Source organism: Streptomyces sp. NPDC090108 (assembly GCF_044747185.1).
Lineage (GTDB): Bacteria > Actinomycetota > Actinomycetes > Streptomycetales > Streptomycetaceae > Streptomyces.
The window spans coordinates 57,672-114,297 of the sequence record NZ_JBIVDQ010000006.1 but is presented as its reverse complement, the minus strand read 5'-3'; the positions used below and the strand labels follow the sequence as shown (position 1 = coordinate 114,297).

Sequence of the window (56,626 nt, the reverse complement as noted above, 5' to 3'; positions counted from 1 at the left end):
CGCCGAAGCGATCCCGGACCGTCGTCCTGTTCCTGCTGCGCGTGGTGTTCGTGGCGGTGCCGATCGTCAGCATCGGCTTCCTGGCGTGGGTCGCGACGCTCCGGGCGGCGATCGTGACCCGCAAGCGGCGCGAATGGGTCGTCTTCGTGGGCTCGCTGGCGGTCATGGGGGTCAGCTTCAGCCTCCTCAGCACCGACCACACCGACGACTTCAGCTCGCCGAAAGGCAGCGCGGGCATGGTCATCCTGCTGCTGAACGCCGTGGCCTGCGTCGCCTACTTCCTGTGGGCGGACATACGCCACCACCACCGCGCTCATCTGGCTTCCTACGCGGTGTTCCCCGGTTCCGGCGTGAACTACGCTCCTCCGCAACCCTTTTCGCCGTACGCGACCACGCATCCCCAGGCCCCGGTGGTCTCCCCCATGCCCGCCCCCGCTCCGCCCGCGCCCCGCACCCCGCCCCCGGTGCCGTCCGCGCTCCCGCCGCAGCGGCCCGCACCCGCGCGGATCGACCAGGTGCGTGCCGAACTGGACGAGCTGAGCGACTACCTGCGCAAGCACGACGGCCATGAGGGCGGACGGTGACCGTGACGCAAGGGCGTGTCGTCGCCGGCCGGTACGAGCTGTCCACCCTCATCGGACAGGGCGGCATGGGCCAGGTGTGGACCGCGTACGACCAGCGGCTCGACCGGCGGGTGGCGGTGAAGCTGCTGCGCCCCGACAAGGTGGCCGGGCAGGAGGCGGACGAACTGCGCCGCCGCTTCGTGCGCGAGTGCCGGGTGACCGCCCAGGTCGACCACCCCGGACTGGTCACCGTGCACGACGCCGGCGACGAGGGCGAGGAGCTCTTCCTCGTCATGCAGTACGTCGACGGCGCCGACCTCTCCGACCACCTCGCCGAACACGACCCCTACCCGTGGCAGTGGGCGGTCGCGGTGGCCGCGCAGCTGTGCGCCGTGCTGAGCGCGGTGCACGCGGTGCCGATCGTGCACCGCGACCTCAAGCCGCGCAACGTGATGGTGAAGCAGGACGGCACCGTCACCGTCCTCGACCTGGGCGTGGCCTCGGTCATGGACACCGACACCACCCGCCTCACCCACACCGGCTCCCCCATAGGCTCGCCCGCCTACATGGCACCCGAGCAGGCGATGGGCGGCGCCGTCGGCCCGTACACCGACCTCTACGCGCTCGGCGTGCTGCTGCACGAACTGCTCAGCGGCGAGGTGCCGTTCGCCGGTTCCACCGCCCTCGGCGTACTGCACCGGCACCTGTACGAGCCCCCGCTGCCCGTGCGCCGGACCCGCCCCGAGGTGCCCGAGGCGCTGGAGGCGCTCGTCCTGCGCCTGCTCGCCAAGGACCCGCAGGCCCGCCCCGCCTCCGCGCAGGAGGTGTACGAGCATCTGGCGCTGCTCCTGCCCGCGCGCGGCACCCCGACCGGGGCACCCCTCGACCCCACCCGGCCGTTCCTGCGCCCGCACGCCCCCTGGCCCGACCGCGCGCGCACGCCCGCGCCGCAGCCGGCCCCGGCCGTCCCCGAGCCCCCGGCGGCCGGGAAGCCGGACGTCGCCGCGGCCGTCGACGAGGTCAAACGGCTGCTCGGCGAGGGCCGCATCACCCAGGCCGTGGACATCCTCGGCGCGATCCTGCCCGCCGCCGCCGAACAGCACGGCGAGCACTCCCCGGTCGTCCGCACCCTGCGCAAGCAGTACGCGGCCACCCTCATGGACGACGGCCAGTACCGGCGCGCCCTGCCCGAACTGCGCCGCCTCGCCGACGAACGCGGCTCCGAGGCCGGGCAGGCCGATCCGCAGTCCCTGCGCTTCCGTTACGAGGCGGCCCAGTGCCTGGAGCAGCTCGGCGAACCGGCCGCCGCGCTCGCCGAGTACCGCGCGCTGCTGCCGTACTACGAGAACCAGTACGTCTCCGGCGACCCGCAGCTCGCCCACGAACTGCGCCGCCGCATCGGCCACCTGCTGCTCGCCCTCGGCGACCGCCCGGCGGCCCACGACACCCTCGCCCGGCTGCTGATGGACGTGGAACGCCTGCACGGCCCCGGGCACCCGCTGGCCGTGGAGATCCGCCGGACCCTGCAGTGGCTGGGGCAGGTACGGGGCTGACCCGCCACCGGGCACCGGGCCCGTAGGGGCCGGACCCACGGGTGACGGCTGCAAGACCCGTGGAGCGCGGGGAAGGTTGCACAGGAACGGTATGGAAGATCCCATGAGGCGCGCTGTCACAGGCCTCGCCTAGTATCCGCCGCATGTCGTTCGCTCCCGGTACCGCTCTGCCGCCACCCGACTTCGAGGTCGCCTCCGCCTTCCCCGAGGCCGCCTGGCTCCGGCAGGTCTCCGCCGCACGTGACTGGGCGTCGGTCCGCCGGTACGTGGACGGGCTGCCGCAGGAGGTCAGCCGCAGCTTCCTCGTCTCGGTCCTGGACGAGGTGCCCGGCATCGAGGGATGGATGCGCGAGATCCTCGCCGCCGACCCCGACGACGTCCTCGCGCTCACCGTCCTCGGCGCCCGCGAGGTGGCCATCGGCTGGGAGATACGCACCGCGGCGTCCGCGAAGCAGGTCAGCCGCGCGCAGTTCACCGCGCTCCACGCGCACCTGCGCCGGGCCGAGCAGGCCCTCATCCGGGCCACGGCGCTCGACCCGGCGTCCGACGCGGCCTGGGCGGAGCGGCTCACCACGGCGATGGGACTGGAACTCGGGCAGAACGAGGCGCGGCGCCGCTACGACCGGCTGACCGCGCACCACCCGCATCACTTCAACGGCCAGGGACGGCTGTTGCAGCAGCTGTGCCCCAAGTGGGGCGGGAGCTGGGAGGCGGTCCACGGATTCGCCCGGGAGTGCCTGCTGAACGCCCCCGAGGGTGCGCTGAGCGGCGCGATGGTGGCCGAGGTCCACCTGGAGCACCGGCTCGCCCTGCGCGGCCAGGAGCGCGAGGCCTACCTGCGCCAGCCGCACGTGCACGCCGAACTCGCCGAGGCCGCCGACAGGTCCGTGTTCCACCCGCAGTTCCGGCGCGACTACGGCTGGGTCACCGCGCAGAGCGTCTTCGCGGCCATGTTCTCCCTCGTGGGCGACCTGCCCCGGGCCGCCGCCTGTTTCCGCGCCCTCGGCCCCCTCGCCTCCAAGTACCCGTGGAGCTACCTGGGCGACCCCGCCGAGGCGCTCGTCAAGCACCGCGACGCGGCCCTCGCCAAGGCCTGAGCGCCGCCGCGGCCGCCCGGGCCCGTCCCGGACCCGCCCCCCGCACCCGCACCACGACGAACCCGCCGAACAGAGGCCGGAGATGAACCCCCAGGCTGCCATCCACTCGACCCAGGTCGACGGCATACCCACCCTCTTCGCGTACGCCCCCGGACCGATGCGCGCCGGACTCGTCTTCCGCGTCGGCGTCGCCGACGAGACGCTGGCCCGGGCCGGTGTCACCCACCTCGTCGAGCATCTCGCCCTGCACCGCCAGGGCCTGGCCGACTACCACTTCAACGGCGAGACCAAGGCGGCGTTCACCCACTTCTACATGGAGGGCGTGGAGCACGAGGTCGTCGCCTACCTCCAGGGCGTCTGCGCCTCCCTGTGCGACCTGCCGATGGAGCGCCTGGAGACCGAGAAGGAGATCCTGCGCACCGAGGAGGCCCGGCGCGGCTCGGCCCAGCTCCCGCTGTGGCGCTACGGCGCACAGGGGTACGGCCTGGTCAGCTACCCGGAGTGGGGCGTGCGGGGCCTGCGCCCCGAGGACGTGACGCACTGGGCGCAGACCTGGTTCACCCAGGGCAACGCGGTGCTGTGGATCGCGGGCGAGCGGATGCCGGCCGGGCTGACGCTGAAGCTGCCCGCCGGCGGGCGCCGGCCCATGCCGGCCGTCACCTCCGCGCTCCCCGAGGCCCCGGCCTACTTCTCCGAAGGCAAGGGCGGTGTCCTGCTCGACGCCGTCGTCGCCGACACCGCCGCCGCCCGGCTGTACGCGGGGCTGCTGGAGCGCGAGCTGTCCCGGTCCCTGCGCCAGGAGGGCGGCTACTCCTACACCGCTGCCGCCGACTTCACCTCCCGCCGCGACGGCATGGCCCTCGTGACGGCCTTCGCCGACGCCCTCCCCGACAAGCAGGACGCGGTCCTGGGCGGCTTCGTCGACGTCCTCGCCGGGCTCCAGGCCGGCCGGATCGGGCAGGCGGACCTGGACGCGGTGCGCGGCCGTCTCGACTCCGCCCTGGCCGCGCCCGACGCGGCCGCGAAGCGGCTGCCCGGCAGCGCCGAGGACCTCCTCGCCGGGCGCCCGGTCCGCAGCCCGGACGACGTCAGGGCCGAACTGCGGGCGGTGACCGCGGACCAGGTGCACGCGGTGGCGCGGGAGGCCGCCACGACGGCCCTGATGCAGGTGCCCGCCGGGCACAGCGCCGACTGGGCCGGCTACACGGAGGCCCCCACGGAGTCGGTGTACACGGTGACCGGGCGCAGGTTCCGGCAGGACGGCGGGCAGGGCAGGTCACTGGTCGTCGGCGCCGACGGCGTCAGCACGACGGCACAGGAGCCGGACGGCACCGAGCACGCGGCGACCGTCCCCTACCGGTCCTGCGCCGTCATGCTGTGCTGGCCCGACGGCGGACGGCGGCTCATCGGCACCGACGGCCTCATCGTCGAGGTGGAGCCCGGCCTGTACGACATCGACGCGCACACCCTGGCCACCATCGACGCCGCCGTGCCCTCGCAGGCCCTGGTGTGGCTGCCGCCCCGGCAGCAGCCGCCGAGGAAGCCGGCCCCCTCGGCCGCCCCGGCCGCCGGCCGCCCCGCCCTCAAGCGGCGCACCGTCCTCCAGACCATCGGGATGCTCCTGCTGGGCATCCTGGCCGTGGTCTTCGGCCTCCCGGCCCTCGCCGTCACGGTGTTCGAGTCCGGCGACAAGGATCTCGGCACCGGCGGATGGCTCGTCCTGTCCGGCTTCCTGTGGGGCATCACCGGGCTGCTGGCGTGGCCCGCGATAAGGATCGCGCGGACCACACGGCGCGGCTGACGGTCCGCTCGCGGCCCGGCCGGGCCGCTTTCCGGCCGGCGACGGCGGCGCGGCGGTGCCTGAAGTCGTGGTGAATCGTTGGTCGAATGGGTTGGCCTGAGCTGGGCCGCTGCCTACCATCGATCACCGCAAGACTCGGTGCGCCCGCCCGTCGCCCGACCAGCACCCCTGGCGGAGGCGCTGGCGCGCCGCACCCGTCGTTGCAATCTCCTCAGGAGGTTTCCTTGCACCGCCGCCGTCGCACCGCGCTCCTCCTCACCGCCGCGATCGCCGCGGCCCCCCTCCTCACCGCGTGCGGAGGCCAGCCGCACCCGGGCGCGGCGGCCGTCGTCGGAGGGCAGCGCATCACCGTCTCCCAGCTGGAGAACCGCGTCAACGAGGTGCGCGCGGCCCAGCGGGCCGCGGTCCCGGACGACACCCAGTACCAGCAGGTCATCGCCGCGACCGGCAGCCTGACCCGGGACACCCTGCACAACATGGTCCTGGACCGGGTGCTGCACCGCGCCGCCCAGGACGCGGGCGTCACGGTCACCCGCAAGGAGGTCCAGCAGATGCGCGCCGGCCTGGAACAGCAGGCGGGCGGCTCCCAGGGGCTCCAGACGGCCTGGCTCCAGAAGTACGGCATCGCGCCCGAACGCCTGGACGACAACCTGCGCCTCCAGATCGAGGCGCAGAAGCTCGCCGCCAAGCTCGGCACCGAGACCTCCCAGCCCGCCTTCTGGAAGGCGCTGTCCAAGGCGTCCCAGGAGCTCCACATCGACCTCAACCCCCGCTACGGCGCCTGGGACGTCCAGAAGAGCAGCCGGGTGGACGCCGCCACGCCGTGGGTGCGCGAGGTGACGGGCGCGGCGGCACAGCAGCCGGCCTGATCGTCCGCGCCATGCGGTGACCAGGCGCTTTCCGGAGACGGAACGGTACGGCGGCGAGCGGCGGCGGGATCCCGGTCCTACGATCACAGGACTCCTCCGGGCCTGTGGACAACGGATCCCGTCCGTCCGCGCCGTGGGTTACGTTCGGATCGTGAACGCAACCACCGCCGAGACCGACCCCGGCCGCATCGTCCTGCTGACCACGAGCCACCGGGTCGCTCCCGGCCTGCTGTCCTGGCCCGCCTGGCAGGCCCTGCGCACCGCCGACAGCGTGCTGTGCGCGGACGGCGCCCATCCGCAGTTGCCCTATCTGCGGGAGGCCGGCATAGCGGTGGCGCAGGAGGCGCCCACCGCGCAGGACCTGGTGGATGTCTGCGCCGGCGGGCGGACGGTGGTGGTCGTGGCCACGGGTGAGGGCGAGCCGGCCCTCACCGACGGACTCGCCCGGCTGGCCGGTTCCGGCCGGGTGCGGATGCCGGACCTGGAGCTGCTCCCCGCCTCCTACGACCTGCCCGGCGCCCGCCTCCTCGACCTCGTGCAGGTGATGGACCGCATCCGCGAGGAGTGCCCCTGGTCCTCCCGGCAGACCCACCGGGGTCTGGCCAAGTACGGCATCGAGGAGGCGTACGAGCTCGTCGAGGCCATCGAGGCGGGCGACCGCGAGGAACTGCGCGAGGAACTGGGCGACGTCCTGCTCCAGGTCGTCTTCCACTCCCGGATCGCCGAGGAGGATCCGGACGCGCCGTTCTCCGTCGACGACGTGGCCGGCGGCATCGTCGCCAAGCTCATCCACCGCCACCCGCACGTCTTCGGCGAGGAGAAGGCCGAGACGCCGGAGGACGTCAAGGCGCACTGGCTGCGCACCAAGGCCGAGGAGAAGCGGCGCGCCTCGGTGACCGACGGCGTCCCCCTCGGCCAGCCCGGTCTCGCCCTCGCCGCCAAGCTCGCCTCGCGCACCCGGACGGGCGGCCTGGACGTACCCGTGCCCCAGGGCGAGGGCGTCGGCTACGAACTGCTGGCGCTGGCCGTCCGCGCCGAGGCCGACGGGATCGATCCCGAGGCGGCCCTGCGCGCGGCGGCCCGGGCGTACCGGGACGCGATACGGGCGAGCGAGGGAGTGGAACCGAAGGGGGAACCGGGCACCGACGCCGAGTCGCACGCCGACGTGGACGCCGACGCGGACATCGACCAGGACGCCGGCCCGGACGCCGGTCAGGAGTAGCCGCGGGAGCGGAGCCGGTCCGGCGGGGCAGGGGGTGCGCGGGTCCGGATACGGTCGAGGGGTGACCGACCAGCTCAACCCCGACACCCCCGACGGCCCCGACGCCCCTGCCGGAACCGGTGCTCCCGCCGGAACCGGCAGCCCCGCCGGGACCGGCGCCTCCGCAGAGGCCGGCGCCCCCGCTCCCGAGCTCTTCACCTGGGAGTTCGCCGCCGATCCCTACCCCGCCTACGCCTGGCTGCGCGAGCACGCCCCCGTGCACCGGACCAAGCTGCCCAGCGGGGTGGACGCCTGGCTGGTCACCCGGTACGCCGACGCCAAGCAGGCCCTGGCCGACCAGCGGCTGAGCAAGAACCCGGCGCATCACGACGAGCCCGCGCACGCCAAGGGCAAGACCGGCATCCCGGGCGAGCGCAAGGCCGAACTGATGACGCATCTGCTGAACATCGACCCGCCGGACCACACCCGGCTGCGCCGTCTGGTCAGCAAAGCGTTCACCCCCCGCCGCGTCGCCGAGTTCACCTCCCGGGTGCAGGAACTGACCGACCAGCTCATCGACGGGTTCGCCGAGCGCGGGTCCGCCGACCTCATCCACGAGTTCGCCTTCCCGCTCCCCATCTACGCCATCTGCGACATGCTCGGCGTCCCGCGCGAGGACCAGGACGACTTCCGGGACTGGGCCGGCATGATGATCCGGCACGGCGGAGGACCCCGGGGCGGAGTCGCCCGGTCCGTCAAGAAGATGCGCGGCTACCTGGCCGAACTCATCCACCGCAAGCGGCAGGCGCTGCCCGCCGAGCCGGCCCCGGGCGAGGACCTCATCTCCGCCCTCATCCGGGCCTCCGACCACGGCGAGCACCTCACCGAGAACGAGGCCGCAGCCATGGCCTTCATCCTCCTGTTCGCCGGGTTCGAGACGACCGTCAACCTCATCGGCAACGGCACCTACGCCCTGCTCACCCACCCCGGGCAGCGCGAACGCCTCCAGCGGTCCCTCGCCGCGGGGGAGCGGGACCTGCTGGAGACCGGCGTGGAGGAACTCCTGCGCTACGACGGCCCGGTGGAGCTGGCCACCTGGCGGTTCGCCACCGTGCCGCTCACCATCGGCGGACAGGACATCGCCGCAGGCGACCCGGTGCTCGTCGTGCTCGCCGCGGCCGACCGCGACCCGGAGCGGTTCGCCGACCCCGACGTCCTGGACCTCTCCCGCCGGGACAACCAGCACCTCGGCTACGGCCACGGCATCCACTACTGCCTCGGCGCCCCGCTCGCCCGGCTGGAGGGCCAGACCGCGCTGGCCACCCTGCTGACCCGGCTGCCCGACCTGCGGCTCGCGGCCGATCCGGCGGACCTGCGCTGGCGCGGCGGCCTCATCATGAGAGGCCTGCGCACACTGCCCGTCGCGTTCACGCCCGCCCCTCCAGCCGTGTGCCGGAGTGAAGATGACGGGCCGTCAGTAATGTGATCTTCACGTGATCTGTGCGGCATGAACTTGTGACAGGCGTTCGTATGCCTATACGTTCACCCATCAGTGTGGTGGGGAGCATCGTTCCGCCGCGCCGATCCTGCTGTCGCTCGAAAGGCCTCCGCATGCTCTCCGGGAACGGTCGTCACCGTCGCCCTCGCCAGGCTCCCGCTCTGCTCGTCGCCGCCGGCGTCACCGGCTCGGCCATCGCCCTCCCGCTCCTCGGCGCGGCGAGCGCGCACGCGGCCGACGGCACCACATGGGACAAGGTGGCCGAGTGCGAGAGCGGTAGTTCCTGGAGCGCCGACCCCGGCAACGGCTTCTACGGCGGCCTCCAGATCTCCCAGGAGGACTGGAACACCTACGGCGGCTCCCAGTACGCCCAGACCGCCGACCAGGCGAGCCGTTCGCAGCAGATCTCGGTCGCCGAGAAGATCCTGGCCGACAAGGGGACGACCCCCTGGGCCACCTGCGCCCTGCTGTCCGGGCTGACCGCCGACTCCGCTTCCGTGAACGTCGACACGGGCGTCGGCACCTCGGCCGGCCAGGGCGCCTCGGACACCTCCGGTCCGGCGGACGGCGGTTCCACCGCCGGGACCGCCGACGGGTCCGGTTCGGACAAGGGGTCCGACGCGTCCGGCACGTCCGACGCCTCGCCCTCTCCCTCGGCCTCCTCCAAGGGGTCGGACAAGAAGGCCGATCCGTCCCCCAGCGCGAGCGAGAGCACCGGCTCCGTCTCCTCCGACAAGGGTGTGGACACCCCCGGTTCCGGGGATCCGGTCATGCCGGACTACGCCGGCGGCCGGGTGTCCGACGGCCCGGCGACCACGGCCCCCGCGGTCCGTGACACCGCCGACGCGCAGACCGGAGGCTCCTGGGCGCTGGTCGACACCAGTTCCCTCAGCGGCGGCCGCCACCGCGGCGGCAGCGCGGACGAGGGTGTCAAGACGGACGCCGACGGCACCCGGCGGGTCGTCTCCTCCGGCCGGCACGCCTCGGACTCCTACACGGTCCACGAGGGCGACACGCTCGGCTCCATCGCCGACTCCCTTGGCCTCGACGGCGGCTGGCACGCCCTCTACTCCCTGAACCAGAAGGACATCGGCGGCGACCCGAACAACCTCGCCCCCGGTCAGACGCTGAAGGTTCCGTGACGAAAAGGGCGTCCGACGGCCGGAGTTGAGACCCGACTTCACCACTAATGTCCGGTTTGGTGAAAGTGTGGGATGAGTCTCAGAAGCCCTGATCATCTTTGGGATTCGGTCGATCGCCTGCCTACGGTCAAGGCCGCTCGTCACCACGAGCCCCGGCCGCCGCAACGCCGAATCCTGCCAGTGGCCGTCCGGGAACAGTCGACGCTTCATGCGCCGCAGGCAGGAGCGGGGGACCCAAGGTAAGTGCCGGACAAGGCGGTTGAAGCCGCGTCCGGCTGGGGGTGAAGCCACGCCTTCCCGTCAGGGGAAGGGGTGGCCGGGCAACTCAACCGGCCCGAACCCGACAGCTCACCTCGCAGGCGTCGGTGAGGGGATCGATCCATGCTGTTCTCCGGCAAGGCCAAGCATCGTCGTTCGTCCAAGGCCGTCCGTGCCCTCGCATTCGCCGGTGTCGCCGGCACCGCCGTCGCCGCCCCGCTGATGGCGGCCGGCAACGCCTCCGCCGCCACCGGCTCCGAATGGGACGCCGTCGCCCAGTGCGAGTCCGGCGGCAACTGGGCCATCAACACCGGCAACGGTTACTACGGCGGTCTGCAGTTCTCCGCCTCCACCTGGGCCGCCTACGGCGGCACGCAGTACGCCGCCACCGCCGACAAGGCGACCAGGACGCAGCAGATCACCGTCGCGGAGAAGGTTCTCGCCGCCCAGGGCAAGGGCGCCTGGCCGACCTGCGGCACGGGGCTGTCCAGCACCCCCTTCACCGCCCCGGCCGCCCCCGCCCCGGCCACCCCGGCCCCGTCGGGCACCGCCACGGCCACCCGCTCCACCGACACCCAGGCCGCCTCCCGTTCCGCGGCCCGTCCGGCCGCGAGCGCGACCGTCACCACCCCGAGCGGTACCAAGGTGAAGAAGGGTGACGGGGAGTACAAGGTCGTCAAGGGCGACACCCTCGGCTCGATCGCCCAGAAGCACGCCGTCAAGGGTGGCTGGAAGAAGCTGTTCGAGCTGAACAAGGACATCGTCGCGAACGCCGACCTCATCTACCCGGGCCAGCAGCTGCACCTGAAGTGACCCGGCCGGCGCCCCGGGGCACCGGCCCCGCCCGGCGGTGACCCTCCCGCAGGGCGCCGCATGAGGGGTCCCGGGCCCATGCACTCCCCGCCCCGGCGCGTGTTCCCCCGCACGCGCCGGGGCGGGGTTTTTTCGCCCCCTCCGTCCGGCGTGGTGCCGTTTCCGGCCACCGCCCCGCCCGGACCCCGTCCGGGAACCCTTTGTTCCGCGAGTGAACAATGGGTACCGTCTCCCTGTCCACGGGGCAGTCGGTCAGCGGCCGACGACCCCGGGACGGTTAGGCTCTAGTCGCAAGGCACACCAGCCCCGCACTTTCAGCGTCACATCCCAAGAAGGAGATGCTCGTGCCGTCCATCGACGTCGTCGTAGCCCGGGAAATCCTGGACTCCCGAGGCAATCCCACGGTCGAGGTCGAGGTCGGCCTCGACGACGGCAGCACGGGTCGTGCCGCCGTTCCGTCCGGCGCCTCCACCGGCGCGTTCGAGGCCATCGAGCTCCGCGACGGTGACCCGAACCGCTACCAGGGCAAGGGTGTCGAGAAGGCCGTCCTCGCCGTCATCGAGCAGATCGGCCCGGAGCTGGTCGGCTACGACGCCACCGAACAGCGCCTGATCGACCAGGCCATGTTCGACCTGGACGCCACCGACAACAAGGGCTCGCTCGGCGCCAACGCCATCCTCGGCGTCTCCCTGGCCGTCGCCCACGCCGCCTCCGAGGCCAGCGACCTGCCGCTGTTCCGCTACCTGGGCGGCCCGAACGCGCACCTGCTGCCCGTTCCGATGATGAACATCCTGAACGGCGGCTCGCACGCCGACTCCAACGTGGACATCCAGGAGTTCATGATCGCCCCGATCGGCGCGGAGTCCTTCTCCGAGGCCCTGCGCTGGGGCGCCGAGGTCTACCACACCCTCAAGAAGGTGCTGAAGACCAAGGGCCTGTCCACCGGCCTGGGCGACGAGGGCGGCTTCGCCCCGAACCTGGAGTCCAACCGCGCCGCGCTCGACCTCATCATCGAGGCCATCCAGCAGGCCGGTTACATCCCCGGTGAGCAGATCGCGCTCGCGCTCGACGTCGCCGCGTCCGAGTTCTACAAGGACGGCAAGTACGAGTTCGAGGGCAAGTCCCGCTCGGCCGCCGAGATGACCGAGTACTACGAGGAGCTCGTCTCCGCGTACCCGCTGGTCTCCATCGAGGACCCGCTGTACGAGGACGACTGGGCCGGCTGGAAGGTCATCACCGACAAGCTGGGCGACAAGGTCCAGATCGTCGGCGACGACCTCTTCGTCACCAACCCCGAGCGCCTGGCCCGCGGCATCGAGGAGGGCTCCGCCAACGCCCTGCTCGTCAAGGTCAACCAGATCGGCTCGCTGACCGAGACGCTGGACGCCGTCGAGATGGCCCAGCGCAACGGCTTCAAGTGCATGATGTCCCACCGCTCCGGCGAGACCGAGGACGTCACCATCGCCGACCTCGCCGTCGCGGTGAACTGCGGCCAGATCAAGACCGGCGCCCCGGCCCGCTCGGACCGCGTCGCCAAGTACAACCAGCTGCTGCGCATCGAGGAGATCCTCGATGACGCCGCGGTGTACGCCGGCCGCAGCGCCTTCCCGCGCTTCAGGGGCTGATCCGCACTCCGGCGGGCCGGGCCGCGATGAACCGCGGCTTGGCCAGTCGTCCGTACGTCCCCGTACCCGGTCCCGTACCGTGTCCGGGGACGTACGCACGTGCAGCACAGGTGAAGGGGAGGCGGTAAGCCACATGGCCGCGAAGGACCGGGACCGCTTCTCCACCGCGACCAGACTGCGGCTGTTCGGCGAGCAGACCGCGGCCCGCGTCTACCGTTCCCAGACCAAGCGGCAGGCCCGCCGTTCCCGGCTCACCGGCCGGGCCGCCCTGCTCGCGATGGTGCTGTGCTCGCTCGTCGTCGCCCTCGCCTACCCGATGCGGCAGTACGTCTCCCAGCGTGCCGAGATCGCCGATCTCCAGCGGCGGCAGGAGCAGGCGCGCGAGCGGGTCGAGCAGTTGCGCGACACCAAGGCGCGCTGGCAGGACGACGCCTACGCCGAGCAGCAGATCCGGCGCCGGCTGCACTATGTGATGCCCGGCGAGACCGGGTACGTCGTCATCGACACCGGCGCGGCCCGGCAGGCCCGCGCCGACCTCCAGGGTGCCCACCGGCCCTGGTACGCGAACGTCTGGGACGGGGTCGACAAGTCCGACGCCTCCGACCAGTGACCGGCCCCGGCCGGCGACCGACACGAAGCCACCCTGAAAGCAGTCCCATGCAAACGCCCCCGCCGCCCACTCCGCACACCGAGCCCACCGAAGCGGACGTAGAGGCCTTCAAGCAGCAGCTCGGCCGTCCGCCGCGGGGCCTTCGCGCCATCGCGCACCGCTGCCCCTGCGGCCAGCCGGACGTCGTGGAGACGGCCCCCCGGCTGCCCGACGGCACGCCCTTCCCGACGACGTTCTACCTGACGTGCCCGCGCGCCGCCTCGGCGATCGGCACGCTGGAGGCGAACGGCGTCATGAAGGAGATGACCGAGCGCCTCCAGAGCGACCCGGAGCTGGCCGCCGCCTACCGGGCCGCGCACGAGGACTACATCCGCCGCCGTGACGAGATCGAGGTCCTCGCGGGCTTCCCGAGCGCCGGCGGCATGCCGGACCGTGTGAAGTGCCTGCACGTCCTCGTGGCCCACTCGCTGGCCGCCGGCCCGGGCGTCAACCCGCTCGGCGACGAGGCGATCGCGATGCTGCCCGAGTGGTGGGCCAAGGGGCCGTGCGTGACCTCCTGTGCCGCGCCCGGCGAGGACGCGGCCGGCGAGCCGGCGGAGGACGGCCGGTGACCCGCGTCGCCGCCATCGACTGCGGGACGAACTCCATCCGCCTGCTCGTCGCGGACGCGGACCCGGCGACCGGTGAACTGACCGACCTGGAACGCCGGATGACGATCGTGCGGCTCGGCCAGGGAGTCGACCGCACCGGCCGGCTCGCCCCCGAGGCGCTGGAGCGGACCTTCGCCGCGTGCCGCGAGTACGCCGAGGTCATCAAGGAGTACGGCGCCGAGCGGCTCCGCTTCGTCGCCACCTCCGCCTCCCGGGACGCCGAGAACCGCGACGACTTCGTGCGCGGTGTCGTCGGCATCCTCGGCGTCGAGCCCGAGGTGATCACCGGTGACCAGGAGGCGGAGTTCTCCTTCACCGGCGCGACGGCGGAACTGGCCGGCCGCGACCACCTCGACAAGCCCTACCTGGTGGTGGACATCGGCGGCGGCTCCACCGAGTTCGTCGTCGGCGACGCCCATGTGCGGGCCGCCCGCTCGGTGGACGTCGGCTGCGTGCGCATGACGGAACGGCACCTGGTCCACGGCGGCGAGGTGAGCGACCCGCCCACCGAGGAGCAGGTCGCCGCCATGCGGGCCGACATCGAGGCCGCCCTGGACCTCGCCGAGCGGACCGTCCCGCTGCGCGAGGCACGCACCCTGGTCGGCCTGGCCGGATCGGTCACCACGGTGTCCGCGATCGCCCAGGAACTGCCCGAGTACGACTCCGCGCGCATCCACCACTCCCGGATCCCGCTGAGCCGCGTCCGCGAGATCACCGAGTGGCTGCTGCGCTCCACGCACGCCGAGCGCGCGGCGATCGGATCGATGCACCCGGGCCGCGTCGACGTCATCGGCGCGGGCGCCCTCGTGCTGCTCGCGATCATGGAGCGGACCGGCGCCGAGGAGGTCGTGGTCAGCGAGCACGACATCCTCGACGGCATCGCCTGGTCCCTGGCGTAGGACCCCCGCGGAGCGGCCGACACGCCGCTCCGCGGGCCCCGTCCGGAAATGTTCGTGAACATCTTCACAAGGATTTCGGTCCGGGTGGGGGATCGGTGCGTCCCAATTGGCCCATTCGGGGGCTCAACCCGCCCTGGTAGGTGCTCAGGAGAGCATTTCGAGGGTGTTTCGGAAGGGTGTCGGAAGGGCTTCGCCGGATCGGGCGCGAAGGTTCGCGGGAACCGGATGTGCAGCTCACGTGGCCTTGACAACGGGTCAGAAGGGGCCAGGGTTCCCATTCGGGAACATGATCTGCGTCACGCGGGGCGCGGAGTTTAACACAGGTGCTTCAGAACCTTGTGAAGGGGCGCACGAGCACCCCCTCAGGGGCAGGTGGATACTCGATGCCATGAGCACCACGGAGCGTCCCAGGATCCTCGTAGTAGGCGGTGGGTACGTAGGCCTTTACGCGGCCCGGCGCATCCTCAAGAAGATGCGTTACGGCGAGGCGACCGTCACGGTCGTCGACCCGCGGTCGTACATGACCTACCAGCCCTTCCTCCCCGAAGCCGCCGCCGGCAGCATCTCCCCCCGGCACGTCGTCGTCCCGCTGCGACGCGTGCTGCCGAAGGCGGAGGTCCTCACCGGCCGGGTCACCACCATCGACCAGGACCGCAAGGTCGCCACGATCGCCCCGCTGGTGGGCGAGGCGTACGAGCTGCCGTTCGACTACCTGGTCATCGCGATGGGCGCGGTCTCCCGTACCTTCCCGATCCCCGGCCTCGCCGAGCAGGGCATCGGCATGAAGGGCATCGAGGAGTCCATCGGCCTGCGCAACCACGTCCTGGAGCAGCTGGACAAGGCCGACTCCACGACCGACGAGGAGATCCGCCGCAAGGCGCTCACCTTCGTCTTCATCGGCGGCGGCTTCGCGGGCGCGGAGACCATCGGTGAGGTCGAGGACATGGCCCGTGACGCGGCCAAGTACTACAAGAACGTCTCCCGCGAGGACATGCGGTTCGTCCTCGTCGACGCCGCCGACAAGATCCTTCCCGAGGTCGGCCCCAAGCTCGGCCAGTACGGCAAGGAGCACCTGGAGAGCCGCGGCGTGGAGATCTACCTCTCCACCTCCATGGACTCCTGCGTCGACGGCCACGTCGTGCTGAAGAACGGCCTCGAGGTCGACTCCAACACCATCGTGTGGACCGCCGGCGTCAAGCCCAACCCGGCCCTGGCCCGCTTCGGCCTGCCCCTCGGCCCGCGCGGCCACGTCGACTGCGCGACGACCCTCCAGGTGCAGGGCACCGACTACATCTGGGCCGCCGGCGACAACGCCCAGGTCCCGGACCTCGTCGGCCGCAAGGCCGGCAACGAGAACGCCTGGTGCCCGCCGAACGCCCAGCACGCGCTGCGCCAGGCCAAGGTCCTCGGCGACAACGTGGTCTCCGGCATGCGGGGCTTCCCGCAGAAGGACTACGAGCACGCCAACAAGGGTGCGGTCGCCGGTCTCGGCCTGCACAAGGGCGTGGCGATGATCGTCATGGGCAAGATGAAGATCAAGCTCAAGGGCCGTCTCGCCTGGTACATGCACCGCGGCTACCACGGTCTGGCGATGCCGACCTGGAACCGCAAGATCCGCATCTTCGCGGACTGGACCCTGGCGATGTTCCTCAAGCGCGAGGTCGTGTCCCTGGGCGCGATGGAGAACCCGCGCGTGGAGTTCTACGAGGCCGCCAAGCCGGCCCCGGTCGCCGCGCCGAAGGCCGAGGAGCCTGCCAAGGCCTCCTGACCAGCGGTCTGTGATCCCTCCGAAGGACCTCCTGCCATCCGTGGTGTGGGAGGTCCTTCGGCGTTGCGGGGGACCTGTGGGACGGCACGGGGTGGTTTTCACCCGGTTGTAACGCCAACGGGGGAGTGCGGTACGGCCCCGCAGGTGTTTACGTGGTGAACGGACATCCCAGATCGCCGTCTTGGAGGTGTGCGCCATGTCCGACGCCGCGTCGCGGCTGGTGAGTGTTGCCGAGCAGTTGACGGGAGCGCCGCTCCCCGTGGGGATCCGCGCCTGGGACGGCTCCCGGGCCGGCCCGGCGGGCGCGCCCGTGATCGTCGTGCGCAACCGGCGCGCTCTGCGCCGCATGCTGTTCAAACCCGGCGAGCTCGGCCTGGCCCGTGCCTGGGTGGCCGGTGACCTGGACGTCGAGGGGGATCTGTACACCGCCCTCGGGGCCGTGGCCGGGTTCATCTGGGAGCGCGGGGAGGGTGACCGCAGCCTCGCACAGGCGCTGCGCGACCCGGACGTGCGCAGCGGCGTCCGCGACCTGCTCAGGCTCGCCGGGCCGCCCCTGCCGCCCGCCCCGCCGCCCGAGGAGGTGCGCCGCAGCCGTCATCTGCACACGCGGCGCAGCGACAGGCGGGCCATCAGCCACCACTACGACGTCGGCAACGACTTCTACGAGATCGTCCTCGGCCCGTCCATGGTGTACTCGTGCGCCTACTGGCAGGACGGCGGAACGCTGGAGGAGGCCCAGCGCGACAAGCTGGAACTCGTCTGCGCCAAGCTCGGCCTGAAGCCCGGTCAGCGACTGCTGGACGTCGGCTGCGGCTGGGGCTCCATGGCCGTCCACGCGGCCCGCGAGCACGGCGCGAGCGTCGTCGGGGTCACGCTCTCGCAGGAACAGGCCGCGTACGCCCGCAAGCGCGTCGCGGACGAGGGGCTGACCGACCGGGTGGAGATCCGGGTCCAGGACTACCGGGACGTCGCCGACGGGCCCTACGACGCGATCTCCTCCATCGGCATGGCCGAGCACGTCGGCGCCGAACGCTATCTGGAGTACGCGCGCGACCTGTACGCCCTGCTCGAACCGGGCGGCCGGCTGCTCAACCACCAGATCGCCCGCCGCCCGCAGGGAGAGGAGGAGGACTACCACGTCGACCGGTTCATCGACGCGTACGTCTTCCCCGACGGGGAGCTGGCCCCGGTCGGCACCACCGTGACCCAGCTGGAGCGGGCCGGGTTCGAGGTGCGGGACGTGGAGTCGATCCGGGAGCACTACGCCCGCACCCTGCGCGCGTGGGTCACCAACCTGGAGGCCGGACCGGACCGCGCGGCAGGTCTCGCCGGTCCCGGCCGCACCCGCGTCTGGCGGCTGTACATGGCCGCCTCCGCGCTCGCCTTCGAGCGCAACCGCATCGGCGTCAACCAGGTCCTGGCCGTCCGCACCCCGGAGGGGGGTGCCTCGGGCCTGCCGCTGCGCACCCGCACCTGGAACCCCTGACATGCGCCCGGGCCCCGTCCCGCGCACGCGCGCGGAACGGGGCCCGGGGGTCTCCGCGGCCGCCGTACGGCTACTCGGCCTTGATCGACGCCAGCATGTTCAGGCGGGACGCGCGCCGGGCCGGCCACAGGGCGGCCAGGATGCCGACGACCCCCGCCAGCGCCAGGAAGAGCGCGATCCGGCCCCAGGGCAGCACCAGTTCGTACGTCGGCATCTTCGTGCCCAGCAGCTCACCGGCCGCCCAGCCGAAGAACACGCCCAGGCCGATGCCGAGCACGCCGCCGAACAGGGAGATCACCAGGGACTCCAGGCGGACCATCCGCTTCACCGCCCGGCGGTCCAGGCCGATGGCACGGAGCATGCCGATCTCCTGCGAGCGCTCGAACACCGACATGGCCAGGGTGTTGATGACACCGAGCACCGAGACGATGACCGCCATGCCGAGCAGGCCGTAGACCATGTTCAGGATGAGCGTGAACACCTGCGCGATGCCGTTGGAGATGTCCTGCTTGTCCTGGACCTCCATGGCCGGGTTCGAGCCGAGGGCCTTGACCAGCCGGTCCTTGGCCGCGCCGGAGGCGCCGCCCGACATCTTGACCATGACCTGCATGTCGGCCGGACCGCGCAGATGCGGGGTGAGGACCTTCTCGTCGAGGATGATCCCGTTGATCATCTGGTTGCCGTCGTAGACCCCGGCGACCGTGAGCCTGCGCGAGGCGCCGTCCTCGAAGCGCGCGGTGAGGACGGAGCCGGCCTTCCAGTGGTGCCGCTCGGCGCGGTCCTTGTCGACGACGATCCGGTCGCCGCCGACCGCGAACGAGCCGTCGGTCACCTTCAGGTCCGTCAGTTCGCCGATGTGCGCGCCGTCCACACCGGTCAGGTACTCGGTGCCGCCGTCGATGCGGGAGGCGCCGTTGCGCAGCGGGCTGCTGGCGGTGACGCCCTCGGTGGCGGCGATCTTCTTCGCCACCTCGGGGGAGAGCGGGGTGCGGTTGGCCATCGTGACGACGTAGTCCGCGCGCAGCGCCGAGCTCGCCATCTTGTCGATCGCCGTCTGCAGGCTGCCCGCCATCACGGTCATGCCGGTGATCAGGGTCAGGCCGATCATCAGCGCGGACGCGGTGGCCGCCGTACGGCGCGGGTTGCGCACCGAGTTCTGGCGGGCCAGCCGGCCCGAGACACCGAAGACGCGCAGCACGGGCGCGGAGGCCGCGATCAGCGGACGCGACAGCAGCGGGGTCAGGATGAACACGCCGATGATCAGCAGGACCGCGCCGAGGCCCATCGGGGCCTGCGCGGAGTCGGTGCTCATCGTCGTGGCCGCGAGGACCACCGCGACACCGGCCGCCGAGAACAGCGCGCCGAGCGTGTTGCGCAGCACCAGCGACTTGGTGGTGGCCGCCGCGTGCACGCTGCTCATCGCGGCGACCGGCGGGATCTTCGCGGCCCTGCGGCCCGGCAGCCAGGCGGCGAGCACGGTGATGACGACGCCGACCGCGAGGGCGGCCGCCGCGGTGCCGGGCGTGACCACCAGCGGCCCGTCGGGCACGCTCGCGCCGAAGGACCCCAGCAGGGAGCGCAGCCCCGCGCCGATGCCGACACCGGCGGCCAGGCCCGTGACACCGGCGACCGCGCCCACCACGAACGCCTCGATCAGCACCGAGCGGGTGACCTGCCGGCGCGAGGCGCCGACGGCCCGGAGCAGGGCGAGTTCCTTGGTGCGCTGGGCGACCAGCATGGTGAAGGTGTTGGCGATGATGAACGTGCCGACGAACAGGGCGATGCCGGCGAACACCAGCAGCACCTGCTTCAGACCGCTCATGCCCTCGGCGATGTCCTTGGCCTGGTCGTCGGCGAGCTTGCGGGCGGTGGTGGTCTCCACCTGGCCGGCGGGCAGCACCTTGTCCAGCGCGGCCTTCAGGGCGCTCTGGCCGGTCCCGGGGGCGGCCTTGACGTCGATCTCGTCGAACGTCCCCTTCTTCCCGAACAGCGACTGCGCGGTCGGGGTGTCGAACAGCGCGAGGCTGCCGCCCGCGGCCACGTTGCCGTCGTCGGTGGTGAAGATGCCGCTGACGCGCGGGGTGAGGACCGGGCCGTTCACGGACAGGCGCAGGGTGTCGCCGACGTGGAAGCCGCCGCGTTCGGCCGTCTTCGAGTCGATCAGCACCTCGCCGGGGCCGTGCGGCGCGTGGCCGCCGGTCAGCGGGTAGCGGGCGTCCTTCGCCCCCCAGTAGTTGCCGCCGGCGGACTGCCAGCCGCTGCCGAGCAGCTTGCCGTCCTTGCCGGCGACGGCGGTGAAGCCGCTGACGACCCCGGTCGCGGAGGCGGCGCCCGGGACCTTCGCGGCCTTGTCGAGCATGGCCTGGGTCAGCTCGGGCCCCGGGCCGGACCGCTCGCGCCCGGGGTGTCCGGAGTGCCCGGACTGGGGCCGGACGGCCACGTCGACCTGGCCGAAGCCCTTGGCGGAGCTCTTCTGGTAGGCCTCGGAGATGGTGTTGGTGAAGACCAGGGTCCCGGACACGAAGGCCACGCCGAGCATGACGGCGAGCACGGTCATCAGGAGCCGGGCCTTGTGCGCGAGGACGTTGCGCAGGGCGGTGCGGAACATCAGCGGGTACGGCCCTTCGCGTCGGACTCGGGGGCCTGGGGGTTCCCCCCAGGAAGATTCCGCATGAGGTCGAGCACGGAGTCGGCCGTGGGGTCGAGTATCTCGTCCACGATCCGCCCGTCCGCGAGGAAGACCACGCGGTCCGCGTACGCCGCCGCCACCGGGTCGTGGGTCACCATGACCACGGTCTGGCCCATCTCGCGCACGGAGTTGCGCAGGAAGCCCAGCACCTCGGCGCCGGAGCGGGAGTCGAGGTTTCCGGTCGGCTCGTCACCGAAGATGATCTCGGGCTTGGAGGCGAGGGCGCGGGCCACCGCGACGCGCTGCTGCTGGCCGCCGGAGAGCTGCGAGGGCCGGTGGGACAGACGCCCGGACAGCCCGACCATCTCGATGACCCGGTCCAGCCACGCCGTGTCGGGCTTGCGGCCCGCGATGTCCATGGGGAGGGTGATGTTCTCCAGCGCGGTCAGCGTCGGCAGCAGGTTGAACGCCTGGAAGATGAAGCCGATCTTGTCGCGGCGCAGCTTGGTGAGCTGCTTGTCCTTCAGGGAGCCCAGCTCGGTCTCGCCGATCCGCACGGACCCCGAGGAGAAGGTGTCCAGGCCTGCCACGCAGTGCATCAGCGTGGACTTGCCGGAACCGGACGGCCCCATGATCGCGGTGAACTCCGCCTGCCGGAAGTCGACGGAGACCTGGTCCAGAGCGACCACCCGGGTCTCGCCCTGCCCGTAGATCTTCGACAGCTCGGTGGCGCGGGCGGCCACGGCCGTGGTCCGGCCTGCGGTGGGTGTGATGGTCACGGGAGGGTGCTCCTGTCGGGGCGTGCCGGTGCGGGGACCCTTCCATCGTCCCTGCCGCCCGGGGCCGCGATGTCAGTCGCTGTTCCCGTTCCGGGGGGCGACTGCGGTCGCATGCGGCGGTGCCGTGTCATACCTGGGGAGGACGGCCGACCCGGACAGCGCCGCCGGTCAGAACCGGTGGACCGCCCTTGTTCAGTAGGTGAAATTCCGTCATTCCGTGTACGTGCGTCGCATAGCCACGTCACGCTGTTGGCAAGTGCGGATGGCTCGTACCGTGGTCTGATGCACCCTCAGACATCAATAAAATAAGACAACATCGGGTCGGTCTCTCCGCTGTCCGGGAGAGGGGTCCCGATAGGCTCGGCCCCGCTTCAAGGAGCCCATGGCCTGCCCGGATGGTGGAATGCAGACACGGCGAGCTTAAACCTCGCTGCCCCTTCGCGGGCGTGCCGGTTCAAGTCCGGCTCCGGGCACATACCCCTGCGCGGCGTCGGCCGGCTGGAACGCTGGTTGGCGCCGCCGCTGTCTCCCCGCCCCTGCCGCGTGAATCCGCCGGGCGAAGCCGACGTGTGAACCCACCACGTGAATCGGCCGCGTGAACCCACCGCGTGAACCCACCGTGCCGGCGTGCCGTAAGAACCTGTGACCCGACGCCGGGAGCAGGGACCGCCTACGGCCCGGGGGGATTGATTGGTTTGTCCAGTTGTTCGCGGATGAAATTTGTCACGATCATGACTGGACGTGAGGGCGGGCGGTTAGGGTGAGCGCTCCGGCCGGACTCGGACCAGGGTCGGCCGGTCCGCAGCAGGTGACGGAAGACCGACGATCGAGCGCTCAGGGGCGGGCGCCACGTGGTACCGACGGAGGACCCGAGTAACCGTGGACACGCAAGGCCGTAGGAACATAGACCCGGCGGACCAGTGGGTTCTCGACCCGGAGACGGGCACCTACCAGCTGCGCCAGGACTCGGACGACCCGCCGGCGCAGAGCGTGCCCGTCCAGCGCGGCCGCGGTGAGCGCCGCAGGCAGGAGCAGCAGGAGCAGCAGCGGCCGCCCCGGCAGCGCAGGTCCCCCGAGGGTGACGGCGGCAGGGCCGCGTCCGGCGGGCGGGCCGCCCGGCGGCAGACCAAACCGAAGAAGTCCAAGAGCAGGAAGGCCCTGATCTGGACCTCGGGCACGGTCTGCCTGGTGCTGGTCGCGGCGAGCGTCGGCGGCTATCTGCTCTATCAGCACTTCAACAACAACATCACCACCATCGACGTCGGTGACGCGGGCAACGGCGACGCCGCCTCCGACGGCTCGCTGAACATCCTGGTGATCGGCACCGACAGCCGGGCCGGCCTCGGCACCAAGTACGGCGACGCCGGCAGCGTCGGGCACGCCGACACCACGATCCTGTTCCATGTGTCGAAGGACCGGACGAACGCGACGGCGATGAGCATCCCGCGCGACCTGGTCACCGCCATCCCCGACTGCCCCACGAAGCAGAAGGACGGCTCCATCAAGGTCATCCCGGGCGGCCCCAAGGGCACGTTCGGCCCCAAGTTCAACGTCAGCCTGGGGCAGGCGGGCCGTGACCCCGGCTGCACCATGCGCACGGTCAAGGAGCTGACCGGGATCTCGCCCGACCATTTCATGATGGTCAACTTCGAGGCCGTGAAGACGCTCTCCTCGGCGGTCAACGGTGTGCCGATCTGCCTCACCCACGCCATCGACGACACGGAGTCCGACGGCACGGGCTCGCACCTCCACCTGAGCGCGGGGCCGCACCGCGTCCAGGGCGAGGACGCGCTGAAGTTCGTCCGCACCCGGCACTCGCTGCGCAACGGCAGCGACCTGGACCGGATCAAGCTCCAGCAGCAGTTCCTCGGCTCGATGATCCGCGAGATGAAGTCCCAGAACACGGTCACCGACCCGAGCAAGCTCTTCAAGCTCGCCAACGCCGCCACCAAGGCGCTCACCGTCGACTCCCGTATCGGCAGCGTGAAGAAGCTGTCGGACCTGGCGCAGGACCTGATCAAGGTCGACACCAAGCACATCACCTTCACCACGCTCCCGGTCGTGGACAACCCGGCCGAGGGGACCAAGCACGCGACGGTCGTCGTGGACGAGCCGAAGGCGCAGCCGCTCTTCGAGATGCTGCGCAACGACGTCTCGCTCACCGAGGTGGCCAAGCAGAAGAAGCAGGCCACCGACGCCAAGCTCAAGGGCGCCAAGGCCGCCCCGGGCGACGTGCGCGTCGAGGTGCTCAACGGCAGCGGCACGTCCGGCGCGGCCCGGGTCACCGCCGGCTGGCTGCTCGACAACAAGGGCGTCACCCACGCGGTCAACGGCGGCAACGCGCCGGCCACGGCCAAGAAGACCACCCTGGTCTACGGCCCGAACCAGGCCGACCAGGCCCGTGCCCTGGCCGCCATGATGGGCCTGCCCGCCTCGGCCCTCCAGCCCGGCACCACCGACGCGGCCCCCGAGGACAACATGACGCTGACCCTCGGCGCGGACTTCAAGGGCGCAGGCGTGTCCATGACCGCCCCGCCGAAGGCCCCGGCCGACATCCAGCGCGCCGAGGCCGACAAGGGCCAGTGCGTGGGATGAGCACGGCACAGGAGCGCCGCGGACCGGGCGAATCCGCCCGGTAGGACCCCGGAAGCTGTGATCCAGGCCACTCGGAAAAAATTCCATCGAGATGTCGATCTTCGACTGCTAGCCTCAACTCGCTTCTGAGCAAGGCCAGTTGTGTGAATCGGGATATCGACGAAGGTAGGCCGGAATGAAGATGAAGATGTGGTCCAAGGCCGCGGTGGCCGGTGCCGCCATGACGGCGGCCGCGCTGGCGTTCGCCACCCCCGCCTCGGCGTCCTCGCCGAAGAACGGCTCCTGCGAGATCATCGAGGTCTGCTACTACTACAACTCGGACTACGCCGGCTCGATGATCGACTACGAGGGCGACGAGTACTCGCACCACGACGACCACTTCATCTCGTCCGGTGCCGGTCAGGGCCAGGTCGTCGGCAACAACGCGGCGTCCGTGTACTGCAACGACGGCCCGCTGTTCAGCTGTACGACGTACTTCAACTCCGGCTACGCGGGCGACTCGTACACCATCCTGGGCGGCAAGCGCGCGAACCTGCCGGCCTGGCTGAAGAACAACAACGCCTCCAGCTCCCTCTGGTACTCGGGCGGCTGCTCCGGTCCGGGCTGCTGATTCCGGACCCCGCAACGCGCGTACCGGTGGCCGGCGTTCGCTCTCCACCGGTACGCGGCACGTGAAACGCCCGCCCGAAGAAAGAGTGCCACCGGTGCCGTCGTCACCCCTCGCGAAGACCGCCGCAGCCGTCCTGGCGGCGCTGTCCCTCGGCGCGCTGACCTCGTGCGCGGACCAGGGAACGCCGAGGCCGGCGGCCCCGAGCGCGAGCGTGACCGTCCCGCGCGCCACCGGAGTCCACCTGCCCGAGGTGAAACTCCCCCTGGATTCCTACCAGGTGTCGGCGTCGGACTTCGGCACCATTTCCAGCGCCCTGATATCGCTCACCCGCACCTGCATGAAGGGCGCCGGGTACGACTACGCCGCAGGGCACTCCCCGGCACCCGGAAGTGTCCAGACGGGCAACAGCCGACGCTACGGACTTCTCGATCCGCGTGACGCGCGGACGCACGGATACCATCCGCCGTTCGTCCCGGACGCCGCCGCCCTTTCCGGCCGGGGCGAATCCCACGCCTACCGGATCGCCCTCACCGGAACGGGCAAGCCCACCGGGAAGAAGGGCCAGTTCGACGACGGCTGCGCCGGAAAGGCGAACGCGCTCCTCGACCAGGGCATCGACACCGATGCCGTGAACCTGCCGCAATGGCTCAAGCGCGACACGTTCCAGCGCTCCATGTCCCGGCCCGCGGTCCGCGCGGTGTTCGCCGACTGGTCCGCCTGCATGCGCGCCAAGGGATACTCCTACGCCTCCCCGCTCGCCCCCTTCGACGACCGCCGGCTGGTGGGCGCACAGGTGACCGACGCGGAGCGGGCCGTGGCCGTCACCGACATCCAGTGCAAGGACAGCACGCATCTGGTCCAGAAATGGACCGCTGCCGAGGCCGCCCTGCAGGACGCCGCCATCCACGCGCACCGCGCCGACCTCGCCGAGGCCCGGGCCGAGACGGCGAAGACCGTGGCACGCGCCAAGGACGTACTGGCCGGACACGGCACACCCGCGGACCCCGCCGCGCGCTGAGGCGGGAGGCGGCCCGTCCGGGGTGCCCAGGGGGGCCGCGCCCGGTCCGCCCTCAGTCCTCGTACACCGTCAACACGGCGCCGTTGACCTGCACGCGGCGGCCCGCGCGCATGCCGTTGCGGCGTAGCTTGCGCAGGCAGGCGTGGAACAGGGCCAGTTCGTCCGCGTCCAGGATCGTCGTGGCCAGATCCAGGAGTTCGGCGACCGCCGCGTCGGTGAGCACGTCGGGCAGGTCGCCGGAGAGCAGGACAACCGATTCACCGGCGGGGCCCCGGACCACCGCGGTGGCAGGCCCGCCATGCACGAACAGCACGTTCCCCCCAAGGAGCCCGGGGTCTTTCGGTCGTCGCTCCTCGGGCAGGACGAGACATTAGCCGGAGAGCTTCGCTCTTTCGGACGTATTTACGTTCTTGTTCCGAGTTGGCGAAAACCGGTCGCGTCCGGGCACGACCCCTCCCGAAGGATCGTTCCGCCCGCCGTCGCCGCCGGTCAGCTCTCCGGAGTGTCCTTCGCGGAGCGGCCCAGCAGCGACTCCACCAGGGCCGCGACATGCCGGCGGTCGTCCGACGACAACTGCTGCACGCTCGCGATGAGCAGATCCACCTCGGGGTCGCCGGAGAGCGGGACCGTCTCCTCGGCCCCCTCGGCGGACGGGGTGCCGTACACGTGGATCCCGCAGGCCTCGGCCGCGGCGCGCCGGATGGTGTCCAGCGGCAGTTCGAGCCCCTTGGCCAGCCCCTCCAGCGTGGTCGCCTGGGGCATCCGGACGACCCGTTCCGAGGTCGCCAGGTGATGGACGGTGGAGCGGGGTACGCCGCCGCGTCGTGCCACATCCCCGTACGACCAGCCCTTGCGGTCGAGGCGCTCGCGGATCAACTGCTGCAGTGCGTTGGACACCGTGGGTCACTTCCTGCTCGTGCTGCTCGCCGCTCGCTCCCTTGTCGGAGGGGATTCTACGGGCGAGTAGCCGCACGGCCGAAAGAGTGATTCCCGGAAAGGGTTGCGGCGGGGCGCCGCGAGGGCCTAGTGTCCAATCTCGTTGGACAGCACGTCCGACCAAGTTGGACAGAGTCCGGGGGGAACCTGACTCCGTTCGACCGGAAATGCCTATTCCCGAGGGGGAATCGATCATGATGAACGCCCACGAGCTCGACGCCGAGTCCGCGGAGCTGCTGCCGGGCCGCGAGGCCCTCGGCAAGCTGAAGTTCAGCTTCGGCAAGACGGTCAACGTCACCAAGCACGTCGCGAACATCTCCGCGCACAACGAGTCCGGCGCGCTCAACGACCACTCCGCGTTCTCCGTGGCCGACTCGGGCGCCGCCCAGACGATCAACGTCAGCCAGTAACACCCGCGCACCACCTCACCTCACTGAACATCCAGGGAAAAGGACTTTCATCATGAGCATGGACATGCGCGAGCTGGACGGCGAGTCGGCGGAGCTGCTCCCGGGCCGTGAGGCCCTCGGCAAGCTGAAGTTCAGCTTCGGCAAGACCGTCAACGTCACCAAGCACGTGGCCAACATCGCCGCTGACAACCAGTCGGCCGCGGTCAACGACCACTCGCTGTGGTCCGACGCCCAGTCGCAGGCCACGCAGTCGATCACCGTCAAGCAGTAACGGCCTCGCCGCTGCTCCGGCCGCGGGGACGGGCCGCACCCGAGTGCGCGGCGGTCCGTCCCCGCGTCCCTGCCGGGGCGACGCGGTGAGGACATGGGGGGAGAGCACATGACGGTGCTGGGAGACGGCACCACCGCGCTGTACGGCACCGGCCCGCTGCCCGGGCCCGGTGGCTGGCCGGTGACGTACGAGCAGGCGGCGACCGGCAAGCTGCCGGTCGCCGGGGTGCCGGCCCAGCCGGTCCCGCGGCTCAGCGCGGGACTGCGGCTGCACGGCGAGTACCAGGGGTCGGGGTTCACCGAGCCCAAGTACATCGCCCGTCGGGGGGACGGGCAGGTCGTGCAGCTGTCACGGCTGCTGTACCTCGTGGCGTCGTCGGTCGACGGCGTCCGCGACATCGACACGATCGCCCACCGGGTGAGCGCGCGCTTCGGACGCGAGGTCAGCGGGGAGAACATCCGCTACCTGGTCGAGAACAAGCTCGAACCGCTCGGGGTGACCGTGCCCGAGGGCCAGGAGGACGACGAGGTCGACGCCCCGCGCTCCGACCTCCTCCTCGCCCTCAAGGGCCACCGGGTCATCTTCGACGAGCGGCGTACGGCGACGATCGCCCGGGCGCTGGCCTGGCTGCACCGGCCGCCCGTGGTCGCGGCCGTGCTGCTGACGGCCGTCGTGATGGACGTCTGGCTGTTCGGCTTCTTCGGGGCGATCGAACCGGTCCTGGAGGTGCTGGACCAGCCGGTACTGATCCTGATCGTCTTCGTCCTCACCGTGGCCTCGCTCGTCTTCCACGAGTTCGGCCACGCCTCCGCCTGCAGATACGGCGGTGCCCGGCCCGGGTGCATCGGCTGCGGCCTGTTCCTCATCTGGCCGTCGATGTACACCGACGTCACCGACGTCTACCGGATCAACCGCGCCGGCCGCATCCGCACCGACCTCGGCGGGATCTACTTCAACGTCGTCTTCATGCTGGCCATGGCGGGGGCCTACTTCGCCACCGGGCAGCCGTTCTTCCTCGCGGCGGTCTACCTCGGCCACTTCGAGATCCTCGAACAGCTGATGCCGGCCGTCCGGCTGGACGGCTACTACATCCTGGGCGACCTCGCCGGTGTCCCGGACCTGTACGGCAAGATCAAGCCGATCGTGCTCTCCCTGGTGCCCGGCGCCAAGGGGCAGGCGGCCCGCACCGAGGTCGCCGGGCTGAAGAAGTCGGCGCGGGTCATCGTCGCCACCTGGGTGCTGACCATGGTGCCGCTGATCATCGGCGAGCTGGGCTACGCGCTGTGGAACCTCCCGCGGATCCTCACCACGATGGTCCGCTCGCTGACCGAGCAGGTCACCGGCACCGGCTCGGCGTTCGTCCACGGGGAGATCGTCCCCGGGCTGGTCGGGGTGATCGGCACCGTGATGCTGCTCTGCCCGATGGCGGGAGTCGTCTATCTCTCGGTGAAGGTCGGCGGCCGGCTCTTCCGGGCCGCGAAACGCTCCACCTCCGGCCGGCCCCAGCTGCGCGTCGCGGTCTGCGCGCTCGCCCTCGTCGGTCTGACCGGCCTCAGCTACGCCTGGGTGTCCGGGGTGACGCCGAAACCGCTGCCGAAGAAGCCGCCGATCGCGCCGATCCTCCAGCCCGGAGTGCCCACCACGGCACCTCCGGCGCTGGACGCCTCGACGCCCGGCGGGGAACCCGGCGGCGCCCCCGGCGGCACCGCGGGAGCGTCCGTGTCTCCGTCGGCGGTGCCGGGATCGCCGGTACCCGGCGCCTCCGGCAGCGCCTCGGCCGAGGCCTCGGGCAGCGCGTCCGCCTCCGCCCCGGAGTCCTCGGCCGGTACGACCGAGCCGGGCAAGCCGACCAGGAGCGCCAGTACGTCGGCTCCTCCGGCCGGCGGCCCGGGCACGGACCCCGGACCGGCCACGTCGGAGCCGGCGCCGCCGAGCACACCGTCGACTCCCACGGAGAGCGTCACTCCGCCGCCTCCCACGGAGACGCCCACGGAGACGCCGTCCTCCGAACCTCCGGCAGCGGCCTCGTCCTGACCTCCGGGACCGCCGCCGGAACGCGGGCCGGGTGACGTCCGGCCCGGGGGCTCCGGGGGCGCCTGACGCGATGGTCCCGGCCGGGCGTCCGGGACCGTTCCGGAAGGCTCCCCGGGCCCCCGACCCCAGATCCGGGGCCCGGGGTCCGGCGGACGGGAGGCCTCCCGGCGCGACGCCCCGAGAGCCCCGCGGAGCCCGGCAGGGCCACCGGCCGTGACGCTCCACCGGCCCGGCGTCCGGGGAAGCTCCACCGGCCCGGCGTCCGGCCGGCCCCGCGGATCCGGTCCCGGGACCCGCGGCCGCCCGGGCCCGGCGCCCCGGAACCGGCGCCGCCCTCGACCCCCGCCGGGCCGCCCACCGCGTCCCGGCCCCGCTGCCGCCCCGACCGCCCCCGGAGCGGCCGCGCGCTCCACCACAACCACAGTCATCCGTCTCTCAGGAGATCCCATGAGCAGTCACCGAAAGGCACGCTCCAGCAGCGGCCTTCCCTTCACCGGGCGCGCCCTGCGCACCGTGCTCCTCGCCGCGGGCGCCGCCGGAGTGGCGACGGCCGTGCCGGCGCAGGCCGCCACCGGCTCCGGGCACGCCGCGTTCGCCTCGGACCACGTCTTCAGCCACGCCGACCGGGCCCACCACACCCAGGCCCGCGACTCCTTCACCATCCGTCAGTTCGGCACCGTGAACGCCGCCGCCGTCCGCAACCAGGCCAACGCGGTCTCCGCGGGCTGCTCGGCGGACGACCACTGCCGGTCGGTCGCGCTGTCCTTCCAGATCGTCACGTTCTCCGGCGAGCGCACGCACCTGAACGCGCTCAACCTCAGCGACGCCGCGAACAAGGAGTGCAACGGCTGCCAGACGCTCGCCGGCGCCTACCAGTTCGTCGTCTCCACCCCGACGCCGCTGTCCTTCGACGCCGCGCACAAGAACAAGCTGAACGACATCCACCGCAGGCTGGACGCGCTCAGCCGCTCCACGCTGCCCGCCGCCGAGCTGAAGACCCGCGTCGACGCCCTGGCCGGCGAGGTCACCAAGGTCCTGGACGACGCCGTGGCCCACGCGCCCAAGGGCAAGGCCAAGCCGGACGTCACCCTCCACCGCCACCTGGACGGCTGGCCGGGCCACTGACCCCGCGCTGACCGTCCCTCCCCGGCCGGCCGCCGGATCCGCGAGCGCCTCCCGCGGATCCGGCGGCCGGCGCATGTCCGGGCGCGGACGGGAGCCGCCCGTCCGCCCGCGGCCTGCGGCGACGTGCGCGCATGAGGACGTCCGGGGACGGGAAGAAGGGCTCAGCGCGGCGTTCCGCCGCGCACGGCAGGGGAAAGATCCTCCTCAAGTATCACGATCTCCCTTTGCCAACCCATTACCCTTGAGCCCAAGGCTGCGCACGGCAGCCATGGAGGAGTGAAATGAGGAGCAGCAACCCGGTCCTCTCGCGACGGGGCTTCGGCCGCGACAACGGCTACGCCGGCTTCGGCACCGCGCCGCAGGCCGGGTACGCGCAGGGCAACCCCTACGCGCAGAACCCCTACGCCCAGCAGGACCCGCAGTACGGCGCCTCCGCGCAGGCCCCGGCCGCCACCGGCCGCATGACGATGGACGACGTCATCGTCCGCACCTCGCTGACGCTCGGCACGGTCGTCGTCGGTGCCGTCCTCGCCTGGGTGCTGCTGCCGGTCTCGGCGACCAGCTACGGCCTGGCGATCGGCTCCGGGCTCATCGCGGCGGTGCTGGGCCTGGTGCAGAGCTTCAAGCGCACCCCGTCACCCGCCCTGATCCTCGGTTACGCGGCCTTCGAGGGCATCCTCCTCGGCGTCGTCAGCGAGATGTACAACGCCCGCTGGTCCGGCGCCCCCTTCCAGGCGGTGCTCGGCACCATGGCGGTCTCCGCCGCGACCCTGGTGGTCTACAAGGCCGGCTGGATCCGTGTCACGGCGCGCTACGCCCGCATCGGCATGGCCATCGCCCTCGCCTTCGTGCTGGCCATGGCGGTCAACCTGCTGCTGGTCGTCTTCGGTGTCGCCGAGGACGGCGGACTGCGCAGCTTCGGGCCGCTCGGCGCGATCGTCGGTGTCATCGCCATCGTGCTCGGCGCGTTCTTCCTGACCCTCGACTTCAAGCAGATCGAGGACGGCATCGCCTACGGCGCCCCGCGCGAGGAGTCCTGGTTCGCCGCGTTCGGGCTCACGGTGGCCCTGGTCTGGATCTACACGGAGATGCTGCGACTCGTGGCGATCTTCAGCAACAACGACTGACCCACGCCGTCCGGCACCTGAAGGGCCCCCGGGGACACCTCCCCGGGGGCCCTTCACGCGTCCCGGGGGACGCGGTTGCCGGGTACGGCTAGCGCAGCTTCCGCGCGGCGCGCCTCAGGTCGTACTCGTGGACGATCGCCTTGGCGTGGCCGTACGCGAGGTCGTACTCGTGCCGGAGCCAGCTGACCTTCTCCTCGAAACGGAAGAGGGAGGGGCCTTCCTCGACGGTGCGCAGCCAGTCGGCGACTTCACGACCGGTGCAGTGCGGGATGCGGGCGAGCAGGTTGCGGTGGGTCTCTTCGGAGAAGACATGGGACATCGGCGCCTCCGAACGCAAAGGGGATGTAGGCCGGTCCTTCACGTCACCGTGCCTGAGCCTTCGCCGCTTGGCAACAGTGCGGGGCGTTACGCTCGGCGCGTGGTTGATACGACACCCCTGACCCGAGCAGTGGAACATTTCGCCGACCGGCTGCGCGCGGCCCCGCAGAGCCGGCTGCAACGCAGCGCCGCCGCCGAGGCGCTCTCCCTGGCCAGGGAGTTGGCGCGGTGGGCGCAGTCCGTCGAGGAACCGGGCGCCGAGGCCCGCGAGATGCCGGACGCGGGGATGTTCGCGGTGGCCGACCAGATCACCGTCGCCGGGAACGATCTGGCGGTGGTTCTGGTGAGTGAGGACCAGGTCGCCGAAGCGGTCGGGCTGGTGGAGGAGGCGCGCAAGCGGGCGGGGGTCTGACGCCGTACGCCGTTCGTCGGGCCGCCCCGTACCGCGCGCGGCGCGGGTCTCACAGGGACGCGATGACCCGGTCGGCCAGGATGTACACCGTCTCCTCGCCGCAGGCGAAGGTCAGCGAGTAGGAGCCCGACAGGCCGGAGCCGCCGAGCAGATACGGGGCCTCGCCGTCGCGGACGGCCCGCGCCAGGCGCTCGGCCGTCTCCCGGTGGCCCGGGGTCATGCACAGGGTGGTGCCGTCGGTGAAGACGTAGACGTCGAGGGTGCCGAGCGGGCCGGGGCGGACGTCGGCGAGCCGGACGTGGCCGGTGGCCAGCTGGTCCAGGATGTCGACCGTGCGCTCGTGGTCGTTCGCGGACGGCTGCTGCACCGGGACGAAGTCCGGGTGCGAGGGGTGGCGGCGGCGGGCCGCGGCCAGCTCGGGGGAGTCGCCGGCCGTCTCGTCCGACTCCGTGGCCGGCTCGGCCACCGGCTCCAGCGAGTCCAGGCCCGCGAAGTCGGCCTGCCGGGGCAGGAACGGATCGGTGTCGGTCAGACCGAGCAGCGAGGGGGCGTCGGAGTGGTCCCGGGGCTCCTGGGCCGCCCAGAACGCGCGGGCCTCGGCCAGCTCGCGCTCCCGCTCCTCCGCGAGCGCCTCGGCCACGGCCGCGCGTATCTCCGCCGCGTCGGCGGTGGTGCGGGCGGCCGGGAGCAGCGCGCGGACAGCGGCCGCCTGGCTCTCGGCGAGCTGTGTGTGCAGCTCGGCGATCTGGCGGCGCAGCTTCAGGCAGGTGCGCAGCACCGCGACGCCCACGGCGCCCGTGGCGGCCGTGGTGAGCAGCAGGGCGAGAGGCAAGGCGCTCACTGACGTACTCCCAGGTTCAAAGTCGACCCCCGACTTCCTACCTCAGCTTGAAGGGCGGACTGACCGGCTGTCAGTGCGTAACGTCACGAAACGGGCAGGAATGTGAGGCTGAGGGCTTCGGGTCACGGTACTGACCTGCACGGATGCCTCCCGCGAGGGAGATAGGTCACATCATCAGGGAGATTGGATCACAAAAGGGCCCGGAACCCAGGAGTTTTACGGGTTCCGGGCCCAGGGCCGACGTTCTGTGCTCCGCCGGTCACCGAGGGTGGGACGGGATCAGCTCAGGCGCTCGATGACCATCGCCATGCCCTGGCCGCCGCCGACGCACATCGTCTCCAGGCCGAACTGCTTGTCGTGGAACTGGAGCGAGTTGATGAGGGTGCCGGTGATGCGGGCGCCGGTCATGCCGAAGGGGTGGCCGACGGCGATGGCGCCGCCGTTGACGTTCAGCCTGTCGAGGTCGATGCCGAGGTCCTGGTAGGAGGGGATCACCTGGGCCGCGAAGGCCTCGTTGATCTCGACCAGGTCGATGTCGCCCACGCCCAGGCCGGCCCGCTTCAGGGCCTGCTTGCTGGCCTCGACCGGGCCGAGGCCCATGATCTCGGGGGAGAGGCCGGAGACACCGGTGGACACGATGCGGGCGAGCGGGGTCAGGCCCAGCTCGCGGGCCTTGGTGTCGCTCATGATCACGAGGGCGGCGGCGCCGTCGTTGAGCGGGCAGCAGTTGCCCGCGGTGACCAGGCCGTCGGGGCGGAAGACCGGCTTCAGGCCCTCGACGCCCTCCAGGGTGACGCCGGCGCGCGGGCCGTCGTCCTTGCTGACGACCGTGCCGTCGGGGAGGGTCACCGGGGTGATCTCGCGCTCCCAGAAGCCGTTCTTGATGGCCTCTTCGGCGAGGTTCTGCGAGCGGACGCCGAACTCGTCCAGCTCCCGGCGGCTGATGCCCTTGAGGCGGGCGAGGTTCTCCGCGGTCTGGCCCATGGCGATGTACGCGTCCGGGACGAGGCCGTCCTCGCGCGGGTCGTGCCAGGTGGTGCCCTCCTGCTGGGCGACCTCGGCGGTGCGGGCCTCGGCCTCGGCGAAGAACGGGTTGCGGGTGTCCGGGAGGCTGTCGGAGTTGCCCTTGGCGAACCGGGAGACCATCTCCACACCGGCGGAGATGAAGACGTCGCCCTCACCGGCCTTGATGGCGTGCAGGGCCATGCGGGAGGTCTGCAGCGAGGAGGAGCAGTACCGGGTGACGGTGCAGCCCGGCAGGTGGTCCATGCCCATCTGTACGGCCACGATCCGGCCGAGGTTGTTGCCCTGCTCGCCACCGGGCAGGCCGCAGCCGAGCATCAGGTCGTCGATGTCCCGCGGGTCCAGCTCGGGGACCTTGGCGAGCGCCGCCTGGATGATCGTGGCGGTGAGGTCGTCCGGGCGCAGGTCCTTGAGGGAGCCCTTGAAGGCGCGGCCGATCGGGGAGCGGGCGGTCGAGACGATGACGGCTTCGGGCATCACGGCTCCAGTGGCGTAAGGAAGTTCGGGCGGGTCCGCTTCGGAAGTTACCCGTACGTATGGCGCGGGTCACCGGTGTGGGGATGTGACCCTGGCCGCAATTGTCTAAGCGCTTGCTTTGGCCTCCGGCGGTTCGGCGGGTGTCATGCGGGTGGGTAACCGCGCCGTCCCCCAGGGGGCTCCGCCCCCTGGACCCCCTGGCTCTCTGCCCACCCACCCACCCGACTCACTTGCCCAAGAACGCACCGCCCGGGGCGGCCCCGGCCGAGAGAGTGCCGCTTGAGTCGGGGGCGACCGGGACGGGGGTGGCTGGGACGGTGGGGGTTGGTCGCGCTTTTCCGCCTACCGAGACGGGTGGGTGGGTGGGAAATGGGGGTCCGGGGGCAGAGCCCCCGGGCGGGCCACGGTGGCAGAGGGCGCCGGTCCGCCCCGGGTACGCGGACAACCCGGGGGCCACCGAGGCGGGGTCGGGGGCTGCGCCCCGGTACGCGGGGAAACCGGGGGCCACGGTGGCAGAGGGCGCCGATTTGCCCCGGGTACGCGGACCCCCGGCGGGTCACGGTGGCAGACGGCGCCGAATCGCCCCCGGTGCGGAACCGGAGGTCACAGTGACGGGGCCGCCGGCTCCGCTTCGGGCACGCGCCGCCGCCGCCTCCGCTTCAGGAGGGCCCACGGCCCCCGCGGCCCCGTCGGCATCGCCGCGGTGACCTCCGTGCCCGCCTCCGACGCCGCCTCGGCCGCGGCCCGCGCCACCGGCAGGAACCCCTCGCGGCGGGACACGTCCGGCCGGTCCTCCTCCGCCGGCCACAGCCCCAGCACCGCGCACACCGTCGGCAGCACCGCCATCGCCGCGGTGGCGTACCCCTCCGCCGAGGGGTGGTAGTTGTCCGGCCCGAACAGCTCCCGCGGGTTCGCCTCGAACTCGGGACCCAGCAGATCGCCCAGCGACACCGTGCGGCCGCCCTGCTCCACCGCCCCGATCGTCTGCGCCGCCGCCAGCTGCCGCGAGGCCCGCCGGGCCAGCCACCGCAGCGGCTGCTGCACCGGCTCGATGGTGCCGAGGTCGGGGCAGGTGCCGACCACCACCTCCGCGCCGGCCGTCCGCAGCCGCCGTACCGCCGACGACAGATGGCGCACCGAGCGGGTCGCCGGCATCCGGTGGGTGACGTCGTTCGCGCCGATCATGATCACGCACACGTCCGGGACGGGGAACGGCGCGGACAGCACCAGGGCCACCTGCCGGTCCAGGTCGTCCGACTGCGCCCCCGGCGCCGCGACGTTCCGCAGCGCGACCGGGCGCTCCGCCACCGCCGCCAGTCCGGACGCCAGCAGCGCTCCCGGGGTCTGGCCGGCCCGGTGCACCCCCTGTCCCGCCGCCGTGGAGTCCCCGAGCACGGTCAGCCGCAGCGGCTGCTCACCGGGAACGCCGTAGGAGTCGCCGTACACGCCGTCCGCCACGGGCACCCGGCCGCCGCTGTGGCCGTTGTTCACGGCCCGGCGCGCCATCTGCATCTCCGCGACCAGCAGCCCGACCGCGGCCGCGCCGATCAGCCCGGCCCCGCCGCCGCCGTACGCCGCCCCGGCCGCGATGCGCCGGGCCACCCTCGCCCTCGACATGCTGGTCATGCGTAGCCGCCACCTCCTCGTAGCCGTACAACCACTCCTTGCCCCGTACCCGCCGCCCGCCAATCGCAACGGGCGGTGATCGCCCCTCGGACGTCACCCGGGGGCCTTACGCTGGCTGGACCACTAGGAACTGTTTTTGCAAGCAACCGGAGACAACGGTGCAATTCCACGACTCGATGATCAGCCTCGTCGGCAACACCCCGCTGGTGAAGCTGAACCACGTGACCCAGGGCATCCAGGCCACGGTTCTCGCCAAGGTGGAGTACTTCAACCCGGGCGGCTCCGTGAAGGACCGCATCGCCCTGCGGATGATCGAGGCCGCCGAGGAGAGCGGCGCGCTCAAGCCGGGTGGCACCATCGTCGAGCCGACCAGCGGCAACACCGGCGTGGGTCTCGCGATCGTGGCGCAGCAGAAGGGCTACAAGTGCATCTTCGTCTGCCCTGACAAGGTGAGCACGGACAAGATCAACGTGCTGCGCGCGTACGGCGCCGAGGTCGTGGTCTGCCCGACCGCCGTGGACCCGGAGCACCCGGACTCGTACTACAACGTCTCCGACCGCCTCGTCCGCGAGACCCCGGGCGCCTGGAAGCCGGACCAGTACTCCAACCCCAACAACCCGCTCTCGCACTACTACTCCACCGGCCCCGAGCTGTGGGAGCAGACCGAGGGCGAGCTCACCCACTTCGTGGCGGGCGTCGGCACCGGCGGCACCATCTCCGGCACCGGCCGCTACCTGAAGGAAGCCAGCAAGGGCGAGGTCAAGGTCATCGGCGCCGACCCGGAGGGCTCCGTCTACTCCGGCGGCTCCGGCCGCCCGTACCTGGTCGAGGGCGTCGGTGAGGACTTCTGGCCCACCGCCTACGACGGCACGCTGGTCGACGAGATCATCGCCGTGTCCGACAAGGACGCCTTCCAGATGACCCGCCGCCTCGCCAAGGAGGAGGGCCTGCTCGTCGGCGGTTCCTGCGGCATGGCCGTCGTCGCCGCGCTGCGCGCCGCCGAGCGCCTCGGCCCGGACGACGTCGTGGTCGTCCTGCTGCCGGACAGCGGCCGCGGCTACCTCACGAAGATCTTCAACGACGAGTGGATGCGCGACTACGGCTTCCTGGAGGACGAGGGCCCGAGCGCCCGCGTCGCCGACGTGCTCGCCGACAAGGAGGACGGCTCCATCCCGTCCCTCGTCCACATGCACCCGGACGAGACCGTCGGCCAGGCCATCGAGGTGCTGCGCGAGTACGGCGTCTCACAGATGCCGGTCGTGAAGCCGGGCGCCGGTCACCCGGACGTGATGGCCGCCGAGGTCATCGGCTCCGTCGTCGAGCGCGAACTGCTCGACGCCCTGTTCCACAAGTCGGCCTCGCTGGACGACCCGCTGGAGAAGCACATGGGCGCCCCGCTGCCGCAGGTCGGCTCCGGCGAGGCCGTCGAGGACCTGATGTCCGTGCTGGGCACGGCGGACGCGGCGATCGTCCTGGTCGAGGGCAAGCCGAAGGGCGTCGTCAGCCGTCAGGACCTGCTGGCGTTCCTCGCCAAGACCGGCAAGCAGTAGGAACCGGCACCCGGTGAGCGGCCCGCGCGGGGCGGACCCGCGGCGGGCCGCTTCCGTCCGGTGCGGGCGAACACACGGTGACCCGTCCGACCGGTCAGGGCGAACAGCCGGTGACCCCGTCGGGCCGGTCCGGGACGGAAGCGGTACGAGCGTGTCACGTGTGCGCAGCACCCGCTTAACACGCGGGCGGCACAGTGGAGGTGTCGGCAGGAGGCGGGGGACACGGACCCCGGGCGTCACGCACGGGGAAGCCCCCCGCGCCGCCGGCACCGAACGGCGCCATGGATCTCCGGAGCGGCTCCCGGACTCCCTGGACGCCAGGACGCGCAAGCCCGGTCCTGACCCGGCCCGCGTCCCTCGCGGGGACCGCCGTCGTCCCGCCCCCCGGAAACGGGGGTGCGGCGGTCCCCGCGAAGGCCTCCCGGCGCCGGGCCTGTCAGCGCCGTGCCTGTCAGCGCTGGGTCTCCCGGCGCCGTGCCTGTCAGCACCAGGTCTCTCAGCGCTGAGCCTCCGGCGCCCGCTCCCGGCGCCCGGTGACGATCTCCGGGTGCAGCCGCACGGCCTGCGCCGCGTTGACGCCGATCACGCCGATCCACGTGGCGACGATCCCGGCCATGTCCCCGAACGCGCCGCCGATCGCGGACAGCGGGATCGCCACGATCAGCGAGACCAGGGCGAAGCCGTACCGCTCGAACCAGGAGCCGGCCGCGTCCTGCCCGCGCCCGCCGCGCACGTGCGTCATCCGCTGCTCGGCCAGGAGCCGCCGCACCCGGCGGTCCACGGTGTCGTCGATCCGCTGCTCGACCTTCTCCAGGAAGGAGTCGACCAGTGCGGAGTCGTACTCCTCGCCCAGCTCTCTGCGTGCCCGCACAGTGGCGTCCAGGTCCTTCGTGAGATCCGCGTGCCGCGGGTCCGGTGTGCTCATGCCGCTCACCCTAGAAAGACCCGCCGGGACCCGCACTGGGGACAACCCCCCTGTTCTCCCGGGGGGTTGTCCGCCCGCCCCGGCGCCCCGGGCCGGTGCGGGCTCCCGCGGGGAAGGGCGGCGGTGTCTCTTGCCCGGCCGGGCCGGTGTCGTGCAGAGTGCGTGGTGCGGGCGCTGAATGGCGCCATGCAGAACTCTTGATGCTTGAATAGGTTGTCAATGCTCCGGCGCGGATCCCGGACAGCCGATGAACGCGGGGCAGGATCGGATGTCCGGGTCGAGAGGAGTTCGGTCCTGATGCCGTCTCGCACCGTGGACACGCCCGAGTCCGTGCGGGCCGCGCCGGTCGTCCTGGACGGGGACGGGCTCGGCGTCGAGGACGTCGTACGTCTCGCCGACGCGGCCGCGCGGGCGGTCCCCGCGGACGCGGCGCTGCGGCGCGCGGAGGAGTCCTGGGACGCCGCCCGGCGGATCGCGGCCACCGGGCGGGTGTACGGCCGCTCCACCGGCGTGGGCGCGAACCGCACCGAGGACGTGCCCACCGAGGCCGCCGCCGGACACGGCCTGCGCCTGCTGCGCAGCCATGCCGGCGCCATAGGCGAGGAACTCCCCGCCCGGCAGGTGCGCGCGATGCTCGCCGTCCGGGCCAACCAGATACTGGCCGGGGGAGCGGGCCTGCGGCCCACCGTGGTCACCGCCCTGTGCGAGGCGCTCGCGTCCGGCGCGTACCCGGTGGTCAACGAGTTCGGCTCGGTCGGCACCGGCGACATCGCCGCGCTCGCCCAGATGGGACTGGCGCTCGCCGGGGAACACCCCTGGCGGGGCGCCGGCGCCCCCGCGCCGCAGCCCCTCGACAACAACGACGCGCTCGCCCTGATCAGCAGCAACGCGCTCACCCTCGGCCAGGCCGCGCTCGCCCTGCACGAACTGCGCGGGCTGATCGGCGCCACCCAGGTCGTGGCCGCGCTCTCCCTGCTCGCCGTCGACGGCTCGCACGAGGCCTACGCCGCCCCCGTGCACGCCGCCCGCCCGCACCGCGGGAGCGCCGAGGTGGCCCGGCGGATGCGCGGTCTGATCGGTGCCGCGGACCGGCCGCTGCCGCCACTGGGCCGCATCCAGGACCCCTACGGCTTCCGCTGCCTGCCCCAGATCCACGGCCCCGCGCACGACGCGGCCGACACCCTGGAACAGGTGCTGACCGTGGAGATCAACGCGGCCGCGGAGAACCCGCTCATCGCCCCCGGCGACGAGGCCGCCTACCACCACGGCGGCTTCTACCAGGCCCAGCTCGCCCTCGCCCTGGACCACTTCAGGCTCGCGGTGACCCAGGTCGCCCGTCTGTCCACCTCCCGGCTGTCCACCCTCAACGAGCCCGCCTACACCCGTCTGCGCCCCTTCCTCGCCGGCCAGGAACCGGCCTCCTCCGGCGTGATGATCCTGGAGTACGCCGCCGGAGCCGCCCTCGGTGATCTGCGCGCCTTCTCGGCCCCCGCCTCGCTCGGCCACGCTGTACTCTCCCGGGGCGTCGAGGAACAGGCGAGCTTCGCCTCGCTCGCCGCGCGCCAGACGCTGCGCGCGTGCGGTGCGTACCGTCTGGTCGTCGGCTGCGAACTCGTCGCGGCCGTAAGGGCGTTGCGCCAGCGCGACCTGCGGCCCGATCCCGGGCTGCCGGCGGGCCGGGCGCTGGAGCTCGCCGAGGCGGTCCTCGACCCGGACCCGGCCGACCGGCCGCTCACACACGACGTGACGGCCGCGGCCGCACTGCTCGACCGGTTCACGGACATCTGGAGGGGGAGCACGTCATGAACGTCGGTGAAGGCGCGGCCGGCAGGGAAACGGCCGGCGGCGCGGCGGCGGCCGGCAGAGGCGCGGCCACGACGGTCCCGGGTGCCGCGGTCGCGGGTACGGCGGTTACGGCGGGAACGGGTCCGGCGGTGGGACCCGCGGGATCGGCGGGAACGGGTACGGCGGCCGGAACGGTTGCGGCGGGCGCGGGTGCGGCGGACAGCCCCGCGAGCCGCCTCCAGGCACTCTTCGAGGGCCACCGGCTCACCCCCACCCAGCGCCGCATCGCGCACAGCATGGTGCGCCGGGCCGCCGACGTGCCCTTCCTGTCCAGCGTGGAACTGGCCGAACTGGCCGGGGTCAGCCAGCCGTCGGTGACCCGGTTCGCCGTGGCCCTCGGCTTCGACGGCTACCCGGCGCTGCGCAGGCACCTGCGTGAGGTCGTACCCGCCGAACCGGCCGCCGAGCCGGGCGCGTACAACGAGTACCAGCAGGCCGTCGAGGCCGAGATCGAGAACCTCAGGAACCTCGCGGAACTGCTCGCCGACCCGCGCCCCGTGCAGAAGGCGGGGCGGGTCCTCGCCGCCTCCCGGCCGCTGCCGGTGCTCGGTCTGCGCGCGGCCGCCCCCCAGGCGTTCGGGTTCACCTACTTCGCCGCCAAGGTCCACCCGGACGTCCGGCTGCTCAACGAGGGCGGCACGATGCTCCACGACCGCATCGACGCGGCCGTGCGCGCCGGCGCGTCGGCCCTGCTGTGCTTCGCGCTGCCCCGGCATCCGCGCGAGGTCCTCGACGCCCTCGGCTACGCCAAGGACGCGGGCCTGACCACGGTCACGGTCGCCGACTCCGCGTTCGCGCCGGTCGCCGCGCACTCCGACCTGCTGCTCCCCGCCGCCGTCGGCACCGGGCTCGCCTTCGACACCGCGTGCGCCCCGATGCTGCTCGGGCGCGTCCTGCTGGAGGCCCTCTGCGACGGGCTGCCGGACGCCCAGTCCCGGCTGGAGGAGTTCGACACGAAGGCCGCGGCGCGGGGGCTGTTCGTGGAGTGAGCCGGACGGGTCCGGGGACGCGGCAGGCGGCGCGGCCCCGGGCGGGGGCCGCGCCGCCTTGCCGGGCGCACGGAGCGGTCCTCAGACCTCCAGTTCCGCCTCGATCTTCTTCAGCTGGTGGCGGGCCATCGCGAGGTTGGCCCGGCTGCCGTCGAGGACGAGGTAGAGGAACAGGCCGTTGCCGCCACGGCTCTTGAGCAGACGGATCAGGTGGTACTGGTCCGACAGCGTGATCAGTATGTCCTCGATCTCGCCCTTGAGGCCGAGGAGTTCCATCGTGCGCATCTTCGCGCGGATCACGTCGGTGTTGCCGGCGGCCGCCACGTTCAGGTCGAAGGTCTTGCTGCCGCCCATCGTGCCGAGCGCCATCCCGCTGGTGTAGTCGACGAGCGCGACGCCGTTGGCGCCCTCGATCGTGGTCAGCGCCTCTTTCAGGGCCGTTTCGGTGTTGGCCATGGTCTGCCTGGTTCCTTTCGCTGGTTCAACTGTCGGTTGCGGTACGGGCTTCGGTGCCCGGGGCGGTGCGGGTCGTGCGGGTGGTGCGGGTGCGGACCGGGGCCGGCCTGGCGGGCGCCTCGGGCCGAAGGGCACGCGCGGCGGCCTCGGCGGCGTCGAGCAGTTCCCCGACGCGGGCACCGGCCCGGCGGCCCTCCAGATGCAGCCGGCCGACGTTGACCCGGTCCTGCGCGAGCAGGGTCAGGACCGCGGTCCGGCCCGCCGCGTAGGTGGCGACGTAGCCGCGCTCGCCGCGCACCAGCAGCTCACGGAAGCCGCCGTTGCCGGTGGCGTCGGCGACCCGTACGGAGACGCCGAGCGCGGCGGCCGTCAGGGCCGCCAGCCCCTCGGGGTCGACGCCGGGCGTGTCGTGGGCGACGACGAGACCGTCGACGCCCGCCGCGAGCGCGCCCGTGAGCTGCGGGACGCGGGTGCGCAGCCGGCGCAGCTCGTCCAGGACGGCCTCCAGGTCCTGTTCGGGCACCATCAGCTCTCTCCCTTCGGCGGGGCGGTGCCGTTCAAAGCGCCTCCAGCGCATCCCTGAGCCTCTTCAGCAGCGCGATGTCGGGGTCGTTGACCGTGAGCGGGGGTGGGGGGTGGAACGCGACGGGCGGAACGGGCCGGACGGGCGGGGCGGGCGCCGGGGGCGGGATCGCACGGCCGGTCACGGCGCCCGTTCCCGCGCCCGCGTCCGCGCGCGTCCCCGTGGCCGGGAAGTCCGCGCCCGTACCGGCCATGCCGCCTGTGCCGGCCATGCCGCCCGGCGTGTCCGCGCCGGGCGGGTGCGGCGGCGGGTCGGGTGCCGTGAGGACCGGCGCGACGAGTCCGGCCGAGGCGAGCCGCCGTACGTCCACCAGCGTGTGGAACGCCTGCCGGCCCAGGTCGCGGGCGATCTCCGGCGCCGTACGGACCCCGTCCACCAGGGCCAGCACCGCCCGGCGGCGCGGGGCGACCGGGACCGCGGCGGCCGGGCCGGCCAGGGCCAGCGGGGCGCTGTCGGTCGCCGGGTCCGGCCACAGGCGGTGCAGCAGCAGACGGCGGCGCAGCGTCTCGCGCTCCAGCGCGACGACCGGCACCGAGGGCAGCGGGCCGAGGCTCGGTCCGCCGTCGTACCGGAAGCGGCCCGGGGTGCTGCTGGGCGCCAGTGCGAAGAACCCGGCGTCGTACAGCGCGTCCAGGTGGCACAGCTCCAGCGCGCCCGAGGGCAGCAGCCCGGTGTCGTACAGCAGGCGCGCCGCGTCCCACGGGCCCGAGGTCCGCTCGGCCGCCTGCTGCCAGGCGGTGGCGGCGAGCGTGCCGTGCGCCGTGAGCAGCGCCCCCAGGCCGGGGGCGAGCGGGCTCTCGGCGTGGACCACGCGGCCCTGCGCGAGATGCAGGGTGCCGTGCTCGCGCACCAGCACCCCGGTCGCCTGCTCCTCGGCGAGCCGCCGCAGCATCGGCGACAGCGCGCCCGCGGTCCGCTCGGGCGCGGTCGCTCTGTCCCGTACGGGCAGCGGCGGAGGGGTCTCGACCATGATCATCCCAGCACCAGCCGCGTGGCCATCTCGCCGAGCCGTATCCGGGCGAGTGCGAGGTTGCCTTCTTCCCTGCCGAGCCACAGATGCAGGAAGACGCTGCTGTCGAAGGACGTGTCCACGAACCGCAGCAGGTGGTAGCTGTCGCGGTTGCTGATGATCACGTCCTCGACCGGCGGCCGCCCGTTCTCGTCCTCCCCGGCCGTGAAGGCGCCGTGTTCGGCGGCCATCCGGGCCAGTTCGGCGGCCTCCGCGGCCGTGGTCTCGTGGTCACCGCCGGGGGCTTCCCCGACGGCGCCGAGCGCCAGTCCGCTCGTCCAGTCCACCAGCGCGGCTCCCCGGGCGCCGGGCAGCCGCATCGCTTCCAGTAAGCACTCGTCGATTCCGGGCACCGTGGCTCCCCTCCCGCCTGGGACTCCGGCTGAGTGACGCCGACACTACGCAACGTGTGCGTGACGGGTGGGTGGTTTGGCATTTTCCGGTGGAACGTGCGTCCGGCGTACTAGTGTGGGTCGACTGGCCTGTTTTTCATGAGAGTTGATCCATTTGTCCGCGAGGCGTCCGGAGCCTGTCAACGGCTCCCGGGAGCGTCCAGGGTGGTGAGCGCGCCGGGATGCGCCCCGCCGGACTCGGCCACCACCTCGGCCACCGTCTGCGGCTGCCGTACGGCCGCGAAGGCCGTGCCCTCCACCGCGTCCGGCACGAAGCCGTAGACCCCGGGCCGGGTCAGCGAGTTGTAGGCGTAGTGGCTCGCGAAGTAGTAGGCCCCGGTGTCCAGCGCCGCCGCGAAGTCGCCCTGCTCCAGCGGGGGCAGCGTGCGCCCCTCGGCGAGCAGGTCGCCCGAGAAGCAGGCCGGCCCCGCCACGTCCTGTGTCACCCCGGGACCCGTCTTCGGCCGCCCCCCGGCGTCGTACGCGGCGATCCGCAGCGGCCACTCCTGCGGCGCGTACACCGTCCGCGTCGCCACCTGCACACCCGCGTGCGTCACCGCGATCCGCCGGCCCCCGGCGCTCTTGGTGTACTCCACCCGGGCCACCACCGTGCCGTGCTTGGCCAGCAGCGACCGCCCGAACTCGGTCACCAGCCCGTACCGCCCGTCGAACAGCCCCGGCACCTCGCGGGCCAGCAGCCGCGCGTACTCGGCGTAGGTCGGGCTCTCCGCCTCCCCCGTGAAGTCCACCGGGAGCCCGCCGCCGATGTCGAGCGTGTCGATCTGCCGCCGCCCGGCCCGCGCGTTGATCTCCTCGGCGAGCGCGTACGTCTCCGCCACGCCCCGCGCCATCAGCGGCAGCGGAATGCCCTGCGACCCGGTGTGCGCGTGCAGCCGGGTCAGCCACGGCCGCTCCAGATACGCCCGTACGACCCACTCCCGGGCCCCCTCGTCGCGCAGCGCCACCCCGAACTTCGAGGTCGGTGTCGCCGTCGAGGTCGCCCCGATGCTGCCGCCGCCGATCTGCGGGTTGACCCGGATGCCCAGCGGGGACAGCGGCAGCGCCGACGGCGCCGGTGCGCGGCCGCCGCCGGGGCCGGCCGCCGTGGCCGCGGCCGCCGGACGGACGGGTGCCGTCCGCACCAGGCCGTCCAGGCGCTCCAGTTCCTGCGGGTTGTCCGCGTTGACGGCGATGCCCAGCTCCAGCGCCTCACGCAGCTCGGCCGCCGTCTTGGCGGGCGAGTCGAGGACCGTGTGCTCCGGCGGCACCCCGGCCGCCCGCGCCAGCGCCAGCTCGCCCGGACTGGCCACCTCGGCGCCGATGCCCTCGGCGTGCAGCAGGCTCAGCACCGGCACCAGCGGGCTCGCCTTCACCGCGAAGGCGTGCAGCACCGGGGTCCCCGGCGCGACGACCGCCTCGAACGCCGCGCGCAGGGCCGCCGCCGACTCCCGGATGCCGGTGACGTCCAGCAGGCCCACCACCGGCGCGTCCGGCCCCAGCAGCCCCCGCGCCACCGCCGCGCGCACCGCCGCGTCCCGCCGCGCGGCACGCTCCCGCGCCGCACGGGCCGCGCCGCCGGCCCCGGTGGCCCCGGCGGTGTCGGCGGTGCCGTCCGGCCCGGTCCCCGCCTCCGTCCCGCCTCCGGCGCGCCCGCCGCGCCGTGCCGGATCCTGCTCGTGCTGTCGTTCCATGTGCCGCGCGTGCTCCACGTGCTCTGCCCGCTCCTTCTGTTCCCGCTGCTCCGTCTGCTTCACGGTTCTCCCCCGGGTCCTGTCGGCTTCCGCGTACATGTTCCTCGTGCGCCCCTGTTTCCAGCCAAACATTTCCGGCGCGCGGACGCGGCCCTCCCAGGGTGTTGACTAGCTCTATTCAGACGATCAGGATGTGAATAGAGGTAGCAACAGGAGGAGGCAGACGATGTCGGGACCCCGCCCCGTACGAGCACCGCGCGGCACGGAACTGAGCACCCTGGGATGGCAGCAGGAAGCAGCCCTGCGGATGCTCCAGAACAACCTCGACCCCGAGGTCGCCGAGCACCCCGACAAGCTCGTCGTCTACGGCGGCACCGGCAAGGCCGCCCGCGACTGGCGCTCCTTCGACGCCATGGTCCGCACGCTGCGGACCCTCAAGCAGGACGAGACCATGCTGGTCCAGTCCGGCCGCCCGGTCGGCGTCATGCAGACCCACGAGTGGGCCCCGCGCGTCCTCATCGCCAACTCCAACCTCGTCGGCGACTGGGCCAACTGGGAGGAGTTCCGCCGCCTGGAGGCCCTCGGCCTCACCATGTACGGCCAGATGACCGCCGGCTCCTGGATCTACATCGGCACCCAGGGCATCCTCCAGGGCACCTACGAGACCTTCGCCGCCGTCGCCGCGAAGAAGTTCGGCGGCACCCTCGCCGGGACCATCACCCTCACCGCCGGTCTCGGCGGCATGGGCGGCGCCCAGCCCCTCGCGGTCACCATGAACGACGGCGTCGCCCTCTGCATCGACTGCGACCCGCGCGCCATCGAGCGCCGCATCGAGCACCGCTACCTGGACGTCAGGGCCGACTCCCTGGAGCACGCCCTCCAGCTCGCCACCGAGGCCCGCGACCAGCGCAAGCCGCTGTCCATCGGCGTCCTCGGCAACGCGGCCGAACTGGTCCCGCAGCTCCTGGCCATGGGCGCGCCCATCGACATCGTCACCGACCAGACCTCCGCCCACGACCCGCTGGCCTACCTGCCCACCGGTGTCGCCTTCGAGGACATGGCCGACGCCGCCGCCAAGGACCCGGCCGGTTTCACCACCCGCGCCCGCGAGTCGATGGCCAGGCACGTCGAGGCCATGGTCGGCTTCATGGACGCGGGCGCCGAGGTCTTCGACTACGGCAACTCCATCCGCGGCGAGGCCCAGCTGGCCGGATACGACCGCGCCTTCGCCTTCCCCGGCTTCGTCCCCGCCTACATCCGCCCCCTCTTCTGCGAGGGCAAGGGCCCCTTCCGCTGGGCGGCCCTGTCGGGCGAGGCCTCGGACATCGCCAAGACCGACAAGGCGCTCCTGGAGCTCTTCCCGGAGAACGAGTCCCTGCACCGCTGGATCAAGATGGCCGGCGAGCGCGTCCACTTCCAGGGCCTGCCCGCCCGCATCTGCTGGCTCGGCTACGGCGAGCGCGACAAGGCCGGCGAGCGCTTCAACGACATGGTCGCGAGCGGTGAACTGGCCGCCCCGCTGGCCATCGGCCGCGACCACCTCGACTGCGGCTCCGTCGCCTCCCCGTACCGCGAGACCGAGGCCATGCTCGACGGCTCCGACGCCATCGCCGACTGGCCCCTGCTGAACGCCATGGTGAACGTGGCCTCCGGCGCCTCCTGGGTCTCCCTGCACCACGGCGGCGGCGTCGGCATGGGCCGCTCCATCCACGCCGGCCAGGTCACCGTCGCCGACGGCACGAAGCTGGGCGGCGAGAAGATCCGCCGGGTCCTCACCAACGACCCCGGCATGGGCGTCATCCGGCACGTGGACGCCGGTTACGACATCGCCGAGTCCGTCGCCGGGGAGCGCGGTGTGCGGGTGCCGATGCGCGAGGGTGACGAGGCGTGAGCCGCGAAGCGGGCGGCCGCACCGGTGGCGGCTCCTTCCACGAGATGTGGGCGGAGCTGCTCCCCATCGGGCGGCACCGCGCCTCCGGGGGCTACCGGCGCTACGCCTGGACCGGGGCCGACGCCGACTGCCGGGCCTGGTTCCGGGAGCAGGCCGAGGCCCGCGGGCTGACCTGCGAGACCGACCGCAACGGCAACCAGTGGGCCTGGCTCGGTGATCCGGACGCCGGGGACGCCGTCGTCACCGGATCGCACCTGGACTCCGTGCCCGACGGCGGGGCCTTCGACGGGCCCCTCGGCGTGGTGTCCTCCTTCGCCGCCCTGGACGAACTGCGCGGGAGGGGAGCGCGGTTCGACCGGCCCTTCGCCATCGTCAACTTCGGCGACGAGGAAGGAGCCCGCTTCGGCATCGCCTGCACCGGCTCCCGGCTCAGCGCCGGGCAGCTGACCGCCGAGCGGGCGCGCCGGCTCACCGACGGCGACGGCGTCAGCCTCGCCAAGGCCATGGAGTCCGCCGGGTACGACCCCGAGAACATCGGTCCGGACCCCGAACGGCTCGGCCGGATCGGCGCCTTCGTGGAACTGCACGTCGAACAGGGCCGCGCGCTGGACCTGTCCGGCGACCCGGTCGGCGTCGCCAGCGCCATCTGGCCGCACGGCCGCTGGCGCTTCGACTTCCGCGGCGAGGCCAACCACGCCGGCACCACCCGGCTCGCGGACCGCCGGGACCCGATGCTGCCGTACGCCGAGACCGTGCTCGCCGCCCGCCGCGAGGCCGAACTCACCGGTGCCGTCGCGACCTTCGGCAAGATCTCCGTCGAGCCGAACGGCGTCAACGCCATCCCCTCCCTGGTCCGCGGCTGGCTCGACTCGCGCGCACCCGGCCAGGACACCCTGGACACGGTGGTCGGCGGGATCGAGAAGGCGGCCCGGGAGTACGCGGACGCGCACGGCATCGACCTCGACGTCGTCCGGGAGTCCTTCACCCCGGTCGTCGAGTTCGACCACGCCCTGCGCGACGAACTCGCCCGCGTCCTGGCCGCCGCGGGCGACGGCACCCCGGTGCCCGTCCTCGGCACCGGGGCGGGACACGACGCCGGAATCCTGTCGGCAAGCGTCCCGACCGCCATGCTGTTCGTGCGCAACCCCACCGGTGTCTCGCACTCCCCGGCCGAGTCCGCCGCCGAGGACGACTGCGTGGCCGGGGTGCTCGCGCTCGCCGACGTACTGGAAGGACTGGCCCGCAGGTGACCCGAGGAACCTACTGGTGGGAGTACGCCTGGCTCGGCACGAATGTCGAGCCGGGCGTGGTGGCCGAGGTCGCCGACGGACGGATCACCGCCGTCCGTACCGAGGTCCCGGCTCCGCCGCCCGGCGCCGAGATCCTGCGCGGCCTCACCCTCCCCGGGCTCGCGAACGCCCACAGCCACGCCTTCCACCGGGCGCTGCGCGGCACGGTCCAGGTCGGCAGCGGGACCTTCTGGACCTGGCGCGAGGTGATGTACTCCGTCGCCGGCCGGCTGACGCCCGAGACGTACCACGCCCTCGCCCGCGCGGCCTACGCCGAGATGGCCCTCGCCGGCATCACCTGCGTCGGCGAGTTCCACTATCTGCACCACGCCCCCGGCGGCGCCCCCTACGCCGACCCCAACGCCATGGGGGAGGCCCTGATCGCGGCCGCCGCCGACGCCGGCATCCGCATCACCCTCCTCGACACCGCCTACCTGTCCGCCGGGTTCGGCGAGCCCCCCACCGCCCACCAGCTGCGCTTCTCCGACGGCAGCGCCGATGCCTGGGCCGAACGCTGTTCCGTTCTCAAGGAACGGGACCACGCGCGGATCGGGGCGGCGATCCACTCCGTACGGGCCGTACCCGCCGGCCAGCTGGCGACCGTGGCGCGGTGGGCGGAGGAGCGGCGGGCCCCGCTGCATGTGCACCTGTCGGAGCAGACCGCCGAGAACGAGGCATGCCTCGCCGCGCACGGCCGCACGCCCACCCGGCTGCTCGCCGACCACGGAGTCCTCGGGCCGCGCACCACCGGCGTGCACAACACCCACCTCACCGACGAGGACATCGCGCTGCTCGGCGGCTCCGGCACCGGCACCTGCATGTGCCCGACCACCGAACGCGACCTGGCGGACGGCATCGGCCCCGCCGCCGCCCTCCAGCGGGCCGGCTCCCCGCTCTCCCTCGGCTCCGACAGCCACGCCGTCATCGACCTGCTCGAAGAGGCACGCGCGATGGAGCTGAACGAGCGGCTGCGCACCCGCACCCGGGGCCACTGGACGGCCGCGGCGCTCCTGCGGGCGGCCTCGGCCGACGGCCACGCGGCCCTCGGCTGGAGCGAGGCGGGCGTCCTGGAGGCCGGGGCGCCCGCCGACTTCACGACGATCGCGCTCGACTCGGTCAGGACGGCAGGGCCGCCTGCCCGGCTCGCGGCCGAGACGGCCGTATTCGCCGCGTCGGCAGCGGACGTGTCGCATACGGTCGTGGGAGGCCGGCACGTCGTACGGGACGGGGTCCACACCCTCGTACCGGATGTGCCGCGAGCCCTCGCGGACGCCGTCGAAGCCCTGCGCGGATGACACCGGGCCGCCCGTCCGGGCGGCCCGCACCCGTGTCCGCACCCGCCCCCGCACCCGATCCGACCGCCGAGCAGGCCACCAAGGACGCCATGAGCAACGCGACGACCGTCAGCCCCGCCCATTCCGCGCACACCGCGAGCACGCTCATCACCAACATCGCCGCCCTGGTCACCAACGACCCCTCCTCCGGTGACGGATCTCCCCTCGGCCTGATCCAGGACGCGGCCGTCGTCATCGAGGGCGACCGCGTGGTGTGGACCGGTGGATCAAGCAAAGCACCCGCCACTGACAACCGGGTCGACGCCGGAGGCCGGGCCGTGCTCCCGGGCTTCGTCGACTCCCACTCCCACCTGGTCTTCGCGGGCGACCGCACCCAGGAGTTCAACGCCCGCATGTCCGGGCGCGCGTACAGCGCCGGAGGCATCCGCACGACGGTCGCGGCCACCCGGGCCGCCACGGACGGGCAGTTGGAGGCGAACCTCCTGCGGTACCTGGACGAGGCCCTGCGCCAGGGCACCACCACCTTCGAGACCAAGTCGGGCTACGGCCTCACCGTCGAGGACGAGGCCCGCGCCCTGCGCATCGCCGCCCGCCACACCGACGAGGTGACCTACCTCGGCGCCCACATCGTCCCGCCCGACCACGCGGACGACCCGGCCGCCTATGTCGCCCTGGTCACCGGCGAGATGCTGGACGCCTGCGCGCCGCACGCCCGCTGGATCGACGTCTTCTGCGAGAAGGGCGCCTTCGACGGCGACCAGGCCCGCGCGATCCTCACCGCCGGCAGGGCGAAGGGGCTGCTCCCGCGCGTCCACGCCAACCAGCTCTCCCACGGCCCCGGCGTCCAGCTCGCCGTGGAACTCGACGCGGCCAGCGCCGACCACTGCACCCACCTCACGGACGCCGACGTGGACGCCCTCGCGAACAGCGCCACGGTCGCCACGCTCCTGCCCGGCGCCGAGTTCTCCACCCGCGCCGAGTGGCCGGACGCCCGGCGCCTGCTCGACGCGGGAGCGACGGTCGCCCTGTCCACGGACTGCAACCCGGGCTCCTCCTTCACCTCCTCCGTCCCCTTCTGCATCGCCCTCGCCGTCCGCGACATGCGCATGACCCCCGACGAGGCGGTCTGGTCCGCGACGGCCGGCGGCGCGGCGGCCCTGCGCCGCACCGACATCGGCCGCATCGCCCCCGGCGCCCGCGCGGACCTCACCTTCCTCGACGCCCCGAGCCACGTCCACCTGGCCTACCGCCCGGGTGTCCCCCTGGTCGGCGAGGTCTGGCGACGGGGCGCCCGCGTGGTGTGACGGACCGCGGGACGAACGCCGCCGGGCGGGGGGTTCAGCGCGCGCCCGCCCGCCAGCGCTGGACCGACGCGTCGTTCAGCGGGCGCAGTTCCACGCCGTCCCCGCCGTCCGGGGTCATGGCCGTCTCGATCGCGATCTCCGGGCGGACGGTGCCGTCGGGGTCGACGGTGAAGCGCAGGTTCTGCGCGTGCCGCCCGTAGATCGAGTCGCACTCCCAGATGCCCACCCCCCGGTCGGCCTCGCCCCGGCTGTCCAGGCAGAAGTCCGGGTCGGCCGCCGAACGGAGCACCTCCAGACCGGAGTCGACGCTCCAGCGCTGGGTGCTCGACGCGTCGCAGGGGGCCGTGACGACGTCGTTGCCCTCCTCGAAGTCGCCGTCGCGCACGTCCAGGCAGCGGCCCGTCGCCACGTTCACCACCTGGGCGTAGGTCCGCCCCGGGGCCGAGAACGCCGGTGTGGAAGGGGGCTCGGGGGTGGGGGACGGCGTGGGGCGGTGTGTCGTCGCCGAGGGGGACGGGCGCGGCGACGTCCGGGTGGGCTTCGGGGTCGGGGAGGGGCTCGGGGAGCCGGTCGGGGACGGCGACGGGGAGGCCGTCGCGGTGGGCACCGGGTCCGCCGTCGCCGTGGACGGCGCGGGAGTCGCCGCCACCGGCCGCCGGCCGTCGTCCCCCGGGCGCAGCAGGAACACCAGCAGCGGGACGAGGGCCACGCCGAGCGCGGCCGAGGCCAGCAGGTAGCGGCGCTGGAACGGCGCGGCGGGTCGCGCGGCGGGTGCGGGGAGCGCCGCCGGCACCGCGGTCTCCTCCCGGACGTACGACGTCCCCCGCCACGGCAGCAGACCCTCGGCCAGTGCCTGCCGCGGGGTGTCGCGCAGCGCGGTCAGGTCCTCGAACGCGGCCGCGCAGTAGGGGCAGTGGGCCCGGTGCTGGTCCAGGTCGACGCTGGGACGCGGGGCGTCCGGCAGCACCGCCTCCTCGATCAGGCGGCGGAAGTCCCCGCAGCGCGGGTCGTCGGAGGCGGCCAGCCGCAGTCTCAGGCAGGCCTGGGCCAGCGACTTGAGCGCCTGCGGGGTGCCGTACGCGACGTCGGCGGGGCTCAGCCCGAGGTACGCGGCGGTGCGCTCGGCCGGCTCCCGCTCCAGCACGTCGTACCAGAGCAGGCCCTGCAGGCGGGACGGGAGCGACTGGAACGCCGGGAGCAGGGGCGGGGTCGGGCCGTCGGGCAGCGCCGCGGAGTTCAGCACCAGCAGCAGGCCCGGGTCCAGCCCCGCCGCGCGCTCGTCGCGTGCCCAGGCGGCCGCCGAGCGGGCGCACAGCAGCAGGAGGTGGTGGCGCAGGGGGACGATCGGCTCGACGCCGCGCACGGTGTCGCGGGCGGCCGTGGTGAGCACCTCCGAGGCCAGCCGGCGGGCGGTCGCGTCGGCGGAGGTGCACAGGCGGGCGTAGGCGAGCACGGACGGCTGGTGCCGGCGGCGCAGTTCCTGCAGCGCCGGGTACGCCGTCGTGGTGGGGGTGCGCAGCAGTTCGGTGAGCCGCGCGTCCGGCGTGTTCTCGACGCCGCCGCCCCCGCCGTCGCTCGTCCCGGCCAGGTCGCCCCGTGCCATGCGCACCCTCCGTCCCTCAGGGTTTCTGACGTACCAGCCAGTTTGGGGGCCCCATCGTGGTGGAGGAGAGCGGTTCGGGGAAGAGGTTTACCGGACTATTTCGAAGAAGAGGTTTACCGGGCCGGTGCGGACGGAGTGCGGACGGCTCCGGGTGCGCGTGAGGCGGCCCGGTCGCGGGGACCGGGCCGCCTCACGGGTGGCAGCGCCGACGGGGAGGGCGGCGAGGGACGTGGGACTCCCCTCGCCGCGTCCTGCCGTCACTCCTCCAGGGTCAGCCCCTTGCGCAGCCGCGCCAGCGTGCGGGACAGCAGGCGCGAGACATGCATCTGGGAGATGCCGAGTTCGTCGCCGATCTCCGACTGGGTCATGCCCGCCACGAAGCGCAGGGACAGGATCGTCCGGTCGCGCGGCGGCAGTTCGGCGATCATCGGCTTCAACGACTCGACGTACTCGATGCCTTCGAGCCCGTGGTCCTCGTAGCCGATGCGGTCGGCGAGGGTGCCCTCGGAGTCGTTCTCCTCGGGCTGGGCGTCCAGGGAGGAGGCGGTGTAGGCGTTCGAGGCGGCCATGCCCTCGACGACCTCCTCGACGGGGATGCCGAGCCGCTCGGCGAGTTCCGCCGCGGTGGGGGCGCGGTCCAGCCGCTGGGCCAGCTCGTCCCCGGCCTTGGCCAGGTCCAGCCGCAGCTCCTGGAGGCGGCGCGGGACGCGCACGGACCACGAGGTGTCACGGAAGAAGCGCTTGATCTCGCCGATGATGGTCGGCATCGCGAAGGTGGGGAACTCCACGCCGCGGGACAGCTCGAAGCGGTCGATCGCCTTGATCAGCCCGATGGTGCCGACCTGGACGATGTCCTCCATCGGCTCGCTGCGGGAGCGGAACCGGGAGGCCGCGAACTTGACCAGCGCCAGATTCAGTTCGACGAGCGTGTTGCGGACGTAGGCGTGGTCGTGCGTGCCCTCCTCCAGCGACTCCAGGCGCGCGAAGAGGGTCTTGGACAGGGCCCGCGCGTCGACCGCGCCCACTTCTTCGAAGGGGGGGATCTCCGGGATTCCCTCGAGCGGGCCGAGGGTGGTGAGGGTGGTGATGGGCTGATCCAGCTGTTCCGGTGGGGGTGTCGACGACGCGTTCCGGGCAGGTGATCCGAGCCGGGTGTGCGCTGCGTCGAGCCGGGGTGACATGGGTGTCCTCCATCGTTCTCGGCATAAGGCTGCCGAAGCCAGGTGCGTGCACTGCGGAGTGCGGCGCCTCCAAAGCCGGCGAGTAGGTGTACGTGTCCCTCCTAGGCCTATCGGCTCCGGTGAGTCGATCGCAAGTACGTTGCGTAGTGATATGCCCGACTATGAGAGCTTGTTCGGCTGTCGGATGCCTCATGGAAGGCGTAGTGTTCGAAGGCATCAGCGGCCACGACCTCGGGAGAGAGACGGCATGGACCACGGGACGGTCGGCAGCGCACAGTCGGGCCGGCTTCTGGTGGAGGTGCGGGAAGAGGGCTCCAGCGCGGTAGTCACACCGGCGGGTGAGCTCGATCACCACACCGCCGATCTGCTGCGTGAGCCGCTCGACGACCTCCTCGCGAAGGGCTTCTCGCGACTCGTCGTGGACTGCTCGCGGCTGCAGTTCTGTGATTCCACAGGACTGAACGTGCTGCTCGGAGCACGCCTGAAGGCGGACGCCGCCGGAGGCGGGGTCCACCTCGCGGGGATGCTCCCCGTCGTTGCGCGCGTGTTCGAGATCACGGGGGCCGAGGCGGTCTTCACCGTCCACGACTCCGTCGAGGCCGCGCTGTCCGACGAGTCGGGCTGAGCCCCGCTTCCCCCACGCCGCTTCACCCGTCACGGTGAACAGGGGGGTGTCCCGCCGGAGCTGCCGGGCAGGAGTCATCCTGACGAACCCGTCGGCCGCCGGCCGCCGCAACGCCTCGCGGGCCGGTTTCCCGGCCCGGGAACGGTGTGCGGGGCACAGCAGCGGCACAGGAGTGACATGAGGGGACGATCGACGACCACCGACGTACGGCGGTACCGAACGGAGCCGGACTTTTGAATCGTGAACTGGTGAATCGGTGAGGTGAGGCGCTGATGAGCACCACCCGGCCCTACTCGCCGGGCGACCGCGGCCCGGAGCCGAGCGGCGCTTCGGGAGTGTCCGACGGTGGCGTGCCGGTGGCCGGCGCGTCCACGGGGGAAGCCGCGCCGCCGGCGTCCGCCGAGGGCGTGCGGCAGGTCCCGGGGCGGCAGATCCGCAGGCTGCCCCTGCACGGCGAGAGCGGCGTCGTCCCGCTGGCCCGCGACTACACCCGGCAGGCCCTGTACGCGTGGGGCTGGCTGCCGGCCGCCGGCGCCGAACAGCGGGCCGCGGCGGAGGACGTCCTGCTCGTCGTGTCCGAGCTGGTCACCAACGCCTGCCTGCACGCCGATGGCCCCGACGAGCTGTTCCTCGCCTGCGACGGCAAGGTGATCCGGCTGGAGGTCTCGGACCGGGGCAACGGCCAGCCGGCACCCCGCACCCCGCACCGCGCCGGCCGTCCCGGCGGCCACGGCATGTTCATCGTCCAGCGGCTGTGCCTGGACTGGGGCGTCGTACGCACCCCCGGCCGCCCCGGCAAGACGGTCTGGGCGGAACTCGGCGCCCCGGCCTGACCGCGGGCGCGCCGCCCGCCGTACCCCTTGCGCACCGCCGGACACCTCGGGTGTCCGGCGGTGCGCCTTTGTGTCCGCGGGCCCTCGTGGCCGCGGCGTCGCAGGTGACGACGGCGTCGGAGGCGTGCCGGGGGATGCCGGAGGGCGCCGGGGCGCCGGGGATGCCGGAAGGGCCACCGCTTCCCCCCGAGGGATGCGGTGGCCCTTCCGTCGTCCGGCCTGCGGGTGAGCGCCTAGTTGACGCTGCCCATCAGGGCCTTGACCTTGTTGCGGTAGACCCAGACGGCGACACCGGCGAGGACCGCGAGCACGCCCTCCAGGGCGACGAAGCCCATCTTGTCGAGGTTGACCCCGCCGACGGCCGGGTTCGACAGCAGCGCGGTGACCGAGTCGCCCGCGGTGACCGCGAGGAACCAGACGCCCATCATCTGCGAGGCGTACTTCCTCGGCGCCATCTTCGTGGTCACGGACAGACCCACCGGCGACAGCGTGAGCTCACCGACGGTCTGGATGAAGTAGATCGCGACCAGCCACATCGCCGCGGCCTTGTGACCGCCCTGGGCGATCGACAGCGGGGCGAGGAAGAGGAAGAAGGACGCGCCGACCAGCACCAGACCGGCAGAGAACTTCACGATCGTGCTCGGCTCCTGGCCGCGGCGGTTCAGCCACAGCCACAGCCAGGCGAAGACCGGGGCCAGCGCCATGATCATGATCGGGTTGACCGACTGGTACCAGGAGACCGGGAAGCCCCAGCCGGCGATGGTGTTCTTGGCCGACTCGTCGGCGAAGATCGACAGGGTCGAACCGCCCTGGTCGTAGATCATCCAGAAGATGGCGGCGGCGGCGAAGAACCAGACGTACGCGGAGACCTTCGAGCGCTCGGCGTCGTCGAGGTCCTTGTCGCGGCGGATGCGGACGATGACCAGGATCGGGATGACCAGACCGATGATCGTGAGCGGGATCAGCGCCCAGTTCAGGGTGAAGTGACCGGTGCCGCCGACGATGCCGTAGAAGACCGCGGCGATGGCCAGCCAGATCAGGCCCTTGCGCAGCGTGGCGGTCTTCTCCGCGGCCGACAGCGGGGTCGGGACCTCGTTGCTC

The 56,626-nt window shown here is 72.6% G+C and carries 50 protein-coding genes, 1 tRNA gene and 1 riboswitch (2 of these 52 only partly in view); of the genes, 34 read left to right on the top strand and 17 right to left on the bottom strand.

Annotation, left to right across the window (positions count from 1 at the left end):
- The 15 genes from ACIPRD_RS22165 to ACIPRD_RS22095 form a co-directional block, all read left to right on the top strand.
- Positions 1–584, top strand: the 3' portion of a protein-coding gene (locus tag ACIPRD_RS22165; protein WP_356406207.1) for a hypothetical protein. Its footprint begins 34 nt before the window's first position; the window shows 584 of its 618 coding nt (coding positions 35–618); its start codon lies off the left edge, out of view; its stop codon occupies positions 582–584.
- Between the two features lie 38 nt (positions 585–622).
- Positions 623–2,116 carry a protein kinase domain-containing protein gene (locus ACIPRD_RS22160; protein WP_356406481.1) on the top strand — a complete coding sequence of 498 codons (1,494 nt, stop codon included), beginning with the start codon at positions 623–625 and terminating at the stop codon, positions 2,114–2,116.
- A 143-nt stretch (positions 2,117–2,259) separates the two neighbouring features.
- Positions 2,260–3,213: a hypothetical protein gene (locus tag ACIPRD_RS22155; protein ID WP_401565307.1), complete on the top strand. Its 954-nt coding sequence runs from the start codon at positions 2,260–2,262 to the stop codon at positions 3,211–3,213.
- An 82-nt stretch (positions 3,214–3,295) separates the two neighbouring features.
- Positions 3,296–5,014, top strand: coding sequence for a M16 family metallopeptidase (locus tag ACIPRD_RS22150; protein ID WP_401565304.1), 1,719 nt, complete (start codon positions 3,296–3,298; stop codon positions 5,012–5,014).
- 224 nt (positions 5,015–5,238) lie between these two features.
- On the top strand, positions 5,239–5,883 hold the full coding sequence (locus ACIPRD_RS22145) for a SurA N-terminal domain-containing protein (RefSeq protein ID WP_356406200.1): 645 nt from the start codon (positions 5,239–5,241) through the stop codon (positions 5,881–5,883).
- Between the two features lie 151 nt (positions 5,884–6,034).
- Entirely contained in the window at positions 6,035–7,105 is a 1,071-nt protein-coding gene (locus ACIPRD_RS22140) for a nucleoside triphosphate pyrophosphohydrolase (RefSeq protein ID WP_401565301.1), read from the top strand.
- A 61-nt stretch (positions 7,106–7,166) separates the two neighbouring features.
- On the top strand, positions 7,167–8,570 hold the full coding sequence (locus ACIPRD_RS22135; RefSeq protein ID WP_401565298.1) for a cytochrome P450: 1,404 nt from the start codon (positions 7,167–7,169) through the stop codon (positions 8,568–8,570).
- Positions 8,571–8,695: 125 nt separating this feature from the next.
- Positions 8,696–9,724, top strand: coding sequence for a transglycosylase family protein (locus ACIPRD_RS22130; protein WP_401565296.1), 1,029 nt, complete (start codon positions 8,696–8,698; stop codon positions 9,722–9,724).
- Positions 9,725–9,925: 201 nt separating this feature from the next.
- Positions 9,926–10,101: riboswitch (cyclic di-AMP (ydaO/yuaA leader) on the top strand.
- Between the two features lie 4 nt (positions 10,102–10,105).
- Positions 10,106–10,795 carry a transglycosylase family protein gene (locus ACIPRD_RS22125; protein ID WP_401565293.1) on the top strand — a complete coding sequence of 230 codons (690 nt, stop codon included), beginning with the start codon at positions 10,106–10,108 and terminating at the stop codon, positions 10,793–10,795.
- A gap of 338 nt (positions 10,796–11,133) precedes the next feature.
- The gene (gene eno, locus ACIPRD_RS22120) at positions 11,134–12,420 is read left to right on the top strand and encodes a phosphopyruvate hydratase (RefSeq protein ID WP_356406189.1); all 1,287 of its coding nucleotides are present in this window, start codon (positions 11,134–11,136) and stop codon (positions 12,418–12,420) included.
- A gap of 133 nt (positions 12,421–12,553) precedes the next feature.
- The gene (locus ACIPRD_RS22115; RefSeq protein ID WP_356406187.1) at positions 12,554–13,030 is read left to right on the top strand and encodes a septum formation initiator family protein; all 477 of its coding nucleotides are present in this window, start codon (positions 12,554–12,556) and stop codon (positions 13,028–13,030) included.
- A gap of 47 nt (positions 13,031–13,077) precedes the next feature.
- Positions 13,078–13,641 carry a DUF501 domain-containing protein gene (locus tag ACIPRD_RS22110; protein WP_356406185.1) on the top strand — a complete coding sequence of 188 codons (564 nt, stop codon included), beginning with the start codon at positions 13,078–13,080 and terminating at the stop codon, positions 13,639–13,641.
- Entirely contained in the window at positions 13,638–14,579 is a 942-nt protein-coding gene (locus ACIPRD_RS22105; RefSeq protein WP_401565289.1) for an exopolyphosphatase, read from the top strand. Before ACIPRD_RS22110 ends, ACIPRD_RS22105 begins: the two co-directional genes overlap by 4 nt.
- Before the next feature lie 388 nt (positions 14,580–14,967).
- The gene (locus ACIPRD_RS22100; protein WP_356406181.1) at positions 14,968–16,347 is read left to right on the top strand and encodes an NAD(P)/FAD-dependent oxidoreductase; all 1,380 of its coding nucleotides are present in this window, start codon (positions 14,968–14,970) and stop codon (positions 16,345–16,347) included.
- Between the two features lie 196 nt (positions 16,348–16,543).
- Positions 16,544–17,833: a class I SAM-dependent methyltransferase gene (locus ACIPRD_RS22095; RefSeq protein WP_401565286.1), complete on the top strand. Its 1,290-nt coding sequence runs from the start codon at positions 16,544–16,546 to the stop codon at positions 17,831–17,833.
- A gap of 70 nt (positions 17,834–17,903) precedes the next feature.
- Here ACIPRD_RS22095 and ACIPRD_RS22090 read toward each other — a convergent pair whose 3' ends face one another.
- On the bottom strand, positions 17,904–20,441 hold the full coding sequence (locus ACIPRD_RS22090; protein WP_401565284.1) for an ABC transporter permease: 2,538 nt from the start codon (positions 20,439–20,441) through the stop codon (positions 17,904–17,906).
- Complete coding sequence (locus tag ACIPRD_RS22085; RefSeq protein ID WP_356406175.1) at positions 20,441–21,241, bottom strand: ABC transporter ATP-binding protein; 801 nt, start codon at positions 21,239–21,241, stop codon at positions 20,441–20,443. Before ACIPRD_RS22085 ends, ACIPRD_RS22090 begins: the two co-directional genes overlap by 1 nt.
- Before the next feature lie 389 nt (positions 21,242–21,630).
- Between ACIPRD_RS22085 and ACIPRD_RS22080 the strand changes: the two genes are divergently transcribed.
- From ACIPRD_RS22080 to ACIPRD_RS22065, 4 genes are all read left to right on the top strand, one after another.
- Positions 21,631–21,714, top strand: a tRNA-Leu gene (locus ACIPRD_RS22080).
- 406 nt (positions 21,715–22,120) lie between these two features.
- On the top strand, positions 22,121–23,836 hold the full coding sequence (locus ACIPRD_RS22075; protein WP_401565281.1) for an LCP family protein: 1,716 nt from the start codon (positions 22,121–22,123) through the stop codon (positions 23,834–23,836).
- A gap of 175 nt (positions 23,837–24,011) precedes the next feature.
- On the top strand, positions 24,012–24,446 hold the full coding sequence (locus tag ACIPRD_RS22070) for a peptidase inhibitor family I36 protein (RefSeq protein ID WP_401565278.1): 435 nt from the start codon (positions 24,012–24,014) through the stop codon (positions 24,444–24,446).
- Between the two features lie 94 nt (positions 24,447–24,540).
- Positions 24,541–25,464: a hypothetical protein gene (locus ACIPRD_RS22065; RefSeq protein WP_401565275.1), complete on the top strand. Its 924-nt coding sequence runs from the start codon at positions 24,541–24,543 to the stop codon at positions 25,462–25,464.
- A gap of 52 nt (positions 25,465–25,516) precedes the next feature.
- On the opposite strand, the gene ACIPRD_RS22060 is transcribed toward ACIPRD_RS22065, so the two are convergent.
- The gene (locus ACIPRD_RS22060) at positions 25,517–25,768 is read right to left on the bottom strand and encodes a hypothetical protein (protein WP_401565272.1); all 252 of its coding nucleotides are present in this window, start codon (positions 25,766–25,768) and stop codon (positions 25,517–25,519) included.
- Positions 25,769–25,953: 185 nt separating this feature from the next.
- Positions 25,954–26,361 carry a helix-turn-helix transcriptional regulator gene (locus tag ACIPRD_RS22055; protein ID WP_356406158.1) on the bottom strand — a complete coding sequence of 136 codons (408 nt, stop codon included), beginning with the start codon at positions 26,359–26,361 and terminating at the stop codon, positions 25,954–25,956.
- Between the two features lie 233 nt (positions 26,362–26,594).
- Between ACIPRD_RS22055 and ACIPRD_RS22050 the strand changes: the two genes are divergently transcribed.
- From ACIPRD_RS22050 to ACIPRD_RS22030, 5 genes are all read left to right on the top strand, one after another.
- Positions 26,595–26,810, top strand: coding sequence for a hypothetical protein (locus ACIPRD_RS22050; protein ID WP_356406156.1), 216 nt, complete (start codon positions 26,595–26,597; stop codon positions 26,808–26,810).
- Between the two features lie 52 nt (positions 26,811–26,862).
- Positions 26,863–27,081, top strand: coding sequence for a hypothetical protein (locus ACIPRD_RS22045; RefSeq protein ID WP_356406154.1), 219 nt, complete (start codon positions 26,863–26,865; stop codon positions 27,079–27,081).
- Between the two features lie 108 nt (positions 27,082–27,189).
- Positions 27,190–29,115: a hypothetical protein gene (locus tag ACIPRD_RS22040; RefSeq protein ID WP_356406152.1), complete on the top strand. Its 1,926-nt coding sequence runs from the start codon at positions 27,190–27,192 to the stop codon at positions 29,113–29,115.
- A gap of 447 nt (positions 29,116–29,562) precedes the next feature.
- Positions 29,563–30,240, top strand: a complete 678-nt coding sequence (locus ACIPRD_RS22035) for a hypothetical protein (protein WP_356406150.1) — start codon at positions 29,563–29,565, stop codon at positions 30,238–30,240.
- Between the two features lie 281 nt (positions 30,241–30,521).
- Positions 30,522–31,367, top strand: coding sequence for a Bax inhibitor-1/YccA family protein (locus ACIPRD_RS22030; protein WP_356406148.1), 846 nt, complete (start codon positions 30,522–30,524; stop codon positions 31,365–31,367).
- 88 nt (positions 31,368–31,455) lie between these two features.
- On the opposite strand, the gene ACIPRD_RS22025 is transcribed toward ACIPRD_RS22030, so the two are convergent.
- Positions 31,456–31,686 carry a DUF4287 domain-containing protein gene (locus tag ACIPRD_RS22025; protein WP_356406146.1) on the bottom strand — a complete coding sequence of 77 codons (231 nt, stop codon included), beginning with the start codon at positions 31,684–31,686 and terminating at the stop codon, positions 31,456–31,458.
- A 99-nt stretch (positions 31,687–31,785) separates the two neighbouring features.
- On the opposite strand from ACIPRD_RS22025, the gene ACIPRD_RS22020 reads away from it, so the two are divergent.
- Entirely contained in the window at positions 31,786–32,097 is a 312-nt protein-coding gene (locus ACIPRD_RS22020) for a hypothetical protein (RefSeq protein WP_356406144.1), read from the top strand.
- A 49-nt stretch (positions 32,098–32,146) separates the two neighbouring features.
- Here ACIPRD_RS22020 and ACIPRD_RS22015 read toward each other — a convergent pair whose 3' ends face one another.
- From ACIPRD_RS22015 to ACIPRD_RS22005, 3 genes are all read right to left on the bottom strand, one after another.
- Positions 32,147–32,929 carry a hypothetical protein gene (locus tag ACIPRD_RS22015; protein ID WP_356406478.1) on the bottom strand — a complete coding sequence of 261 codons (783 nt, stop codon included), beginning with the start codon at positions 32,927–32,929 and terminating at the stop codon, positions 32,147–32,149.
- Between the two features lie 288 nt (positions 32,930–33,217).
- Positions 33,218–34,438: an acetyl-CoA C-acetyltransferase gene (locus ACIPRD_RS22010; protein WP_356406142.1), complete on the bottom strand. Its 1,221-nt coding sequence runs from the start codon at positions 34,436–34,438 to the stop codon at positions 33,218–33,220.
- 603 nt (positions 34,439–35,041) lie between these two features.
- On the bottom strand, positions 35,042–36,064 hold the full coding sequence (locus tag ACIPRD_RS22005; protein WP_356406140.1) for an SGNH/GDSL hydrolase family protein: 1,023 nt from the start codon (positions 36,062–36,064) through the stop codon (positions 35,042–35,044).
- Positions 36,065–36,222: 158 nt separating this feature from the next.
- Between ACIPRD_RS22005 and ACIPRD_RS22000 the strand changes: the two genes are divergently transcribed.
- The gene (locus ACIPRD_RS22000; protein ID WP_401565266.1) at positions 36,223–37,614 is read left to right on the top strand and encodes a cystathionine beta-synthase; all 1,392 of its coding nucleotides are present in this window, start codon (positions 36,223–36,225) and stop codon (positions 37,612–37,614) included.
- Positions 37,615–38,110: 496 nt separating this feature from the next.
- Here ACIPRD_RS22000 and ACIPRD_RS21995 read toward each other — a convergent pair whose 3' ends face one another.
- Complete coding sequence (locus ACIPRD_RS21995; RefSeq protein ID WP_356406136.1) at positions 38,111–38,539, bottom strand: hypothetical protein; 429 nt, start codon at positions 38,537–38,539, stop codon at positions 38,111–38,113.
- A gap of 297 nt (positions 38,540–38,836) precedes the next feature.
- Between ACIPRD_RS21995 and ACIPRD_RS21990 the strand changes: the two genes are divergently transcribed.
- Both ACIPRD_RS21990 and ACIPRD_RS21985 read left to right on the top strand, forming a co-directional pair.
- Positions 38,837–40,345 (top strand): aromatic amino acid ammonia-lyase, encoded by a 1,509-nt coding sequence (locus ACIPRD_RS21990; RefSeq protein WP_356406134.1) that lies wholly within the window; start codon positions 38,837–38,839, stop codon positions 40,343–40,345.
- The gene (locus ACIPRD_RS21985) at positions 40,342–41,373 is read left to right on the top strand and encodes a MurR/RpiR family transcriptional regulator (protein ID WP_401565263.1); all 1,032 of its coding nucleotides are present in this window, start codon (positions 40,342–40,344) and stop codon (positions 41,371–41,373) included. The genes ACIPRD_RS21990 and ACIPRD_RS21985 overlap by 4 nt, the downstream gene beginning before the upstream one ends.
- A gap of 81 nt (positions 41,374–41,454) precedes the next feature.
- On the opposite strand, the gene ACIPRD_RS21980 is transcribed toward ACIPRD_RS21985, so the two are convergent.
- The 5 genes from ACIPRD_RS21980 to ACIPRD_RS21960 all read right to left on the bottom strand — a co-directional run bounded on the left by ACIPRD_RS21980 (position 41,455) and on the right by ACIPRD_RS21960 (position 45,504).
- Positions 41,455–41,829, bottom strand: coding sequence for a hypothetical protein (locus ACIPRD_RS21980; RefSeq protein WP_356406129.1), 375 nt, complete (start codon positions 41,827–41,829; stop codon positions 41,455–41,457).
- 25 nt (positions 41,830–41,854) lie between these two features.
- On the bottom strand, positions 41,855–42,355 hold the full coding sequence (locus tag ACIPRD_RS21975) for a roadblock/LC7 domain-containing protein (RefSeq protein WP_356406127.1): 501 nt from the start codon (positions 42,353–42,355) through the stop codon (positions 41,855–41,857).
- A gap of 31 nt (positions 42,356–42,386) precedes the next feature.
- Entirely contained in the window at positions 42,387–43,388 is a 1,002-nt protein-coding gene (locus tag ACIPRD_RS21970) for a transcriptional regulator (RefSeq protein WP_401565259.1), read from the bottom strand.
- The gene (locus ACIPRD_RS21965; protein WP_356406123.1) at positions 43,385–43,774 is read right to left on the bottom strand and encodes a hypothetical protein; all 390 of its coding nucleotides are present in this window, start codon (positions 43,772–43,774) and stop codon (positions 43,385–43,387) included. The genes ACIPRD_RS21970 and ACIPRD_RS21965 overlap by 4 nt, the downstream gene beginning before the upstream one ends.
- Positions 43,775–43,953: 179 nt before the next feature.
- A complete protein-coding gene (locus ACIPRD_RS21960) occupies positions 43,954–45,504 on the bottom strand; it encodes a diaminopimelate decarboxylase (RefSeq protein WP_401565784.1) in 1,551 nt (516 codons plus the stop codon).
- 226 nt (positions 45,505–45,730) lie between these two features.
- On the opposite strand from ACIPRD_RS21960, the gene hutU reads away from it, so the two are divergent.
- Genes hutU through hutI form a run of 4 tightly spaced genes read left to right on the top strand, consistent with a single transcriptional unit; the run spans position 45,731 to position 51,283 of the window.
- Entirely contained in the window at positions 45,731–47,395 is a 1,665-nt protein-coding gene (hutU, locus tag ACIPRD_RS21955) for a urocanate hydratase (RefSeq protein ID WP_356406119.1), read from the top strand.
- A gap of 44 nt (positions 47,396–47,439) precedes the next feature.
- The gene (locus tag ACIPRD_RS21950; protein WP_356406475.1) at positions 47,440–48,645 is read left to right on the top strand and encodes an allantoate amidohydrolase; all 1,206 of its coding nucleotides are present in this window, start codon (positions 47,440–47,442) and stop codon (positions 48,643–48,645) included.
- A complete protein-coding gene (locus ACIPRD_RS21945; protein WP_401565256.1) occupies positions 48,642–49,979 on the top strand; it encodes a formimidoylglutamate deiminase in 1,338 nt (445 codons plus the stop codon). Before ACIPRD_RS21950 ends, ACIPRD_RS21945 begins: the two co-directional genes overlap by 4 nt.
- The gene (gene hutI / locus ACIPRD_RS21940; protein WP_401565254.1) at positions 49,976–51,283 is read left to right on the top strand and encodes an imidazolonepropionase; all 1,308 of its coding nucleotides are present in this window, start codon (positions 49,976–49,978) and stop codon (positions 51,281–51,283) included. Before ACIPRD_RS21945 ends, hutI begins: the two co-directional genes overlap by 4 nt.
- 34 nt (positions 51,284–51,317) lie before the next feature.
- Here the strand turns inward: hutI and ACIPRD_RS21935 are convergent, their stop codons facing one another.
- Positions 51,318–52,886 (bottom strand): RICIN domain-containing protein, encoded by a 1,569-nt coding sequence (locus ACIPRD_RS21935; RefSeq protein WP_356406112.1) that lies wholly within the window; start codon positions 52,884–52,886, stop codon positions 51,318–51,320.
- 257 nt (positions 52,887–53,143) lie between these two features.
- Positions 53,144–54,067: an RNA polymerase sigma factor SigF gene (locus ACIPRD_RS21930; RefSeq protein ID WP_401565250.1), complete on the bottom strand. Its 924-nt coding sequence runs from the start codon at positions 54,065–54,067 to the stop codon at positions 53,144–53,146.
- A gap of 247 nt (positions 54,068–54,314) precedes the next feature.
- Between ACIPRD_RS21930 and ACIPRD_RS21925 the strand changes: the two genes are divergently transcribed.
- A complete protein-coding gene (locus ACIPRD_RS21925) occupies positions 54,315–54,692 on the top strand; it encodes an STAS domain-containing protein (protein WP_356406108.1) in 378 nt (125 codons plus the stop codon).
- Positions 54,693–54,964: 272 nt separating this feature from the next.
- Positions 54,965–55,525, top strand: coding sequence for an ATP-binding protein (locus tag ACIPRD_RS21920; RefSeq protein ID WP_356406106.1), 561 nt, complete (start codon positions 54,965–54,967; stop codon positions 55,523–55,525).
- A 233-nt stretch (positions 55,526–55,758) separates the two neighbouring features.
- On the opposite strand, the gene ACIPRD_RS21915 is transcribed toward ACIPRD_RS21920, so the two are convergent.
- A protein-coding gene (locus ACIPRD_RS21915) for an oligopeptide:H+ symporter (RefSeq protein WP_356406104.1) crosses the window boundary here: on the bottom strand, positions 55,759–56,626 show its 3' portion. The gene runs 638 nt beyond the window's last position; the window shows 868 of its 1,506 coding nt (coding positions 639–1,506); its start codon lies beyond the right edge, outside the window; its stop codon occupies positions 55,759–55,761.

Bases quoted from the DNA above. Each gene is read 5' to 3' on its own strand.
- ACIPRD_RS22155 (WP_401565307.1), top strand. From the start codon at position 2,260: ATGTCGTTCGCTCCCGGTACCGCTCTGCCGCCACCCGACTTCGAGGTC.
- ACIPRD_RS22150 (WP_401565304.1), top strand. From the start codon at position 3,296: ATGAACCCCCAGGCTGCCATCCACTCGACCCAGGTCGACGGCATACCC.
- ACIPRD_RS22130 (WP_401565296.1), top strand. From the start codon at position 8,696: ATGCTCTCCGGGAACGGTCGTCACCGTCGCCCTCGCCAGGCTCCCGCT.
- ACIPRD_RS22125 (WP_401565293.1), top strand. From the start codon at position 10,106: ATGCTGTTCTCCGGCAAGGCCAAGCATCGTCGTTCGTCCAAGGCCGTC.
- eno (WP_356406189.1), top strand. From the start codon at position 11,134: ATGCTCGTGCCGTCCATCGACGTCGTCGTAGCCCGGGAAATCCTGGAC.
- ACIPRD_RS22115 (WP_356406187.1), top strand. From the start codon at position 12,554: ATGGCCGCGAAGGACCGGGACCGCTTCTCCACCGCGACCAGACTGCGG.
- ACIPRD_RS22110 (WP_356406185.1), top strand. From the start codon at position 13,078: ATGCAAACGCCCCCGCCGCCCACTCCGCACACCGAGCCCACCGAAGCG.
- ACIPRD_RS22100 (WP_356406181.1), top strand. From the start codon at position 14,968: ATGAGCACCACGGAGCGTCCCAGGATCCTCGTAGTAGGCGGTGGGTAC.
- ACIPRD_RS22095 (WP_401565286.1), top strand. From the start codon at position 16,544: ATGTCCGACGCCGCGTCGCGGCTGGTGAGTGTTGCCGAGCAGTTGACG.
- ACIPRD_RS22090 (WP_401565284.1), bottom strand. From the start codon at position 20,441: ATGTTCCGCACCGCCCTGCGCAACGTCCTCGCGCACAAGGCCCGGCTC.
- ACIPRD_RS22070 (WP_401565278.1), top strand. From the start codon at position 24,012: ATGAAGATGAAGATGTGGTCCAAGGCCGCGGTGGCCGGTGCCGCCATG.
- ACIPRD_RS22050 (WP_356406156.1), top strand. From the start codon at position 26,595: ATGATGAACGCCCACGAGCTCGACGCCGAGTCCGCGGAGCTGCTGCCG.
- ACIPRD_RS22045 (WP_356406154.1), top strand. From the start codon at position 26,863: ATGAGCATGGACATGCGCGAGCTGGACGGCGAGTCGGCGGAGCTGCTC.
- ACIPRD_RS22040 (WP_356406152.1), top strand. From the start codon at position 27,190: ATGACGGTGCTGGGAGACGGCACCACCGCGCTGTACGGCACCGGCCCG.
- ACIPRD_RS22035 (WP_356406150.1), top strand. From the start codon at position 29,563: ATGAGCAGTCACCGAAAGGCACGCTCCAGCAGCGGCCTTCCCTTCACC.
- ACIPRD_RS22030 (WP_356406148.1), top strand. From the start codon at position 30,522: ATGAGGAGCAGCAACCCGGTCCTCTCGCGACGGGGCTTCGGCCGCGAC.
- ACIPRD_RS22025 (WP_356406146.1), bottom strand. From the start codon at position 31,686: ATGTCCCATGTCTTCTCCGAAGAGACCCACCGCAACCTGCTCGCCCGC.
- ACIPRD_RS22010 (WP_356406142.1), bottom strand. From the start codon at position 34,438: ATGCCCGAAGCCGTCATCGTCTCGACCGCCCGCTCCCCGATCGGCCGC.
- ACIPRD_RS22005 (WP_356406140.1), bottom strand. From the start codon at position 36,064: ATGACCAGCATGTCGAGGGCGAGGGTGGCCCGGCGCATCGCGGCCGGG.
- ACIPRD_RS21995 (WP_356406136.1), bottom strand. From the start codon at position 38,539: ATGAGCACACCGGACCCGCGGCACGCGGATCTCACGAAGGACCTGGAC.
- ACIPRD_RS21990 (WP_356406134.1), top strand. From the start codon at position 38,837: ATGCCGTCTCGCACCGTGGACACGCCCGAGTCCGTGCGGGCCGCGCCG.
- ACIPRD_RS21985 (WP_401565263.1), top strand. From the start codon at position 40,342: ATGAACGTCGGTGAAGGCGCGGCCGGCAGGGAAACGGCCGGCGGCGCG.
- ACIPRD_RS21980 (WP_356406129.1), bottom strand. From the start codon at position 41,829: ATGGCCAACACCGAAACGGCCCTGAAAGAGGCGCTGACCACGATCGAG.
- ACIPRD_RS21975 (WP_356406127.1), bottom strand. From the start codon at position 42,355: ATGGTGCCCGAACAGGACCTGGAGGCCGTCCTGGACGAGCTGCGCCGG.
- ACIPRD_RS21970 (WP_401565259.1), bottom strand. From the start codon at position 43,388: ATGATCATGGTCGAGACCCCTCCGCCGCTGCCCGTACGGGACAGAGCG.
- ACIPRD_RS21960 (WP_401565784.1), bottom strand. From the start codon at position 45,504: ATGGAACGACAGCACGAGCAGGATCCGGCACGGCGCGGCGGGCGCGCC.
- hutU (WP_356406119.1), top strand. From the start codon at position 45,731: ATGTCGGGACCCCGCCCCGTACGAGCACCGCGCGGCACGGAACTGAGC.
- ACIPRD_RS21950 (WP_356406475.1), top strand. From the start codon at position 47,440: ATGTGGGCGGAGCTGCTCCCCATCGGGCGGCACCGCGCCTCCGGGGGC.
- hutI (WP_401565254.1), top strand. From the start codon at position 49,976: ATGACACCGGGCCGCCCGTCCGGGCGGCCCGCACCCGTGTCCGCACCC.
- ACIPRD_RS21935 (WP_356406112.1), bottom strand. From the start codon at position 52,886: ATGGCACGGGGCGACCTGGCCGGGACGAGCGACGGCGGGGGCGGCGGC.
- ACIPRD_RS21930 (WP_401565250.1), bottom strand. From the start codon at position 54,067: ATGTCACCCCGGCTCGACGCAGCGCACACCCGGCTCGGATCACCTGCC.
- ACIPRD_RS21925 (WP_356406108.1), top strand. From the start codon at position 54,315: ATGGACCACGGGACGGTCGGCAGCGCACAGTCGGGCCGGCTTCTGGTG.
- ACIPRD_RS21920 (WP_356406106.1), top strand. From the start codon at position 54,965: ATGAGCACCACCCGGCCCTACTCGCCGGGCGACCGCGGCCCGGAGCCG.